Source organism: Streptomyces xylophagus, from assembly GCF_000716435.1.
Lineage (GTDB): Bacteria > Actinomycetota > Actinomycetes > Streptomycetales > Streptomycetaceae > Streptomyces > Streptomyces xylophagus.
Genome location: NZ_JNWO01000018.1, coordinates 112,670 through 165,244 on the forward strand (window position 1 = coordinate 112,670; position 52,575 = coordinate 165,244).

50 protein-coding genes are annotated in these 52,575 nt (G+C 70.4%); 24 read left to right on the forward strand and 26 right to left on the reverse strand.

What is annotated here, in order from left to right:
• Positions 1-147: 147 nt before the first annotated feature.
• Together OO70_RS34030 and OO70_RS34035 are read right to left on the reverse strand one after the other, a co-directional pair.
• Complete coding sequence (locus OO70_RS34030; RefSeq protein WP_043679892.1) at positions 148-1,293, reverse strand: GGDEF domain-containing protein; 1,146 nt, start codon at positions 1,291-1,293, stop codon at positions 148-150.
• Positions 1,294-1,479: 186 nt separating this feature from the next.
• Positions 1,480-2,274 carry an enoyl-CoA hydratase/isomerase family protein gene (locus tag OO70_RS34035; RefSeq protein ID WP_043680028.1) on the reverse strand — a complete coding sequence of 265 codons (795 nt, stop codon included), beginning with the start codon at positions 2,272-2,274 and terminating at the stop codon, positions 1,480-1,482.
• Between the two features lie 178 nt (positions 2,275-2,452).
• On the opposite strand from OO70_RS34035, the gene OO70_RS34040 reads away from it, so the two are divergent.
• Positions 2,453-3,139 (forward strand): hypothetical protein, encoded by a 687-nt coding sequence (locus OO70_RS34040; RefSeq protein WP_234337009.1) that lies wholly within the window; start codon positions 2,453-2,455, stop codon positions 3,137-3,139.
• A 51-nt stretch (positions 3,140-3,190) separates the two neighbouring features.
• Positions 3,191-3,625 carry an ester cyclase gene (locus OO70_RS34045; protein ID WP_043679895.1) on the forward strand — a complete coding sequence of 145 codons (435 nt, stop codon included), beginning with the start codon at positions 3,191-3,193 and terminating at the stop codon, positions 3,623-3,625.
• A 15-nt stretch (positions 3,626-3,640) separates the two neighbouring features.
• Here OO70_RS34045 and OO70_RS34050 read toward each other — a convergent pair whose 3' ends face one another.
• Both OO70_RS34050 and OO70_RS34055 read right to left on the reverse strand, forming a co-directional pair.
• A complete protein-coding gene (locus tag OO70_RS34050; RefSeq protein ID WP_043679898.1) occupies positions 3,641-4,768 on the reverse strand; it encodes an adenylate/guanylate cyclase domain-containing protein in 1,128 nt (375 codons plus the stop codon).
• Between the two features lie 118 nt (positions 4,769-4,886).
• Complete coding sequence (locus OO70_RS34055) at positions 4,887-5,753, reverse strand: biotin--[acetyl-CoA-carboxylase] ligase (RefSeq protein ID WP_043679901.1); 867 nt, start codon at positions 5,751-5,753, stop codon at positions 4,887-4,889.
• Between the two features lie 136 nt (positions 5,754-5,889).
• On the opposite strand from OO70_RS34055, the gene OO70_RS34060 reads away from it, so the two are divergent.
• Together OO70_RS34060 and OO70_RS52900 are read left to right on the forward strand one after the other, a co-directional pair.
• Positions 5,890-7,491: an acyl-CoA carboxylase subunit beta gene (locus OO70_RS34060; protein WP_043679904.1), complete on the forward strand. Its 1,602-nt coding sequence runs from the start codon at positions 5,890-5,892 to the stop codon at positions 7,489-7,491.
• A gap of 13 nt (positions 7,492-7,504) precedes the next feature.
• The gene (locus OO70_RS52900; RefSeq protein ID WP_078651665.1) at positions 7,505-7,714 is read left to right on the forward strand and encodes an acyl-CoA carboxylase subunit epsilon; all 210 of its coding nucleotides are present in this window, start codon (positions 7,505-7,507) and stop codon (positions 7,712-7,714) included.
• 85 nt (positions 7,715-7,799) lie between these two features.
• On the opposite strand, the gene OO70_RS34065 is transcribed toward OO70_RS52900, so the two are convergent.
• Entirely contained in the window at positions 7,800-8,897 is a 1,098-nt protein-coding gene (locus OO70_RS34065; RefSeq protein WP_043679907.1) for an SGNH/GDSL hydrolase family protein, read from the reverse strand.
• Between the two features lie 118 nt (positions 8,898-9,015).
• Here OO70_RS34065 and mmpB point away from each other — a divergent pair, with 118 nt between their 5' ends.
• Entirely contained in the window at positions 9,016-9,147 is a 132-nt protein-coding gene (mmpB, locus tag OO70_RS56690; protein ID WP_267881244.1) for a morphogenic membrane protein MmpB, read from the forward strand.
• A gap of 49 nt (positions 9,148-9,196) precedes the next feature.
• Positions 9,197-9,817, forward strand: coding sequence for a Maf family protein (locus OO70_RS34070; RefSeq protein ID WP_043679911.1), 621 nt, complete (start codon positions 9,197-9,199; stop codon positions 9,815-9,817).
• Here the strand turns inward: OO70_RS34070 and OO70_RS34075 are convergent, their stop codons facing one another.
• Positions 9,818-10,324, reverse strand: coding sequence for a hypothetical protein (locus OO70_RS34075; RefSeq protein ID WP_043679913.1), 507 nt, complete (start codon positions 10,322-10,324; stop codon positions 9,818-9,820).
• A gap of 369 nt (positions 10,325-10,693) precedes the next feature.
• Between OO70_RS34075 and OO70_RS34080 the strand changes: the two genes are divergently transcribed.
• Both OO70_RS34080 and OO70_RS34085 read left to right on the forward strand, forming a co-directional pair.
• On the forward strand, positions 10,694-12,466 hold the full coding sequence (locus tag OO70_RS34080; protein WP_043679916.1) for an acetyl/propionyl/methylcrotonyl-CoA carboxylase subunit alpha: 1,773 nt from the start codon (positions 10,694-10,696) through the stop codon (positions 12,464-12,466).
• 111 nt (positions 12,467-12,577) lie between these two features.
• Positions 12,578-13,153 (forward strand): TetR/AcrR family transcriptional regulator, encoded by a 576-nt coding sequence (locus OO70_RS34085; RefSeq protein ID WP_043679918.1) that lies wholly within the window; start codon positions 12,578-12,580, stop codon positions 13,151-13,153.
• Positions 13,154-13,313: 160 nt separating this feature from the next.
• Here the strand turns inward: OO70_RS34085 and OO70_RS34090 are convergent, their stop codons facing one another.
• Together OO70_RS34090 and OO70_RS34095 are read right to left on the reverse strand one after the other, a co-directional pair.
• On the reverse strand, positions 13,314-14,279 hold the full coding sequence (locus tag OO70_RS34090; RefSeq protein ID WP_078651667.1) for a DeoR/GlpR family DNA-binding transcription regulator: 966 nt from the start codon (positions 14,277-14,279) through the stop codon (positions 13,314-13,316).
• Between the two features lie 164 nt (positions 14,280-14,443).
• Entirely contained in the window at positions 14,444-15,892 is a 1,449-nt protein-coding gene (locus tag OO70_RS34095; RefSeq protein ID WP_043679923.1) for an NAD(P)H-quinone dehydrogenase, read from the reverse strand.
• 284 nt (positions 15,893-16,176) lie between these two features.
• Here OO70_RS34095 and OO70_RS34100 point away from each other — a divergent pair, with 284 nt between their 5' ends.
• From OO70_RS34100 to OO70_RS34110, 3 genes are all read left to right on the forward strand, one after another.
• Entirely contained in the window at positions 16,177-16,614 is a 438-nt protein-coding gene (locus OO70_RS34100; RefSeq protein ID WP_019055782.1) for a gamma-glutamylcyclotransferase, read from the forward strand.
• Positions 16,615-16,731: 117 nt separating this feature from the next.
• Positions 16,732-17,556, forward strand: coding sequence for a purine-nucleoside phosphorylase (locus tag OO70_RS34105; protein WP_043679925.1), 825 nt, complete (start codon positions 16,732-16,734; stop codon positions 17,554-17,556).
• 159 nt (positions 17,557-17,715) lie between these two features.
• Positions 17,716-19,350, forward strand: coding sequence for a phospho-sugar mutase (locus tag OO70_RS34110; RefSeq protein WP_043679927.1), 1,635 nt, complete (start codon positions 17,716-17,718; stop codon positions 19,348-19,350).
• Positions 19,351-19,572: 222 nt separating this feature from the next.
• Here the strand turns inward: OO70_RS34110 and OO70_RS54805 are convergent, their stop codons facing one another.
• From OO70_RS54805 to OO70_RS34170, 12 genes are all read right to left on the reverse strand, one after another.
• Entirely contained in the window at positions 19,573-20,301 is a 729-nt protein-coding gene (locus tag OO70_RS54805) for a sortase family protein (RefSeq protein ID WP_158711550.1), read from the reverse strand.
• Positions 20,298-21,167 carry a phosphate ABC transporter ATP-binding protein gene (locus tag OO70_RS34120; protein WP_043679929.1) on the reverse strand — a complete coding sequence of 290 codons (870 nt, stop codon included), beginning with the start codon at positions 21,165-21,167 and terminating at the stop codon, positions 20,298-20,300. The genes OO70_RS54805 and OO70_RS34120 overlap by 4 nt, the downstream gene beginning before the upstream one ends.
• A gap of 45 nt (positions 21,168-21,212) precedes the next feature.
• Entirely contained in the window at positions 21,213-22,175 is a 963-nt protein-coding gene (locus OO70_RS34125; protein WP_051741888.1) for a sortase, read from the reverse strand.
• 137 nt (positions 22,176-22,312) lie between these two features.
• On the reverse strand, positions 22,313-23,992 hold the full coding sequence (locus OO70_RS34130; protein WP_158711551.1) for a hypothetical protein: 1,680 nt from the start codon (positions 23,990-23,992) through the stop codon (positions 22,313-22,315).
• A 98-nt stretch (positions 23,993-24,090) separates the two neighbouring features.
• Positions 24,091-25,065 carry a substrate-binding domain-containing protein gene (locus OO70_RS34135; RefSeq protein ID WP_051741890.1) on the reverse strand — a complete coding sequence of 325 codons (975 nt, stop codon included), beginning with the start codon at positions 25,063-25,065 and terminating at the stop codon, positions 24,091-24,093.
• Between the two features lie 262 nt (positions 25,066-25,327).
• Positions 25,328-27,799 carry a hypothetical protein gene (locus OO70_RS34140; protein WP_043679931.1) on the reverse strand — a complete coding sequence of 824 codons (2,472 nt, stop codon included), beginning with the start codon at positions 27,797-27,799 and terminating at the stop codon, positions 25,328-25,330.
• Positions 27,799-29,502 (reverse strand): phosphate ABC transporter substrate-binding protein PstS, encoded by a 1,704-nt coding sequence (gene pstS / locus OO70_RS34145; protein ID WP_106971814.1) that lies wholly within the window; start codon positions 29,500-29,502, stop codon positions 27,799-27,801. The genes OO70_RS34140 and pstS overlap by 1 nt, the downstream gene beginning before the upstream one ends.
• Positions 29,499-30,773, reverse strand: coding sequence for a phosphate ABC transporter permease PstA (gene pstA / locus OO70_RS34150; protein WP_051741892.1), 1,275 nt, complete (start codon positions 30,771-30,773; stop codon positions 29,499-29,501). The genes pstS and pstA overlap by 4 nt, the downstream gene beginning before the upstream one ends.
• A gap of 68 nt (positions 30,774-30,841) precedes the next feature.
• The gene (gene pstC / locus OO70_RS34155; protein WP_043679932.1) at positions 30,842-31,846 is read right to left on the reverse strand and encodes a phosphate ABC transporter permease subunit PstC; all 1,005 of its coding nucleotides are present in this window, start codon (positions 31,844-31,846) and stop codon (positions 30,842-30,844) included.
• A 223-nt stretch (positions 31,847-32,069) separates the two neighbouring features.
• The gene (locus OO70_RS54810) at positions 32,070-32,465 is read right to left on the reverse strand and encodes a hypothetical protein (protein ID WP_158711552.1); all 396 of its coding nucleotides are present in this window, start codon (positions 32,463-32,465) and stop codon (positions 32,070-32,072) included.
• 250 nt (positions 32,466-32,715) lie between these two features.
• Entirely contained in the window at positions 32,716-34,380 is a 1,665-nt protein-coding gene (locus OO70_RS34165) for a hypothetical protein (protein WP_043679934.1), read from the reverse strand.
• Between the two features lie 69 nt (positions 34,381-34,449).
• The gene (locus OO70_RS34170; protein ID WP_043679935.1) at positions 34,450-35,142 is read right to left on the reverse strand and encodes a PH domain-containing protein; all 693 of its coding nucleotides are present in this window, start codon (positions 35,140-35,142) and stop codon (positions 34,450-34,452) included.
• A gap of 185 nt (positions 35,143-35,327) precedes the next feature.
• Between OO70_RS34170 and deoC the strand changes: the two genes are divergently transcribed.
• Genes deoC through OO70_RS34185 form a run of 3 tightly spaced genes read left to right on the forward strand, consistent with a single transcriptional unit; the run spans position 35,328 to position 38,607 of the window.
• Complete coding sequence (deoC, locus tag OO70_RS34175; RefSeq protein ID WP_199827466.1) at positions 35,328-36,290, forward strand: deoxyribose-phosphate aldolase; 963 nt, start codon at positions 35,328-35,330, stop codon at positions 36,288-36,290.
• 3 nt (positions 36,291-36,293) lie between these two features.
• Positions 36,294-37,730: an aldehyde dehydrogenase family protein gene (locus tag OO70_RS34180; RefSeq protein ID WP_043679941.1), complete on the forward strand. Its 1,437-nt coding sequence runs from the start codon at positions 36,294-36,296 to the stop codon at positions 37,728-37,730.
• Complete coding sequence (locus tag OO70_RS34185) at positions 37,723-38,607, forward strand: aldehyde dehydrogenase family protein (RefSeq protein ID WP_043679944.1); 885 nt, start codon at positions 37,723-37,725, stop codon at positions 38,605-38,607. Before OO70_RS34180 ends, OO70_RS34185 begins: the two co-directional genes overlap by 8 nt.
• Positions 38,608-38,712: 105 nt before the next feature.
• On the opposite strand, the gene OO70_RS34190 is transcribed toward OO70_RS34185, so the two are convergent.
• Positions 38,713-39,117 carry a hypothetical protein gene (locus OO70_RS34190; RefSeq protein WP_043679945.1) on the reverse strand — a complete coding sequence of 135 codons (405 nt, stop codon included), beginning with the start codon at positions 39,115-39,117 and terminating at the stop codon, positions 38,713-38,715.
• Between the two features lie 127 nt (positions 39,118-39,244).
• Between OO70_RS34190 and OO70_RS34195 the strand changes: the two genes are divergently transcribed.
• Entirely contained in the window at positions 39,245-39,892 is a 648-nt protein-coding gene (locus OO70_RS34195) for a uridine kinase family protein (protein WP_078651670.1), read from the forward strand.
• 166 nt (positions 39,893-40,058) lie between these two features.
• On the opposite strand, the gene OO70_RS34200 is transcribed toward OO70_RS34195, so the two are convergent.
• Positions 40,059-40,796 (reverse strand): SigE family RNA polymerase sigma factor, encoded by a 738-nt coding sequence (locus OO70_RS34200; RefSeq protein ID WP_043679947.1) that lies wholly within the window; start codon positions 40,794-40,796, stop codon positions 40,059-40,061.
• A 255-nt stretch (positions 40,797-41,051) separates the two neighbouring features.
• On the opposite strand from OO70_RS34200, the gene afsQ1 reads away from it, so the two are divergent.
• The 5 genes from afsQ1 (at position 41,052) to OO70_RS34225 (ending at position 44,916) form a co-directional block, all read left to right on the forward strand.
• Positions 41,052-41,729 carry a two-component system response regulator AfsQ1 gene (afsQ1, locus tag OO70_RS34205; RefSeq protein ID WP_019055771.1) on the forward strand — a complete coding sequence of 226 codons (678 nt, stop codon included), beginning with the start codon at positions 41,052-41,054 and terminating at the stop codon, positions 41,727-41,729.
• Positions 41,726-43,315 carry an ATP-binding protein gene (locus OO70_RS34210; protein ID WP_043679948.1) on the forward strand — a complete coding sequence of 530 codons (1,590 nt, stop codon included), beginning with the start codon at positions 41,726-41,728 and terminating at the stop codon, positions 43,313-43,315. Before afsQ1 ends, OO70_RS34210 begins: the two co-directional genes overlap by 4 nt.
• Positions 43,312-43,956, forward strand: a complete 645-nt coding sequence (locus OO70_RS34215; protein WP_199827467.1) for a hypothetical protein — start codon at positions 43,312-43,314, stop codon at positions 43,954-43,956. Before OO70_RS34210 ends, OO70_RS34215 begins: the two co-directional genes overlap by 4 nt.
• Before the next feature lie 110 nt (positions 43,957-44,066).
• A complete protein-coding gene (locus OO70_RS34220; protein WP_043680053.1) occupies positions 44,067-44,618 on the forward strand; it encodes a VanZ family protein in 552 nt (183 codons plus the stop codon).
• A gap of 94 nt (positions 44,619-44,712) precedes the next feature.
• Positions 44,713-44,916 carry a PspC domain-containing protein gene (locus OO70_RS34225; RefSeq protein ID WP_019055767.1) on the forward strand — a complete coding sequence of 68 codons (204 nt, stop codon included), beginning with the start codon at positions 44,713-44,715 and terminating at the stop codon, positions 44,914-44,916.
• Between the two features lie 86 nt (positions 44,917-45,002).
• Here the strand turns inward: OO70_RS34225 and OO70_RS34230 are convergent, their stop codons facing one another.
• Both OO70_RS34230 and OO70_RS34235 read right to left on the reverse strand, forming a co-directional pair.
• A complete protein-coding gene (locus OO70_RS34230) occupies positions 45,003-45,362 on the reverse strand; it encodes a hypothetical protein (protein WP_043679953.1) in 360 nt (119 codons plus the stop codon).
• A gap of 140 nt (positions 45,363-45,502) precedes the next feature.
• A complete protein-coding gene (locus tag OO70_RS34235; RefSeq protein WP_043679957.1) occupies positions 45,503-46,657 on the reverse strand; it encodes an adenosine deaminase in 1,155 nt (384 codons plus the stop codon).
• Between the two features lie 113 nt (positions 46,658-46,770).
• On the opposite strand from OO70_RS34235, the gene OO70_RS34240 reads away from it, so the two are divergent.
• Entirely contained in the window at positions 46,771-47,535 is a 765-nt protein-coding gene (locus OO70_RS34240; protein ID WP_043679959.1) for a dienelactone hydrolase family protein, read from the forward strand.
• 70 nt (positions 47,536-47,605) lie between these two features.
• Here OO70_RS34240 and OO70_RS34245 read toward each other — a convergent pair whose 3' ends face one another.
• Entirely contained in the window at positions 47,606-48,565 is a 960-nt protein-coding gene (locus OO70_RS34245; protein ID WP_043679961.1) for a LysR family transcriptional regulator, read from the reverse strand.
• Positions 48,566-48,628: 63 nt separating this feature from the next.
• Between OO70_RS34245 and OO70_RS34250 the strand changes: the two genes are divergently transcribed.
• Positions 48,629-49,897: an MFS transporter gene (locus OO70_RS34250; RefSeq protein ID WP_043679963.1), complete on the forward strand. Its 1,269-nt coding sequence runs from the start codon at positions 48,629-48,631 to the stop codon at positions 49,895-49,897.
• A 135-nt stretch (positions 49,898-50,032) separates the two neighbouring features.
• Complete coding sequence (locus OO70_RS34255; RefSeq protein ID WP_043680055.1) at positions 50,033-51,049, forward strand: sigma-70 family RNA polymerase sigma factor; 1,017 nt, start codon at positions 50,033-50,035, stop codon at positions 51,047-51,049.
• Here OO70_RS34255 and OO70_RS52905 read toward each other — a convergent pair.
• A complete protein-coding gene (locus OO70_RS52905; RefSeq protein ID WP_158711553.1) occupies positions 50,933-51,319 on the reverse strand; it encodes an STAS domain-containing protein in 387 nt (128 codons plus the stop codon). The two genes, OO70_RS34255 and OO70_RS52905, sit on opposite strands and share 117 nt — an antisense overlap.
• Before the next feature lie 100 nt (positions 51,320-51,419).
• Between OO70_RS52905 and OO70_RS34260 the strand changes: the two genes are divergently transcribed.
• The gene (locus tag OO70_RS34260; RefSeq protein ID WP_043679965.1) at positions 51,420-52,340 is read left to right on the forward strand and encodes an AEC family transporter; all 921 of its coding nucleotides are present in this window, start codon (positions 51,420-51,422) and stop codon (positions 52,338-52,340) included.
• Positions 52,341-52,575: the final 235 nt, after the last annotated feature.

Genomic DNA, 52,575 nt, shown 5'->3' on the forward strand with positions numbered 1-52,575 from the left:
CGGGGGGTGTCCGCCCGCAGCGGTTGGCGCGTCAACACCGCCACATTCTTGAGAGACCGATTCCGCGCCGTTCCGAGGACGGATACCCCCCGACGCGGCCCCGACCCACAACGAATCCGCAGGCGACCCACCACGCACCCGCACCCCTCACGCCCGCCGCCCCCGGAACCGCCGCCGCTCGGCAGGCATCTCCGGCGTAGGCGAGTCGGCAAGCCGCACCACAGGATCATCCGGTCCATCGCGCCCGGCGACCACCGGCCGGTCCGCACGCAGCGCCTTCGCCCGATACTGAGCAGCGTCCGCAAGCCGGAACAACCGACGGCCGGACCGAACCACCCCGATCGGATCCTCGGTCGAAGCGACACCGCAGGCGACCCCCTCCCCCAGTTCCAACTCGGCGGCACGGCGGCACAGTTCACCCGCCGCGTCGACCACCTCATCGGCAGGCGGCCCGACCGCAAGCAGACAGAACTCGTCCCCACCCAGCCGGGCAGCAAGCGCCCCCGGCAGCATCGCCCCGCACAACGACAACACCGAACCGAACCGCTCAAGAAGCCGATCCCCCACGGCATGCCCCCGGGTGTCATTGACGCGCTTGAGCCCATTCAGATCGCAGACGACAAGACTGACGACGACCCCGTCACGCCGATGCCGTTCGACCGCCTCGTCGAGCCGTACATCCACGGCCCGCCGATTGGCGAGCCCGGTGAGCGCGTCCGTGAAGGCCAACCGCCGCGCCTCCTCCAGCCGCTCGGTCTGGGCGATCCCGGCCGCGACGACGGAGGCCAGCACGGTCGCGAAATCGGCGTCCCCCCGGTCGAACACGGCCGCACCGACCGGCCGCGCCACATACAGCTCCCCCCACGCCCGCCCATGCAGCACGATCGGGGCGACCACACAACATCCGCGCCTACGACGCCGTAGAGCGGCCACGCGCTGGTGGCAGTAGCCGGGGCTGCCCGCGGCCGGGCCCTCGGCGGTCTCGACCCAGGCGTTGGGCTCGCCGCCGCCGGCCCACCGCTCGTGCAGGAACTCGGTGATCTCGGGGAACTGGTGCACGGGATAGGTCTCGCCGTCCGGGAACTCCTCCTCGCCCTCGGCCCGCTCCCCCACGTTCACCAGGACCCGCAGCCGCCCCAGCTCCCGCTCCCACACCGACAGCGCGGCGAAACTCCCGTCCAGCGCCCGGCACGCGCCGGACGCCGCGGCCCGCCAGGACTCACGCGGGGTGTGTGCCGCCGCCATCCCCTGCGCCAGCTCCACCACGGCCGCCAGCCGCCTGTCCTCACCCATCACTCCAGGCTAGGGAGGTTTGGTGCATACCGGGACATTGATGCGGCGAACAGGTGTCATGAACCTTGGGTTGTCTGTCGGGTGCGGGTCCGGTGGGGGCTGGTCGCGCCCACGCGGCGGAGCCGCACATGTCACAGCCCCGCGCCCCCAGGGGGTTGGTGCTGGGCGTGTTGGCAGGTGGGCCCCCTACTCCCCCGGCCACTCCGGTGTCCGCTTCTCGTTGAACGCCGCGACGCCCTCCGCCCGGTCCCCCGAGAACGCCACCGACCGCCACGCCGCGTCCTCGACCTCGAGGCCCGCGCGCAGATCCAGCCCGTGCCCCAGCCGCAGCGCCCGCTTGGCCGCGCGCAGCCCGACGGGCGAGTTCGCGGCGATGCGCGCGCCCAACGCCAGCGCCTCCTCACGGTCCTGGCCGGCCTCCACCAGGACGTCCACCAGACCGAGCCCCGCCGCCTCGGCCGCCTCCAACCGCCGCGCGGTGAAGATCAGTTCGGCCGCGCGGGCGGCGCCCACCCGGCGGGGCAGCAACTGCGTACCGCCGCCTCCCGGGATCACGCCCACCGACACCTCGGGCAACCCCACCACGGCCGTACCGTCCGCCACGATCAGGTCGCAGGACAGGGCAAGTTCGAAGCCGCCGCCGAGCGCGAACCCGTGCACGGCGGCGATCGTCGGCATCGGGAGTTCCAGGACACCGGTGTACGCGCCACGCGCGACCGGCCGCTGCCGTACAAGCTCCGCGTCACTCAACGAGTTGCGTTCCTTCAGGTCCGCCCCGACACAGAACGCCCGCTCGTGCGACGAGGTCACGACGGTCACGCGTACGTCCCGGTCCGCCGCCAGTGCCGCACAGGCCGCGGCGATGGACCCGGCCATAGCGGTGGAGACGGCGTTCATGGCCTTGGGCCGGTCCAGGACGAGTTCCGCGACGTACCCGTGCCGCCGCACCAGCACGAACTCCCCGAACCGCGCCTCGGACAGCTCCTCGCTCATGACACCCTCCTGGTTAACGTGGGTTAACAGAACTCGCCCCGATCATCGCACGGGCCTTCCCCGTTCGGGTGACATCCCGCCCAACTCCCGCCGCACCGCCCGTAGAAGCGCATAACGTGCGTCCGCCACGGCACAGGGGGCGACAGTGCATCGGGGAGGGATCGTCATGACCACCACGACGATGGAGCGGGCGGAAGAGACCACGGACGTGGACATGAAGGTGGACGTGGACGTGGACATGGCGCCGCTCCGCCCCAAGGCTCCCCGCGGCCGGCACCGCCGCCCCCGCCCCCGCAAGGTCCTGCTCGCGTTCGGCGGGCTCGCCGTGGCCGCCGGTGTGCTGAGCCTCGTACGACTGACGCCCGAGTCGGGAGTCGGCGGAGTGGGCACGGCGGAGGCGGACCCCCGCCAGGACACGGACACCGGCACCGGCACCGGCACCGGCGACGGCACCGACCGTTCGGCCAACGCGGCCGCCACGATCAGCGCCGACCCGACGGCGATGCCGATCCCCTCCGCGACCTCGGTGATGGGCGGCCCGAGCGCGACTCCGACGGCGACCACGACCTCCGGGGTCGTACCGACTCCGTACGCGACGGCGGCGCAGGCACCCGGGGCCACGACCCCGACGACCATCCCCGAGACGACGACGGCGCCGGACACACCACAGCCCCAGGCACCGGCCGCACGCTCGACGCCGACTCCGACGCCCACGTCCGCACCGACACCCACCGCCACGCCCACGCCCACCCCGAGCCGGACCGCCAACTCCCCCGCCCCCGCGCCGAGTCGGCCGGGTCTGTGCGTGCCGATCATCGGACTCTGCGTGGACTCACTGACCCACCACAACTGAGCAGAGAGCGCCCGGTTTGTGTCGTTTTATGGACGGCGCGAGACTGAAAGCATGAACACCTCAGAGACCACCCTCACCCAGAACAAGGACCTTGTGCACGCGTTCATCGACGCGCTGTTCACCAAGGGCGACCTCGGCGCGGTCGACGAGTACCTCGCCGAGGACTTCGTCGACCACGACCCTCCGTTCAACGGGCCCGGCGACCGCGAAGGCTTCCGCTCCGCCGGCGCGTTGTTCCGGGAGGCATGTCCCGACTGGCACAGCGAGCCGGACCTGATGATCGCCGAGGACGATCTGGTCGTCGAGCACTTCACCGCCGGCGGGACGCAGCGCGGGGAGCTGCTCGGGGTGCCGGCCCCGGCCGAAGGCCGCCCCTTGACCCTGCACGGAACCAACATCTTCAGGGTCCGGGACGGACGCATCGTCGAGCGGTGGAACCGGCCCGACGAACTCGGCATCCTGCGCCAGCTGGGGATCGCCCCGTAGAAGACGCTCCGAGAACTACGCCGGTGTCGAGTGCCGGCGGGTCAGCAGCCAGGGTTCGACCACGCCGAGGCCGCGCACCGGCCGCTGCCACATCGGCTGGAGTGCGAAGCGGTACGTGGGCGGTTCCTCGCCCTCCTTCTCGGCGGTGGCCGCGGCTTCGGCCGCTTCCGCCTCGGAGGCGGGGGCCTCGCCGCTGCGGATGAGTTCCTCGGCGAAGGCGCTGTCGACGAGGACGGCGTCGCGAGGAGCTATCGAGGTGAGCCGGGAGGCGAGGTTGACCGTCGTGCCGAAGACGTCGCCCATGCGGGTCGTCACCGTGCCGAAGGCCATGCCGACGCGGAGTTCGGGCATGGTCTCGTCGTTCGCCATGGTCTCGATCAGGAGCAGGGCGATCTCGGCGGCCACTCCGGCGTCGTCCGCGGAGTAGAGGACCTCGTCGCCCAGGGTCTTGATGAGCCGGCCGCCGCGCGCGGCGACCAGGTCGGCGGCGGTGGTCTCGAAGGCCTCGACGAGCTCGCCGAGTTCCTCCTCCTCCATGCGGCGGGTCAGGCGCGTGAAGCCGACGAGGTCGGCGAAGCCGACGGCGAGGCGCCGGTCGACCATCTCCTCGTCGTCGCCGGCCTGCACGACCCGGCCGGCCGAGGCGGCGAGCTGGCGCCGCCAGACGTAGACGAGGAACTCCTCCAGCTCGGGCAGCAGCAGCTCGATGATCGGGTACGTCACCTCGGTGCGGGACATGCCCGGCTCCGGCGGCTCGGTGAGGCCCTCCAGGAACGAGTCCATCTGCCAGCCGGCCAGCCGGGCGGTGGTCTGCCCGGTGGAGCGGGCCACCTGCACGGCCATCGCCTCGCTCAGCAGCCCCGCCTCGACGAGACCGGCGAGGCGCCGCAGCGCGAGGACGTCCGCCTCGGTGAACGCCTTGGCCTGGCCCACGTCGGCGAAGCCCATGGCCCGCCAGAACCGCGTGGCCAGCTCCATGGAGACGCCGGCGGTGCGGGCGGCCTGAAAGGGGGTGTAGCGGCGCTCGGCGCCCAGGATGAGCCCTTCGAGGCGCAGCGCGAGGGGGTCTTCGCCTGGATCTGCGGCATCGGGTTCCACCCGGCCGTCCGCGTCCGCGCCGGAGCCCGTGTCGTCGACGGTCACGCCTGCTGCCCTTCCGATCTGCCACGGTCAGGTATCGACCGGGCCCAATGCTACGGCAGGTGTGGGCCAGCTCACTCCGTGAGTCACACGGACATCATGGCCGCAAGGGCGGTCGGGGTCACGCAGGGCGCAGGTGCACGATGTCGCCCGCCCCTACGGGCTCCTGCACGCCGTCCTCCGTCGCGAGCACCAGCCGCCCGTCCCCGTCGATCGCGACGGCCTCTCCGGTGATCGACCGGTCTCCGGGCAGTTCGGCCCGTACGACCCGGCCGAGCGTGGCGCAGCCGGCCGCGTAGGTCTCCTGGAGGCCGCTCGCCACCGGGTCCCCGCCCGCCGTACGCCACTTGTCGTACCACTGCTCCAGGGACCGCAGCACGGCCCGCAGCAAGGGGTCGCGGTCCGTGGTGACCGCCCCGGCCAGGGCCAGGGAGCCCGCCTGCGGCACGGGCAGCTCGTCCTCGCGCAGGGTGACGTTGATGCCGACGCCGATGATCACGGCGTCGTCCCCGGCACGTTCGGCGAGGATGCCGCCGGCCTTGCGCTCCTCGCCACCGACAGTGACCAGGAGGTCGTTGGGCCACTTGAGTGCCGTGTCGACACCGGCCGACCGGGACAGCCCCGTCGCGACGGCGACACCGGTGAGCAACGGGAGCCAGCCCCAGCGGGCCACGGGAACGTCACTCGGCTCCAGCAGGACGGAGAAGAAGAGTCCGGAACGCGCGGGTGCCGTCCACTGCCGGTCGAGCCGCCCGCGCCCGGAGGTCTGCTCCTCGGCGACGAGCACGGCACCCTCAGCGGCCTTGCCGGGGGCGGCCAGAGCGACGAGGTCGGAGTTGGTGGAACCGGTGCGCTGCACGACCTCCACGCCGGTCCACAGCCCGCCCTCCCGCACGAGTCCGCGGCGCAACGCGTCGGGGTTGAGGGGAGGCCGTTCAAGATCGGACCACCGGCTGCTGTTCGCGTCTGATGCATCTCGCGGCGTCATGCAAGCCACCCTAGGTGTGTGTCGTGCAAGCCACCCAAGGTGTGTTGTACGCCGCACTGCCGATCGGTAGGCCCGCCACTACTCTACGGATGAGTAACCCGTCCCCCTTTTGAGCAGGCAGGGAGCCGCAATCCCGATGTCCGAGCCGGAAGCGCCTCAAGAGATCGACATTCACACGACCGCCGGGAAGATCGCGGATCTTCAGCGCCGTATCCAGGAAGCGACGCACGCCGGCTCGGCACGTGCGGTCGAAAAGCAGCACGCCAAGGGCAAGTTGACGGCCCGTGAGCGGATCGACCTGCTCCTGGACGAGGGCTCTTTCGTCGAGTTCGACGAGTTGACCCGGCACCGGTCCACGGACTTCGGCCTGGAGAAGAACCGCCCCTACGGCGACGGAGTCGTCTCCGGCTACGGCACGGTCGACGGCCGCCCCGTCGCGGTCTTCTCCCAGGACTTCACCGTCTTCGGCGGCGCCCTCGGCGAGGTCTACGGCCAGAAGATCGTCAAGGTCATGGACTTCGCGCTGAAGACCGGCTGTCCGGTCATCGGCATCAACGACTCCGGCGGCGCCCGCATCCAGGAGGGCGTGGCCTCCCTCGGCGCGTACGGCGAGATCTTCCGCCGCAACACGCACGCGAGCGGTGTGATCCCGCAGATCAGCCTGGTCGTGGGCCCGTGCGCGGGCGGCGCGGTGTACTCCCCCGCGATCACCGACTTCACGGTGATGGTCGACCAGACCTCGCACATGTTCATCACCGGCCCGGACGTCATCAAGACGGTCACGGGCGAGGACGTGGGCTTCGAGGAGCTGGGCGGCGCGCGCACCCACAACTCGGTGTCGGGCGTGGCCCACCACATGGCGGGCGACGAGAAGGACGCGATCGAGTACGTCAAGCAACTGCTGTCCTACCTCCCGTCCAACAACCTCAGCGAACCCCCGGCGTTCCCCGAGGAGGCGGACCTCACCACCACGGACGAGGACCGCGAGCTGGACACGCTGGTCCCGGACAGCGCGAACCAGCCGTACGACATGCACACGGTGATCGAACACGTCCTGGACGACGCGGAGTTCTTCGAGACCCAGCCACTCTTCGCGCCGAACATCCTCACCGGTTTCGGCCGGGTGGAGGGCCGCCCGGTAGGCATCGTCGCGAACCAGCCCATGCAGTTCGCGGGTTGCCTGGACATCGACGCGTCCGAGAAGGCGGCCCGCTTCGTCCGCACCTGCGACGCCTTCAACGTCCCGGTCATCACCTTCGTGGACGTCCCCGGCTTCCTCCCCGGGGTCGACCAGGAGCACTACGGCATCATCCGCCGAGGCGCGAAACTGATCTACGCCTACGCCGAGGCAACGGTCCCCCTCATCACGGTGATCACCCGCAAGGCCTTCGGTGGCGCCTACGACGTCATGGGCTCCAAGCACCTCGGCGCCGACCTCAACCTCGCCTGGCCGACCGCCCAGATCGCCGTCATGGGCGCCCAGGGCGCGGTCAACATCCTGCACCGCCGCACGATCGCCGAGGCCGAGGCAGCCGGCGACCTGGACGCGACCCGGGCCCGCCTGATCCAGGAGTACGAGGACGCCCTCCTCAACCCCTACATCGCGGCCGAACGCGGCTACATCGACGCGGTCATCCTCCCCTCGGACACCCGCCGCCACGTAGTAAGGGGCCTACGCCAACTCCGCACCAAGCGCGAGTCCCTGCCCCCCAAGAAGCACGGCAACATCCCCCTGTAGAGGAGCGGCCGCCATGAACATCAAGGTAGTCAGGGGCAACCCGACCCCCGAGGAGTTGGCCGCCACCTTGGCGGTGGTCAGGGCCCGCGCCGCGGCGGCAGCAACAACACCGCCTGGCGCACCGAGGTCGCGCGACGCGTGGTCCGACCCGTCACGCATTGCGGGCGCGAGGCTCCCCCACCCGGGGCCAACTGCATGGACCCGCACTTTCTGGCCCGGCTAGGGATCAGCGCCCCTTAAGGGGCGCGGGGCTGTATCAATTTGCGGCTCCGCCGCGTGGGCGCGACCAGCCACAACGGACCCGCACCCTACAAACAACGCAAGACAGCCTCAGCCATCACCCCGTACCCCTCGTCATTGGGGTGCAGCTGATCCCCAAAGTCATACGCCGGGTGCAGCCGATCCGAGTCATCCGGATCGGCCATCACCCGATTCAGATCAACAACCCCATCAAACTCCCCGGAACAACGAACCCACTCGTTGACCTCATGGCTCACCTTCGCCGCCCGCTCCCCCCAGTGATCCGACCCCCCGAACGGCAACAAGGTCCCCCCGATCACGGTGAGTCCACGAGCCTGCCGTATCAACTCCCGGTACCCAGCGATGACTTCACCCGCAGAAACCACCGGCGCCGGCTTATACGTAGGCTGCGCATCCGTCTCACTGAACCCGATGTCGTTCAGCCCCAGCAACACGACAAGCGTGGACACCCCAGGCCGGTCGAGCACATCACGCCGTAGCCGACGAACCCCCTTCTCCCCGTACCACGCGGAGTCGTTGAGCAGCAGATTCCCCCCGATCCCGGCATTCAGCACAGGCCGCCCCGTCCGCTCGGCCAACGCGTCCGACCACCGCCGATCGGCCCCCGGCGTAGACCCGAACCCGTCGGTGATGGAGTCACCGAAAAGAGCGATCCCGTCCGCACGCCCGGAGTCGGTCTCGACGGCGGACAGGAAGTACCAGGACTCACTGGACTCCGTGAACCCGTCCCCGTCCTCGTCCAGCAGACACCCCGCACCCCGGTAACTGGTAGCGAACGCCTGCGCATGGAAGGTCGCCGGCCCGGTAGCCGTGTCGAAATACAGCGTGACGACCACCGACTCCCCTGCCGCTACGGCGAGTTGGACCGAGTCACTCACCAACTCCCCGCGTGCAGGCATCTCCCCCTCCGCCGAGCCCTCGAAGGCGAGCCGCACCACAACCCCATCGGCGGCCACAGAGCCCGCAGCGATCCGCACCGGCGAGGTCCCGTACGCGTTCGAGAACCGCACCCGCACCCTCCCGCCCCCCGCCGTCAGCCGCACGACCTGCCGTACGGACTGACGCCAGAAGCCCTCGCGGGACCAGTTCGGGGTGAAGCCTTCGCTGGGGAGCTGGGGTGACGCGGTCCAGGCAGTGGTGAACATGGCACACCTTCCAAAAGGAACCTTGGTTCCATTAGGCTAACGGAACCACAGACCCTTTTGGAAGAGTTGAGTACGCGTACTCAGGCGCCCTCGCCCAAATCACCGCAAGCTCGGAAGCATGCTGTGGTCCGACCCCGACAACGAGCCTCCCGAGGAACTGCGGGAGATGCAGGTCATGTTGCGGCGGCTCGGAATCCTCATGGCACTCGCGATGGTGCTGGCGATGATCGTGATCGGACTCTCGGGCTGAACTGTCGGGCTGACATGAGCGGCCAGGACCACGCCGATACCCTGGGCGCATGACAGATCAGCCGCGCCGCCGACTCGTGCTCGCCTCCCAGTCCCCCGCCCGGCTGGGCCTGCTGCGCCAGGCCGGACTCGACCCCGAGGTGATCGTGAGCGGAGTGGACGAGGACGCCGTCAGCGCCCCCACCCCGGCCGATCTGGCGCTCGCGCTCGCCGAGGCGAAGGCCTCCGTCGTCGCCGCGAAGCCCGAGGTCAAGGGCGCGCTGGTGATCGGCTGCGACTCGGTGCTCGACCTGGACGGCGAGGCCCTCGGCAAGCCCGCCGACGCCGAGGAGGCCACCGCTCGTTGGAAGTCGATGCGCGGCCGGGCGGGCACACTCCAGACCGGCCACTGCGTCTACGACACGACGAGCGGCCGGTATGTCTCGGCCACCGCGTCCACCGTCGTCCGCTTCGGCGAGCCGACCGACGCCGAGGTCGCGGCGTACGTCGCCTCGGGCGAACCCCTTTACGTAGCCGGGGCGTTCACACTCGACGGGCGCTCGGCGCCGTTCATCGAGGGCATCGACGGCGACCACGGCAACGTGATCGGCATCAGCCTGCCGCTCGTTCGGCGACTGCTGGCCGAACTGGGCGTAGGGATCACGGAGTTGTGGACACCCCGAGAGGGATGATCAGGAGGGGCTGGGAGCCGCCGGCGGGGTGATCGGCGCCGGGCTCCTGTCACCCGTGTCGCCCTTGTCCCCCTCACCACCCTCGGGTTCCTTGGGACCGCCGTCCGCCGGTACCGCGCCGGAGGGGCCCTCGTGGCGGTCGTAGGTCATCAGGAGCAGGACGACCAGGGCGAGGACCACCACCATGAACACGAACGCGCCCGGGCCCACCAGGCCCCACGCGAACGCGCCCAGCAGGGCGTGCACCACGGCCACGCTGATCAGCAGGATGCGGCCGAAGCCGGCCGGGGCGCGGTCGCGCAGGGCGACGAGCAGAGCGACCAGGCCGCACAGGGCGAAGTAGAGACCGAAGACGACTCCGCCGGCCTTCGAGGACACGGACATCGCGTCCGGGTCGAGCCCGGCCAGGGACATCTGCTGACGGTCGACGACGATCCCGAGGAACCAGTTCAGCGCGGCTACGCCGAAGGCCTCCACGAAGAGGACGATCGCCAAGATCCATGCCACCGGCCTGCGGACCACCGGCCCCCACCCACTTCCGCCGTTACCCCAAGTACGTTCGAGACACCCCGAACGCTACTAACGGGTAAACCGCGGGACAAGGGTTGTGATGGGGGCAAAGAATCATTGGGCCATTCGTAGGGACTCCACAAAGAAACGGCGTGGCGCGCGGCACGCTCTCACAGAGACCTTGACCACACCGGAGGGCTAGGGTTTTACGGAGGAGTCCTGCGTACCGAGGTGCGACAAGGGATTTCGCGGGTCGAGCGGGCCTCGCATCACGCTCCGTGTGGGCAAGCTCACCACTGGGGACGGGTCGATGCGTCGTGTCGGCAGTCCCTAAACTCGGCTTGTTTCAAGGAGGGAGCCTCAATCGTGCGCAAGGTGCTCATCGCCAATCGTGGCGAAATCGCTGTCCGCGTAGCCCGGGCCTGCCGGGACGCCGGGATCGCGAGCGTGGCCGTATACGCCGACCCGGACCGGGACGCTCTGCATGTCCGCGCCGCGGATGAGGCGTTCGCCCTGGGCGGTGACACACCGGCGAGCAGTTACCTGGACATCGGCAAGGTCCTCAACGCGGCCCGCGAGTCCGGTGCCGACGCCATCCACCCCGGTTACGGATTCCTGTCGGAGAACGCCGAGTTCGCCCAGGCGGTCCTCGACGCGGACCTGATCTGGATCGGCCCGCCGCCGCAGGCGATCCGCGACCTCGGTGACAAGGTCGCCGCCCGGCACATCGCCCAGCGCGCCGGTGCCCCGCTGGTGGCCGGCACGCCGGACCCCGTCTCCGGTTCGGACGAGGTCGTCGCGTTCGCCGAGCAGCACGGGCTGCCCATCGCGATCAAGGCCGCCTTCGGTGGCGGCGGTCGCGGTCTGAAGGTGGCCCGCACGCTCGAAGAGGTTCCCGAGCTGTACGACTCCGCGGTCCGCGAGGCCGTCGCCGCGTTCGGCCGCGGCGAGTGCTTCGTCGAGCGCTACCTGGACAAGCCCCGGCACGTGGAGACCCAGTGCCTGGCCGACTCCCACGGCAACGTGGTCGTCGTCTCGACGCGTGACTGCTCCCTCCAGCGCCGCCACCAGAAGCTCGTCGAGGAGGCGCCTGCGCCGTTCCTCTCCGACGACCAGGTCGCCGAGCTGTACGCCTCCTCGAAGGCGATCCTCAAGGAGGCCGGCTATGTCGGCGCCGGGACCGTCGAGTTCCTCGTCGGCCAGGACGGCACGATCTCCTTCCTGGAGGTCAACACCCGCCTCCAGGTGGAGCACCCGGTCACCGAGGAGGTCGCCGGCATCGACCTCGTCCGCGAGATGTTCCGCATCGCCGACGGCGAGGAACTCGGCTACGGCGACCCCGAACTGCGCGGCCACTCCTTCGAGTTCCGCATCAACGGCGAGGACCCGGGCCGCGGCTTCCTGCCCGCGCCCGGCACCGTCACCACGTTCGCCGCGCCGTCAGGACCGGGTGTCCGCCTGGACGCCGGTGTCGAGTCGGGCTCGGTCATCGGCCCCGCGTGGGACTCGCTGCTCGCCAAGCTGATCGTCACCGGCGCGACCCGCGAGCAGGCACTCCAGCGTGCCGCGCGTGCGCTGGACGAGTTCCAGGTCGAGGGCATGGCCACCGCGATCCCGTTCCACCGCGCGGTGGTGAGGGACCCGGCGTTCGCCCCCGAACTCACCGGCAGCCAGGACCCGTTCACGGTCCACACCCGCTGGATCGAGACCGAGTTCGTCAACGACATCAAGCCCTTCGCGGCCCCCACGGACGCCGAGGCGGACGAGGACACCGACCGCGAGACGATCGTCGTCGAGGTCGGCGGCAAGCGCCTGGAGGTCTCCCTCCCGGTCTCGCTCGGCATGTCGCTGGCCCGCACCGGCCTCGCGGCGGGCGCCAAGCCCAAGCGCCGGGCGGCCAAGAAGTCCGGCCCGGTCGCGTCCGGCGACACCCTCGCCTCGCCGATGCAGGGCACGATCGTCAAGGTCGCGGTCGAGGAGGGCCAGGAGGTCAAGGAGGGCGACCTCATCGTCGTACTCGAGGCCATGAAGATGGAACAGCCCCTGAACGCGCACAAGTCCGGCACGATCAAGGGTCTCGGCGCGGAGGTCGGTGCGTCCATCACGTCCGGCGCGGCGATCTGCGAGATCAAGGACTGACCCCACCGCACGTCGAGAGGTGCCCGGCGGACAGGAACAACCTGTCCGCCGGGCACCTCTGTAATGTGGCGGAACAACGCCGTATCGCGCCGAGGAGGGCAGGTGGGACCCATGGCCGAGACAGCCAGGCCGCCGGCGGGCCTGCGTGCCGACGCCCGCCGCAACTACGAGCGGCTGCTGGCCGAGGCCCGCGTGTGCTTCGCGGCGCACGGTACGGACGCGTCCCTGGAGGACGTGGCCCGTCGTGCGGGCGTCGGCATCGGCACGCTGTATCGCCACTTCCCGAACCGGCAGTCCCTGATGAGCGCGGTCTTCGAGGACGCGGTGGGCGAACTCCTCGCGCGCTCAAGGGAGTTGCTCTCCGCCCCGCAGCCGTGTGCGGCCCTGGTGACCTGGTTGCGCGAGATGGTGACCCACGCGAGCGAGTACCGGGGGCTGTCACGGGCCTTGATGGCGGTTACGTACGACGACACGTCGGCGTTGGCCCGGTGCAGTGGTCCTATTCGGGAGGCCGGGGGTGCGTTGCTCTGCCGAGCGCAGGCCGCCGGTGACGTGCGTGGTGATGTGGAGATCGGCGACCTGCTTCAGTTGACCCATGCGATCGCGTTGGCGGCCGAGGGGAACCCTGGGGATCCTGAACTGGCTGACAGGTTGCTGACGTTGACGTTGCGCGGGTTGAAGCCGTAGCTCTGGTTCGATTTTCGGGTGCAGGCCGGTGGGGGCTGGTCGCGCAGTTCCCCGCGCCCCTTAAAAGCACCTGGGCTGGTCCGGCTTTTAGGGGCGCGGGGAACTGCGCGACCAGCCACGACGGCGCCGCAGCCGAAAACCGCACCCGCCACCGATGCGATCAACGCCTCCGCAAATCCGCCACCCTCGCCGCACGCTCCCGCTCCGGCGACTCCCCGCCCAACACCCCCGCCGCACGCAACCCCGGCCCCCCACCCGGCACTTGACCCCGTCGCGGAGCCGGAAGGGGCACGTCCCGGCGGCGTTGTTCCCGCGTCGGGGCCTGTTCACCCCCCTGGGTTCCCGAACCGCCGGCCACGGCGATCTGCACCCCCTGGTCGGCCAGCGCCTGCAACTCCGTGGCGGCGCGGTCGTCGTGGCCCGGGGGCTCGTCGGTGACGAGGCGGGTGATCACGTCCGTGGGCACGGTCTGGAACATCGTGTCCGTACCGAGCTTGGTGTGGTCGGCGAGGACGACGACCTCGGCGGCCGCCTGGACGAGGGCCCGGTCGACGGAGGCCGAGAGCATGTTGGACGTGGACAGCCCGCGCTCGGCGGTGAGCCCGCTTCCGGAGAGGAAGGCCCGGGAGACGCGCAGACCCTGGAGGGACTGCTCGGCCCCGCTGCCCACCAGCGCGTAGTTGGAGCCGCGCAGGGTGCCGCCGGTCATCACGACCTCCACGCGGTTGGCATGGGCCAACGCCTGGGCCACCAGAAGGGAGTTGGTGACTACGGTCAGGCCGGGTACCCGGGCGAGCCGGCGGGCCAGTTCCTGTGTGGTGGTACCCGCCCCTACCACGATCGCTTCGCCTTCTTCGACGAAGCTCGCGGCGAGATCGGCGATGGCCGTCTTCTCGGCGGTCGCGAGATGCGATTTCTGCGGAAAGCCGGACTCCCGCGTGAACCCGCCCGGCAATACCGCACCGCCGTGTCGGCGGTCGAGGAGTCCTTCTGCCTCCAGTGCGCGCACGTCCCGCCGTACGGTCACTTCTGAGGTCTGGACGACGCGGGCGAGCTCACGGAGCGATACGGCCCCATTCGCTCGCACCATTTCGAGGATCAATTGGCGACGTTCTGCAGCGAACACGAAACTGACAGTAACCCCAACGACCGTCTGCTTTCAGCTGTTTGCGGTGAATAGCAGAAGTTGTTCGCACACGGAGGCGAGAAGTGGTATAGGGCTTAGTCGCGCCGCCTATGCCGTACGAATGGGCGGCAACTCCCCGTGACCAGCGGGGAGTCGGCGGGGCCTCAGGCTTCGCCCGTCGCCTTCCGTGTGTGCAGCTGCCGGGCCACCTCGGCGATCGAGCCCGAAAGGGACGGGTAGACGGTGAAGGCGTTCGCGATCTGTTCGACCGTCAGATTGTTGTCGACGGCGATCGAGATGGGGTGGATCAGTTCCGAGGCACGGGGCGCGACGACCACACCGCCGACGATGATTCCGGTGCCCGGGCGGCAGAAGATCTTGACGAAGCCGTCGCGGATGCCCTGCATCTTGGCGCGCGGGTTGCGGAGGAGGGGGAGCTTGACGACGCGGGCGTCGATCTTGCCGCCGTCGACGTCGGCCTGGGAGTAGCCGACCGTGGCGATCTCGGGGTCGGTGAAGACGTTCGACGAGACCGTCTTCAGGTTGAGCGGGGCCACCGCGTCGCCGAGGAAGTGGTACATGGCGATACGGCCCTGCATCGCGGCCACCGAGGCGAGCGCGAAGACGCCGGTCACGTCACCGGCCGCGTAGACGCCGGGGGCGGTCGTCCTGGACACCTTGTCGGTCCAGATGTGGCCCGACTCGTGCAGCTTGACGCCCGCCTCCTCCAGGCCCATGCCCTCGGAGTTCGGGATGGCGCCGACGGCCATGAGGCAGTGCGAGCCGGTGATGACGCGGCCGTCGGCGAGGACGACCTCGACCTTGTCGCCGACACGCTTGGCGGACTGGGCGCGGGAGCGGGCCATGACGTTCATGCCGCGGCGCCGGAAGACGTCCTCGAGGACGGCGGCGGCGTCCGGGTCCTCGCCGGGCAGGACGCGGTCGCGGGAGGAGACGAGGGTAACCTTGGAGCCGAGGGCCTGGTAGGCGCCGGCGAACTCGGCACCGGTGACACCCGAGCCGACCACGATCAGCTCGTCGGGGAGTTCGGTGAGGTCGTAGACCTGGGTCCAGTTCAGGATGCGCTCGCCGTCCGGGCGGGCGTCGTCCAGCTCGCGGGGGTGACCGCCGGTCGCGATGAGGACGGCGTCGGCGACGAGCGTCTCCTCGGTGCCGTCGGCCGCCTTCACGATCACCTTGCGGGAACCGTCGATCGCCTGCATGCCGTCGAGCCGGCCCCGACCGCGCATGACACGGGCGCCGGCCCGGGTCACGGACGCGGTGATGTCGTGCGACTGGGCGAGCGCGAGGCGCTTCACACGCCGGTTCACCTTGCCGAGGTCGACCCCGACAACCCTGGCGGCCTGCTCCAGGGGTGGAGTGTCGTCGGCGACGATGATGCCGAGTTCCTCGTACGACGAGTCGAAGGTGGTCATCACCTCGGCCGTCGCGATAAGGGTCTTCGACGGGACGCAGTCGGTCAGCACCGACGCCCCGCCCAGACCGTCGCAGTCGACGACGGTCACCTCCGCGCCGAGCTGCGCTGCCACCAGCGCCGCTTCATAGCCGCCGGGTCCGCCACCGATGATCACGATCCGAGTCACGTACCCCATTGTCCCGCACGCTTCAAGGTGCTTCCGCCCGGGGGCGCGGCCGTGCGTGGTTCGCCTTGCGTCTGGTGTGGGTCGGGGCCGCGCCGGGGGGTGTCCGTCCTCGGAACGGCGCGGAATCGGTCATCTACCAACGTGCTCGTGTTGACGCGCCAACCGCTGCGGGCGGACACCCCCCGACACGGCCCCTTCTCGCCGTACGCGGCCGACTGGCCGCTGGGGTGCGCCGCCGTTCCGACCCCCGGTTACGGGAGTGGCGGGTGGGTTCGCTGCCGTACTCTCGGAGCATGTCGCTCTACGCCGCGTACGCCGGCAATCTCGACGCGCGGCTGATGACCCGCCGCGCCCCGCACTCACCGTTGCGCGCCACGGGCTGGCTGAACGGGTGGCGGCTGACCTTCGGCGGTGAGCACATGGGCTGGGAGGGTGCGCTCGCGACGATCGTGGAGGCCCCGCGCTCCCAGGTCTTCGTCGCGCTGTACGAGATCGCCCCGCCCGACGAGGACTCCATGGACCGCTGGGAGGGCGTCGGCCTCGACGTCTACCGCCGGATGCGGGTCCGCGTGCACACCCTGGAGGGCGAGGAACCCGCCTGGGTGTATGTGCTGAACGGCTACGAGGGGGGACTTCCGTCGGCGCGGTACCTCGGTGAACTGGCCGACGCCGCCGAGTCCGCGGGCGCGCCCCACGACTATGTGATGGAGCTGCGGAAGCGGCCCTGCTGAGCGCTTCCCACACATAACGCCCGTCACCGCTCTCGTTGGAAACGACAAGACAACGATCGCCATCCCGTGAGCTCTGTCATCTACGCGCGTAGGCCCAGACCAGCTACGCTCATCCGCGTGAACGCATCTCTTCTTCCGGACGACATCCAGGGCGACCCCCATGCCGCCGCTGACGCCGCCGCCACGCGCCTGCGCGAACTGACGGGCGCCGAGACCCACGACGTCGCCCTCGTGATGGGCTCCGGCTGGGGACCGGCCGTCGACGCGCTCGGCGTGTCCGAGGCCGACTTCCCCGTCACCGAGCTGCCCGGTTTCCCGCCGCCGGCCGTCGAGGGACACGGGGGCAGGGTCCGCTCGTACAAGATCGGTGACAAGCGCGCGCTGGTCTTCCTCGGCCGTACCCACTACTACGAGGGCCGCGGTGTCGCCGCCGTCGCGCACGGCGTGCGTACGGCCGTCGCCGCCGGCTGCAAGACCATCGTGCTGACCAACGGCTGCGGGGGGCTCCGCGAGGGTATGCGGCCGGGGCAGCCTGTGCTGATCAGCGACCACATCAACCTCACGGCGACCTCCCCGATCGTCGGCGCGAACTTCGTCGACCTGACCGATCTGTACTCGCCTCGGCTGCGCGCCCTGTGCAAGGAGATCGACCCGGCGCTGGAGGAGGGTGTCTACGCGCAGTTCCCCGGGCCGCACTACGAGACTCCGGCCGAGATTCGGATGGCTCGGGTGATCGGGGCGGACCTGGTGGGGATGTCGACGGTGTTGGAGGCCATCGCCGCGCGCGAGGCGGGTGCGGAGGTGCTGGGTATCTCCCTGGTGACGAACCTTGCCGCGGGGATGACGGGTGAGCCGTTGAACCACGAGGAGGTTCTTCAGGCGGGCAGGGACTCCGCTACGCAGATGGGGTCGCTGTTGGCCCAGGTGCTCGGGCGGTTGTAGGCGCCGAACTTCCTTCCCGCCCACCCGCCCGACTCGGTGGGTCGAGAGGTTGAGGTAGAAGCAGGCCGGCTCCGGAGCCGGGAAGCGGACACGACAGGCCGTCTCCGGAGCCGGAACCAAAAAAATCCGACCCATCACCCCACGAAAGGCTGACCGGACGTGCACGACGACGAACTCATCGCACGGGCCAGGACCTGGCTCGGCGAGGATCCCGACGCGGACACGCGTGAGGAGCTCGGCAAGCTCATCGACGCCGGGGACGTCACGGAGCTCGCGGAGCGCTTCCGCGGCACCCTGCAGTTCGGCACCGCCGGTCTCCGGGGCGAACTCGGCGCCGGGCCCATGCGCATGAACCGCTCGGTCGTCATCCGGGCCGCCGCCGGTCTCGCCGCGTACCTCAAGCAGCACGGCGCGACCGACGGAGTCGTCGTCATCGGCTACGACGCCCGGCACAAGTCCGCGGACTTCGCCCGCGACACCGCCGCCGTGATGGTCGGCGCGGGGCTCAAGGCGGCCGTGCTCCCCCACCCCCTCCCCACCCCCGTACTCGCCTTCGCCATAAGGCACTTGGGCGCGGTCGCCGGCGTGGAGGTCACCGCGAGCCACAACCCGCCCCGGGACAACGGTTACAAGGTCTACCTCGGCGACGGCTCCCAGATCGTGCCGCCGGCCGACGCGGAGATCGCCGCCGAGATCGAGGCCGTCGACTCCCTGCACGACGTGGCCCGTCCGGACACCGGCTGGGAAACCCTCGACGACAGCGTCCTGGACGCCTACCTCGCCCGCACGGACGCCGTCCTCGCCCCGGACTCCCCCCGCACCGCCCGCACCGTCTACACGGCGATGCACGGCGTCGGCAAGGACGTGCTGCTGGCCGCGTTCGCCCGGGCCGGCTTCCCCGAGCCGGTGCTCGTCGCCGAACAGGCCGAGCCCGACCCGGACTTCCCGACCGTCGCGTTCCCCAACCCGGAGGAGCCCGGCGCGATGGACCTCGCCTTCGCGCGGGCCCGCGCCACGGACCCCGACCTGATCATCGCCAACGACCCCGACGCCGACCGCTGCGCCGTGGCCGTGAAGGCTGACGGCGACTGGCGGATGCTGCGCGGCGACGAGGTCGGTTCGCTCCTCGCCGCGCACCTCGTGCGGCGCGGCGCCCGGGGCACCTTCGCCGAGTCGATCGTCTCCTCGTCCCTCCTCGGCCGTATCGCCGAGAAGGCGGGTCTGCCCTACGAGGAGACCCTCACCGGCTTCAAGTGGATCGCCCGGGTGGAGGGGCTTCGCTACGGCTATGAGGAAGCCCTCGGCTACTGCGTCGACCCCGACGGCGTGCGCGACAAGGACGGCATCACCGCCGCCCTGCTCATCACCGAGCTGGCGTCCGAGCTGAAGGAGGGGGGGCGCGATCTGCTCGACCTCCTCGACGATCTCGCCGTGGAGCACGGTCTGCACGCCACCGATCAACTGTCGGTGCGGGTCGAGGACTTGGCCGTCATCGCCGATGCCATGCGGCGGTTGCGCGAGCGCCCTCCGACCGCGCTCGCGGGGCTCGCCGTCACCAAGGCCGAGGACCTGACCGAGGGCACGGACAAGCTGCCGCCCACCGACGGCCTGCGCTACACGCTCGACGGTGCCCGCGTCATCGTCCGGCCCAGCGGCACCGAGCCCAAACTGAAGTGCTACCTGGAGGTCGTGGTCCCGGTCGCCGCGCACGCCGATCTTCCGGCGGCCCGTGCGCGGGCGGCCGAGACGCTCGCGACGATCAAGCGGGACCTGTCGGCGGCGGCCGGTATCTGAACGGGCGGGCCAAGGGGCCCTGAGTGATCGGGAGTTGGGCGATTCACCGGGAGTTGGGCTGTCGCATGCTCCCCGGCCGCCCTCTTCCACCACCCTCACCCCATCCTTGAACGGCAGTTCGGATGTACTCCATACCCCCCTTGGGGACATCCGCAGGAAGGCGCCCCGCCAGCCCCCTTTGCACCGGCGGGCCGCCGTCCGCGCTCGGCCCGTGCACGGGGTTCAGTCACGCACCAGGTAACTGAACCCCGTGTCCGGTCCCACGCAGGACTGGAGGGTGAGGTCGCCCCAGTAGAGGCCGGCGGCCGGGACGCCACGGCCCGGGGTGACGTAGTGGGCGTAGACCGTGTATCTCCAGGTGCCGCGCGGGGTGCTGATCGTGACCTTGGTGCCGACGCCGAGGGTGGCGAACCGGTCGAAGCCGCAGTAGTCGTGGCCGACGATCACCACCGTGCGCAGTTCGTAGCCGTCCTCGGTGCCGATGTTGGGGCCCGTCCACTGCACGGCGTTGCGGCAGGCGTCGACCTCCGCCTGGTCGCCCCGGACGACCGTCGAGGACCAGTCGCCGATACGGATCGTGGTGGACGTGGGGCGCCCGGTCGTCGCCGTGTCGGTGGTCGGCGCGGCGGACCGGGTGCGGCGGGGCGGGGCGACGGGTACCGGCCGGGACAGGTCCGGGCCGGGCACCCGGCCGTCCGAGGCGCTCGGAGAGGGACGGGCCGGGGCTGATGCCGGTGCCCGGCGCGGCGGAGCGGCCGGGGAGGCCGTCGGGGCGGTCACGACCGATCGCGGCACCGAAGGCGTGGGAGCAGCAGCCGGAGCGGATCTCGCCGTGGTCGGCGATCCGGCCGCGGTGTGCGTGACCCGCACCCCGGCCCCGCAGCCGGCGAGGAGCAGGACCGCCAGCACGCACACAGCCGCACCCGCATTCGCGCCCGGCCACCGCGTCATCCGAACCGTCCGTTCACGTAGTCCGAAGTCCGTTCGTCCTGGGGCGAGTTGAACATCGCCTGGGTGTCGCCGTGTTCGACGATGACACCCGGGGTGTTCTGCGAGGCGAGGAAGAAGGCGCAGCTGTCCGAGACGCGGGCGGCCTGCTGCATGTTGTGGGTGACGATGACGATGGTCACCTCGGACTTGAGCTCGGCGATGGTCTCCTCGATGCGCCGGGTGGAGGTCGGGTCGAGCGCCGAGCAGGGTTCGTCCATGAGCAGCACCCGGGGTCGTACCGCCAACGACCGTGCGATGCACAGGCGTTGCTGCTGTCCGCCGGAGAGGGCGCCGCCGGGCTGGCGGAGGCGGTCCTTGACCTCCTTCCACAGGCCCGCCTTGATCAGGCACTCCTCGACCAGGTCGTCCTTGCCGTCGCGGCTCGCCCTGATGGCGTTGAGTTTGAGGCCGGCGAGGACGTTGTCGTAGATCGACATGCTGGGGAAGGGGTTCGGTTTCTGGAAGACCATGCCGATCTGGCGGCGGGCGTGGGTGATGCGGCGGCCGCGGTCGTAGATGTCCTCGTCGTCGAGGAGGACCCGGCCGGCCAGTGAGGCGGAGCCGATCAGTTCGTGCATGCGGTTGAGGATGCGCAGGAAGGTCGACTTGCCGCAGCCGGAGGGGCCGATGAGCGCGGTGACCTCGCGGGCGGGCATGGTGAGCGAGACCCGGTCGAGGACCTTGTGGTCGGCGAACCAGGCGGAGACGGAGTCGGCGCGCAGGCTCGCGGGGCCCTGCCCGGTGCTGGCGACGGGCGGCTGGAGGAGCGTGTCGGTGAGGTCGGGGTTCGCGTCCGAAGGGGCGTTCCCGGTGAGGTCGGTGGACATGGTGGTGTGGTCAACTCCCGTACGCGGTCGGGTGGTTCGGGTGGTTCAGAGCAGGTTCGGCAGCAGGGCGACGATCGCTCCGGAGTCGGCGAGGCCCAGGGCCAGCAGCAGGGGGCCCGCGCAGATCCAGGTCTGCCAGCGGCCCCAGACCCGGTGGGCGACCACCGCGAGCAGGGCGGCGAGCAACAGGCCCTGGGACCACAGGAAGACGCGGAGCCAGGCGCCGTCGTCGCCGCCGAGTGCCTCCTCGGAGGCCGCGATCCAGCCGGGGCGCAGTCCGCGCGGCGGGTTGGCCTGCACGGGGGTGATCAGCTTGGCGTCGACCCGCAGCACACCGCTCGGTGTGTAGGGGGCGCCGGTGGCGGTGATCAGGGTGAGCCGGCCCTGTCCCTGGCCGATGGGGGCGGGCAGCGGGTCGCCCGCGCGGCGGATGCCGGTGACCTCGTAGACGGCCTTGGTCTGGCCGGTGGTCAGCTCGACGCGGGCGCCGACGGGCAGGTTGTGCAGGTTGAGGAAGGGGCTGCCGTATCCCCACTGGCGGCCCATGACCACCGAGGTGCCGGCCTGGCCGGGCAGCGGGGTGTCCCGGCGGTGGCCCGGCCCCGACATCAGCACCTCGGAGGTGGTGCCCTCGGCGACGACCTCCTCGATGCCGAGGACGGGAACGCGCAGCAGCGCGACGGGCGCGCCCGGCTTCAACATCCTTCCCTCGTAGTCGCGTTGGCCCACGGGTGCGGTGCCCAGGGCGAGTTCCTTGCGCAGTTCGTCGTAGGCCGTCCGCTGGTCCCGGGCGTGCTGGAGGTGGCCGACGACGGTGAGGTTCGCGGCGAAGCCGAGGAGCACGGCGGCCAGGACGCACAGGACCGCCCCGGCGAGCGCGAGCCCGGGGCGGGCGGGGGGCCGCGGGGTCTCCTGCCGCGGCTGGGTGGTCGGCGGGGGTGGTGGCGGGTCCGGGGGGCCGTCGGTCGGCGCCGACGCGTCGGCCGGGGGCGGGGCGAGCGTGGTCACGGGGTGCGCTCCTCGAAGCGGGACGGTTTCCTTCGTACGACGTCTCTCGTACGACGCCGCTGTGCACGGCGTCTCTCGTACGGCGGTCGGGCGGGTCCGGGGGCGCGTCGGCGTGCGCCCCCGGACCACCCGGGCGGTCAGCGGTGCTGCGGGGTGTCGCCGTTGCCGAAGGTCAGCAGACCCTTGCGGCGCATGTGGAGCACGAGCGCCGAACCGGCGGCGAGGAACGCGAGGGAGGCCAGGCCGATGGCGCCGATCTGGGTGCCGGTGGCCGCCATGGAGCCGGTGCCCGTACCGGTGCCGCTGTCGCCGCCGGTGGTGCCGCCCGTGTCCGAACCGCCGCTGGTGGAACCGTCGGTGGGCGTGGCGCCGGACTCCGTGTCGGACGCGCTGGGCGAGGGCGAGTCGCTGGAGTCGTCGCTGCCGGTCGTGAAGGCGAAGGCGACGCTGTGCCCGTCCGTCTTGTCCTCGGCCAGCGTCAGCGTGTGGTCGCCGTCCGCGATGTCGCTCGGCACGGTGAACGCGTAACTGTCCACGGTTCCGGCGGAGTTGGCCGTGGCGTCCGCGAAGGTCGCGTCGCTGTCGGCGAGGGTGACCTTGACCGTGGCGCTCGCGGTGTAGCCGCGGGCGGTGATCTTCACCTTCTGGCCGGCGTCGAGGGCGGGATTCGTGCCGAGGTCGTTGCCGTCCTCGTCGGTCACCGTGAGGTCGGGGTTCTCGGTGACGGTGGGGCTGGGGCTGGAGGTGGCCGCGTCGGTGCTGACGAACGGCAGGGAGGCGTAGACGCCCGTCTTCTCGGAGAACTGAAGGGCGTGGTCACCGTTGGGCAGTTGGTCGGGCACGGTGAACGCGTAGTCCGCGACGGCCCCGTCGGCGTTCACGGTCACGTCGGGGTAGGTCGCGGTGGAGCCGCTGAGGGTCACGTGGGCGGCGGCCGCCGGAGTGAAGCCCTTGACGGTGACCTTCACCTTCTGGCCGATGGCCAGCGTTGGATTGGCCGCGAGGGCGTTGCCGTCGGCGTCCTTGGCGGAGACGACGTAGCCGATGTCCGCGCTTCCCGTGGCCTCGGCGCCGGAGTAGGCGTCGGCATCGGTGGGAGTGAACACGGCGCTGAACGGCAGGGGGCCGCCGATCGCGGGCGCCTTGAGGGTGAGTTCGGCCGTGCCGTTCGTGGCCTGCGCGGTACCGAGCGAGGTGTCACCGTTCTTGAACTCGACCGATCCGGCTGCCGAGGCGGGCGTCACCGTCGCGGTGAGCTTGAGGTCGCCGCCCACGGAGACACCGAAGGGCGCGCTCACGGCGAGGGTCGTCGCCTGCTGTTCGAGCAGGGTCCAGATGGTGCCCGTGACCCGGATCTTGGCGAGGAAGCGGTCGGCGGTGGCGCTGGTGCCGCAGGTCAGGATCACCGTGTACGTGCCGTCGTAGGGGGCGGAGACCCCCGACGAGGTCAGCACCGACTGCAGGCTCGGCTTGGCCGCGGTCGCCTGGAGGGCCACGGTGAACGGGTCCGCGCCGACACCGGTCTTCGTCGACGACTGGGCGAGCGGCAGGGACGAGGTCGGGGTCGTCGGGTTCACCAGCCGGAGCACGACGGTCTGCGCGGTGGTCGCGTTGCAGCCGGAGCTCGTGGTGACGGACGTGGTCATGGGGATGTCGGCGATGTTCCCCGTGGCCGGGGCGACCGTGAGCTTGCCGAGGTCGGTGGCCGCGCTGGCCCGACCCGAGAAGGCGAGGACCCCGGCCAGCGCGGCGAACAGCAGCGCGCAGCAGGTCAACAGCGCTACCGGTGATCTGAGTTGAGCGAGACGGTGAGTCATGTGGTGGTCCCCCCACGGGGTTCGGGTCGTGGATGAATACGCCGACAGGGCCGGGCACCCCGTGGGTGCCCGGCCGGTGCGCGGCTACTGGACGGTGATCAGCTCTCGCCCTTGAGGGCCGTGCTGCCGCAGTCGCTGCCGAGGGCGCCGAAGCCGTAGGTGGTGATGACGGAGGTGTTCTGGCACACCGCCGAGCCGGTGCCCACGAAGGTGGCCGCGATCAGGGAGTCCGACAGCTTGGCGGTCGGGACGACGTTGTAGACGTTGCGCAGGTAGGGGAAGCTCAGGTTCAGCGTCAGGTCGTCGTTGCGCGCGCCCACTCCGTTGACGGAGCCGAGCACGGCGTCGCCGCGGCGGTCGTCCACGACGAAGCTCTCCTGGGCCGTGTACTGGGCCACCGAGTACGGGAAGATGTCGCCGGCGCTGTCGATCGCCGAGCCGTCGTTCTCCTGGATCGTGGAGTTCGACGTGACGCAGGAGCCGGGGGTCGTCACCCCGATGGAGCTGAGGAAGAAGGCGCGGGTGCCCGACGCCGACTGCGGCAGGATCGGGGTGAGCGTGACCCCGTTGAGCGAGGTCAGGGTGCACTCGTAGATCGCCTTGAGCTGGGCGGTCGTCAGGTTGTCGGGCAGCGCGCTGCCGTCCTGCTTGACCCAGGACACCGCGTCCTTCGCGTACGGGATGAAGGTCAGGTCCGTGGTGGTGGTGTTGTTCGGGCCGCGCGAGGAGCGGGCGAAGTCCACACAGCCGGTGGAGCCGTCGAGGGCGGTGTTGAGGGCCGTGATGCCGGCGCCGGAGCCGTCGGGACGGGCGATCTCACAGCCGGTCGCCTTGGTCTTGACCGTGGTCGTGCCGGTGGCGTTCCAGGAGGCGATGACCTTGCCGCTGGAGTTCGTGATCGCGTCGCCCAGGGCGTTCACGACGTCCTGGGTCGTGTCGGAGCCGACACCGGCGAGCTGACGGTAGTCGGTGGCCGAGCTGGGGTCCGCGTAGGCGGGGGCGGCCAGGGCACCGAGGCCCAGGGCGACCGCACCGACACCGGCACCGATACGCAGGCGGGACTTGACGTTCACTTGGGTTCTCCTCCGTGGAAACGGATCGAGCAAAGGACGTACAAGCGGAAGACGTACAAGCAGAATCCGGATTTCTTTCGCCGCCGGCCCGTCGGCCGGCCACGCAGAACAATTCCGTAGAGTCGCGTCCCGGGGCCACCAATTCCAGCCGGTCATCAGGTTACGACTCCCTTTCCTAAGTGACTCCAAGGGAATTCACTCGGCGGTGTGCGGATTTCCCGGGGCGCTCATTCACCCCGGGAATCCGGATATCTCGAATTGCTCAGCCGCCGGCCGCCTCTCGGCGCGCGGAGAGGCGCAGCATGACCGGGCCCGCGAGGGCGGCCAGGCCGCCGGCGACGAGGACACCGAGGAGCACCCAGCGGACGATCCCGAGCACCTCCGACGGGGTGTAGCCGCCGGACTGGGCCACGTTCTGCTTCGCCGGGTCGGTCCCGGTCGGGGCGGTGGAGGGCCGGGCGGTGTCCGAGGCGTCGGCGGTGGCGCCCGACGTACCGGTGGAACCGGTGCCGGTGACACCGCCGGTGGAGCCGTCCGCGCCGCCGGCCGCCGAGCCGCCGCTGCCGGTGCCGCTCAGGTCGTCGCCGCCTCCGGACGTGCCGCTGGACGACTCGTCGGCGGCCGGTACGCCCTTCTCCAACCGGTCCGCCGCCTCCTTCGCCTGTGTACGCAGCGCCGTGGGCAACGGGGCGTATCCGTACGGGAGTTGGCCCTTCGCGGTGCCCTGGATCTGGCCGTCGCCGGCCGCGTAGCGCATCACCTTGGCGTAGTCGAGCCGGGCGTCCTTCGCCTGGTCGAGGGAGGCGGCCGCGTAGACCACGGCGGTCAGCGGATAGGCGCCGTCCTTCATCGTGCCGGGGTCGGGCGCCTTGACGCCGGCCACGTCCGAGTCGGGCATCTCTGCGACCGCCTTGAGCAGCGACGCGTCGGTCGGCTCGACGTACTGCCCGGCGGCGTTCGGGAGGGCGGCGGCGCCCAGCAGGTAGCGCACCGCGGACGCGTTGTCGACCAGGCCGAACTGGCGCTGGTTCGTCGGGATCGGCCGGCCCAGCGGGGTCAGTTTCGGCACGTTGTCGCTGAGCGCGCACTGATAGGCGGTGCCGATGTCACCACGGCGTACCTTCAGTGCCCCGTCGTGCATGTCGTTGACATAGGGGACCACGTCCATCCCGGTGTAGGTGATGGTGGTGGTGTTGCCGCCCCCGCAGTCGGTCGTCGTGGGCGTGATATCCGTCTTGGGGAAGAAGTCCAGGGAATTCGAGATCACCCCGTCCGCGTACGCGGGGTTGACCTTCATTCCCCAGGGATCCGCTTTCCCTGCGATGAACTCCCGCGCGTCGGTGTTCGCCAGAATGTATTTCCACACCAGGCGGGCGGAGTCGGTGTTGGCCTGGGTCACGGCCAGGCCCAGGGGGGCGTTGCCGGCCGCCTGGCCCGCGAGACCGGGATTGAGCGCGAGGAACTCGGGGTCCTTGACGAGGGAGTCCGGGTTGCCTGCGACGCCGTCGGGCACCTTGTCGCCCGGCTTGACCAGGCTGAGGGGGTAGGACTGGGTGAGCACCTTGGCCAGCAGTCTCTGGTTGAGTCTGAGCTGCGTCAGCGGCCGGCTGCCGCCCGTCGCGTCGTACATCCAGACGAAGCCGATCGTCAGCCCGGTGACCGCGACCGGCGCGTGCACCACCTGGGGCGCCCCGTCGACCGGCTCGACGGGATCCACCGTCATGGCGAGCCCCGCCTCCGAGTCGCCCGAGGTCACGGCGTCCCGCGCCTGCTGCTCGCCGGACTGGGTGTAGTTGAACCGGTAGGTCCCGGTCCTGCACAGCGCGCTCTGCCACGAGGTGACGACGTCGGTGGCCAGTTCGGAACCCATGATTCCGCGCTCGGGTTTGTCCGCGTCGCAGTTGTCCGTGACCGGCGCGAAGCCGAGCCGGAACACGATGCGCTGGTCCCAGTTCGACCGGCTGAGCGAGGAGGCGACCTGGCTGCCCCCGCTGTGTGTCTGCCCGTTGGGGTCGTGGACGCCGTGGGGCACCACCACCAGCCAGCACGGCTGGACCTGGCCGGCCGAGGTGGTGCGGGCGCCGCAGCCCAACGCGGGTTGTTCCACGGCGGACTTCAGCTCGAACGACATGTCGCCGCCGCCGTCCCCGTCGTTCGGCATGAACGGGACGGCGTTGGTGTCCCCGTCGGTGAAGTACGTGGTGTCCGTGCTGCTGCCGGTCGCGTCCCCCTGCCCCTCGACCGGCCGGAACGGGACGTAGTGGCTGCCGTTGCCGTCGACGGGTGTCGAGGAGTCGGTCTCCAGCGGGTCGCCGGCCGAGATGCCGCCCTGGAACACGGCCCGGCCGTCCCCCTTCTGCCCGCCCGCCGCCAGCCCGAACTCGCACTGCGTACGGTCGGGACCGGATGCCGCGTCCCCCCAGCACTGCATGACCGAAAGGAAGTTCGTCTCGCCGTTGGTGGACGGCTCCCCGCCCGTCCAGGTCACCCGCACGCCCTGTCCGGTCAGGTCCTTCGTCTGGTGCACGGTGACCTCGAGCTTCGAGAAGTCGTCGCCGTACACCCCCTTCGCCCCGCTCTCGGTCACCGCGGAACTCTCGGTGGTCGCGGCCTGTGCCCGGTCCGCTCCCCGGGGCAGCGGCAGCACCGCGAGCGCCAGGGCGGACACCAGGCAGCCCACGCCCGCGGCCGTCCGCCGCCGGCCGACCGACACCCGTACCGTCAGGCGTCTCATCAGAACTCCCTCCTGCGGCGCGAACGGGCCGCCAGCGTCCGCGCGGTGAGCGGTGGTCCGACGACCACCGCGAGCAGCAGTACGGCCGACAGCGCCATCAGGGCGCCGCGCATCCCGAGGCCGTTGTCGGAGGCGAGGGCCACGGGGTTGGCGACGACCGACGTGTCGCCGGTGCCGGTACCGGTCCCGTCGCCGCTGACGACCTCACCGGTGTCGGGGTCGATCGACGCCCCGGAGGTGCCGCCGGCCGCGGCGCTCGCGGTGGCGTCGGGCGTGCCGTCGCCGTTCGTGTCCGTGCCGCCGGTGCCGCCCGTGGCGGAGGAACCGCCCGAAGTCGAGCCGCCGGACGACGAGTTGGAGCCGCCCGAGGTACTACCGCCGTTGGCGGCGGGCTTCACCGGGGTGTCGGTGCCCGCCGCGCCGGCCGTGCCGGTGGTGCACTGCGTCGACCCCTTCTTGTCGCAGGCCTTGGGGTAAGGGGCGTTCTTGATCAGGGTGTTGACGCCGCCGGAGAAGGTGGGGTTGCGGCAGTCGTTGATGTTGATGGTGCTCGTGGGCGCGCCCGGCACCCGGCGGATCTGCTCGAAGCCCGCCTCTACGAGGTTCTTCGGCAGCGGCGAGTAGCCCAGGTCGTCCGCCTGCTGCTGCCCGTCGCACAGGAAGTAACGGGCGAACGTGCCAAGCGAGTTGCCCTTGGCCGTGGTGAAGCCCGCCTCCACCTTCGTCGGCAGGATCATGTAGCTGTAGCTGGAGAGCGGGTAGGTGCGGGCGTCCGCGTTGGTGTAGACCCCGTCGAGGATCTGCGTCAGGTAGTTCGAGGACTGCTTGTTCTGGTTGATCTCGGCCTTGGTCAGGGCCACCGCCACGCTCGCCGCGGTCGGCTCGACGTAGTAGTTGTCCTTGTTGAGCACCTTGGCCACCGGGAAGCCGGTGTTCTTGGCGTAGGAGTACTCGACGTAGGTGATCGCGCCCTCGCCGGAGGGCTGGCGGACATGGCCGGAGACGCCGAGCGAGCCCGACTTGGAGACCATCGTGGAACCGCTGAGCAGCGGGTAGAACGAGGTCATGCCGCAGTTGCCGCTGCCGCGCCCGGTGCGGGAGCAGTAGTCGCTCCACAGGGCGGGGTACTGCTTGGACATCCAGGTGGTGAACTGCGCGCTGGTGCCCGAGCCGTCGGAGCGGACGACCGGGACGATCGCGCGGGCCGGCATGGTCAGACCCGGGTTGTCGGCGGCGATCGCGGGGTCGTTCCAGCGTGTGATCTTGCCGGTGAAGATCTTGGTGAGTACGTCCCCGGACAGGCGCAGGTTGGTGACCATCTTGCCGTTGATCTTGAGGTTGTACATGAACGCCGTACCGCCGGCCACGATCGGCATGTAGGCGTAGCCGCGGCTCGGCGGGACCTCGGTGACGCCCTGCTCCTCGAGGCCGTAGGGGATCTCGGAGACCGCGAAGTCGACGGTGTTGTTCTTGAACTGCTGGCGGCCCTGCGAGGAGCCGTTGGCCGAGAAGTTCACCGTCATGCCGTAGTTGGCCTTGACGTTGCGGACCCACTGCTGGACCGCGTTGGAGGACCAGGTCGAACCGGAGCCGGTGATCTTCGCGTAGGAGGCGGCCGCTGCGGACGGCGGTTGGGCTGCGAGGACAGCGCACAGCAGTGACAGCACGGTGGCCGCCAGACGGAGACGAGTGGCGGGTTTCACGACGAACTCCCGTTGTCGGTAAGGGCGTTGGGGCTCGGGCTCGACGGAGGGGTGGCGGCGGAGGCGGCCGGGCGCCCGGCGAAGCGACGCGCGTCACGCTGGGACGCGAGGACGCGCCGGTGTTCCTGACGGCGCGTCAATTGGCCCGGTCCACGGCCGCCGATAATGCGCGCGGCCACGAACAGCAGCAGCACGAGCGTCATCAGCAGGGCCGCCGTCCCGAAACCGCGCGAAATCATGTTCGGCTCGGGCGACTTGACGAACTCGAAGGTGACCAGGGGCAGCGAGACCATCGGGTCGTGCAGCGGATTGAGGTTGAGGTCGTTGGTGTAGCCCGAGGTCAGCAGCACCGGGGAGGTCTCGCCGATGCCGCGCGCGGTGCCGAGGATCACGGCGGTGGTCAGGCCCGAGCGGCAGGTCGGCAGGACGACGTGCCACACCGTGCGCCAACGGCTGGTCCCCATCGCGTAGCTGGCCTCGCGCAGGGTGCCGGGCACCAGCCGGATGACGACGTCGGCGGCCCGGATGATGATCGGCAGCATCATCACCGAGAGCGCGAGTCCGGCGGCGAGCCCGGACTGGCCCAGACCGAGGCCCAGGATCACGGTGGCGTAGATGAACAGGCCTGCGACGATCGACGGCAGCGCGGTCATCGCCTCGACGATGGTGCGCACGAACCGGGCGTATCCGCCGGGCACTTCGGTGAGGAACACCGCGCAGATCAGTCCGGCCGGCACGGTGATCAGCAGCGCGATGGTGATCATGATGAGGGTGCCGATCGCCGCGTGCATCGCCCCGCCCACACTGAGCGGCTCCAGCGGTCCCGCCAGGTGCATGTCCTGGGTGAAGAAGTTCAGGTGCGTCAGCGCCTTGCGGCCCTCGACGAGCGCGTACACGACGACGAACGCGAGGATCACGACCAGCAGCACGCCCATCGACCGGACGACCGCCGCCGCGATGCGGTCGACGACGGCGGGCCCGTCCTCGTCGAAGGAGACCAGCAGGGCGTAGATCAGCAGGAAGAGGCCGTAGGCCAGAACGACGAAGCCGACCGCGCCGTTGAAGGGGAGCAGCCAGGCGAACAGCAGCCAGGTCAGCGACAGCGCGGAGGCGGCGGCGCCGACGACGGCGTACAGGTCGGTGGCGCGCAGCCGGGTCAGGGCGCGGCGGCGCTCTCCGCCCGGCACGGCGGCGCGCGAGAGGCCCGGCAGCGTGGTGCGCGGGCGGCCGGTCGCCTGACGCGCGCCGGGCGCTTCAGGGGCAACGGTCATGGTCGCTCATTCCTGTATGGCGCAAGGGGCTGCGGGCGCCGGGGAGTTGGCATGGGAGGTGGCCGCCGTCAGGCGTCGCTCGTCGCGCCCGAGCGCGAGCGGGCGACGATGGAGGAGGCGGCGAAGTTGACGATCAGCGTCATGAGGAACAGCGCGAAACCGGCCGCCATCAGCGCGGACATGCCGAACTCGCTGGCCTCGCCGTAGTGCAGCGCGATCAGCGAGGCGATCGAACTGGTCCCGGACTGCAGGACGTGCCACTGGATGTCGAAGGTCACCGAGATGATCATGAAGATGGCGATGGTCTCGCCGAGCGCCCGGCCGAGCCCGAGCATGGTGCCGCCGATCATCCCGCCGCGCCCGAAGGGCAGGACGACGCTGCGGATCATGCCCCAGCGGGTCGCGCCGAGCGCGTAGGCACCCTCGCGCTCACCGGCGGGGGCCTGGGAGAAGACCTCGCGCATGATCGAGCAGACGATCGGCGCGATCATCATGCCGACGACCAGTCCCGCGATGAACGTCGAGGACGTGTAGAGACTCTCGGGCGCCAGCGGGTCGGCCGGGTCGGCGCCCCGCACGTCGAAGACCGGGATCCAGCCGAAGTACGTGGAGATCCAGCGGGCGACCGGCAGCACCTTGTCCTGGAGGAAGAACACCCCCCACAGGCCGTAGACCACGGACGGTACGGCGGCCATCAGGTCGACGGTGCTGATCAGGGTCCGGCGCAGCCGGGCAGGCGCGTACTCCGAGATGTACAGGGCCGCGCCGGTGGCCAGCGGTACGGCGACCAGGACGGCCACGATCGCGATCAGCACGGTCCCGACGAGCACGGCCGCGATGCCGAAGTTGCCCTGGTCCGGGGCCCATTGGGCGGTGGTCAGGAACGACCAGCCGGCCTTGTCCAGCGCCAGCCACGCCCGGTAGAGCAGGAAGCCGCCCACGAGCAGCATGACGGCCAGCACGAAGGTGCCGCCGGAACGCAGCACTACGCGGAAGATCCGGTCGGGCAGACCCGGGTCGGCGTACAGGCGTCTCGGTGTGTCGTCGTCGGGCCCGGCCGCGAGAGCGGTCACGGGCTGCGGCTGTGGGTTTCGTAGCGGCGGAGGCACGATCCCGACACTCCGGGCCCACGATTGACATGCTCGCCCCGAGGTGTGAACGAGAGGTTCCCTGGGGGCAACATCCGTTGCGCCCGGCACGCGCGCACCATGGGCAACTCGGCGCGGTGCGGTATTAGTTGAAGAACAGTCAGGCGACGGAATCAAAGAATCGAAGAACAGTGAGGCGACGGACAGGTCAGCTGTCCCCGAATAACTCCGGTCCCGCACCCACCAGTTCGGGCAGCATCGCGCGGAAGCGGTCGTAGGCGGCACGACAGGTGGCATGCCGTTCGTACGTCCGCGCCGCCCCGGCGAGATGCCGCCCGGACGTCTCCCACACCACCCACACCCAGCCGCCGCCCGCGGTGCTGTGCTGGATGCCACCGCCCATCTCGGCATGCCGCGAACACAGCCTCACGAAGGCCGTACGACATCGTTCATGGCTGTCGTGCGAGGTCAACGACACCGCCACCGACCGCCCGTTGGGGGCGACCAGCCGCCAGCCGAACCCGCCCCGGCCGTCGATGTCGATCTGACATCTCATGCCCATCACCGCGACGACAGGTCTTGCCGCCTCGCCGGACCGCTCCATGTCCCCACCCCTAGCCGCCCATTGATGAGTAAAACCCGCAGGTACGGCGCTATGGACGGCATCAGCAATCTACTGAGACGGAGATGAACGGCACGAGACAAAAGTGACTGCCGGGCACACGCTTCATGTCGAAGTATCCCCTAGGTAACCCCTAGGACAGGCACAGGGAAAGCGCTCACCTCGCACTCTGGACAACGTTGCCAATAGGGGGATGGAAGCGTCGGCATGGGGGCACCGCCCCGCACAGCGGTCAGGACAGCCACCGGGTGACGAGCAGCGCGATCCAGGCGATACCGAGGACCGCGGCGAACGGCCACAGCGGGCGCCCGCGGTCCTTCTCGTCGCTCTCGCCCGTGGGGCGCAGGGCGGGGTCGGCGATCATGGCGGAGAGTTCGGCGGCCAACGCGTCGTAGGGGTGGGTGAGTTGGCGTTTGCGTTGCAGCCAGGGCCAGCGAGGGGCGGAGACGTCCCAGTGGTCGCCGTCGCGCATCCGCAGCTGCAGCTCGATCGCTTCACGGCGGGCCGAGCGGAGGTCGGCCCAGGGGACGTGACGCGGTCGGCGCAGACCGTTCAGCCAGATGCCGGTGCGGTCGGCGGTGATGCGCCAGCGCAGTTTCCGGGGGACGAGGGTGGCGCCGGCGAGACCACCGAGGAACAGCACGGTCCCGTCCCAGGGGCCCGGGTCGGCCACGACCCAGAGGACCCAGGCGGCCCACTGCACCACCAGGAAGGTGGCCAGCCAGTCCACCGGCCCCGCCCGCCAGCGCCGCACCGGCACCACGGTGATCCCGGCCCGCACGGTCGCGGCGAGCTCCTCGTCCAGGGCCTTCCGGACCGCCGCCCGCTCCTCCCGGGCGAGCCGCCGCCGCACGGTGCCCTCCGGCATCGGTCGTACGGGCCCGGTCGACCACTGCGCCACCGGCGGCTCATCGGGCTTCTCCGGCGCGGTGAGCAGCAGGATCTCGGCGCCGTCGTAGGGAGTGCCGTAGAGGACGGCCTCGCGCAAGGGGGCTGGACCGGCGGCCGCGGCCGCGTCAAGGAGTTCCTCCAGCTCCCCCCGCACCGCCTCGTCGTCCTTGTCGTCCCCTTCCCCCTCGTCTTCCCCCTCGTCGTCGCGTGCCGCCCTCGTCGCGACCGTGAACAGCGGCCGTAGCGCCTCCGTGTCGTCCGTCGCGTAGATCACGGCGTCCTCGTGGTCGTCCTTGCCGACGAGGACGCGCAGTACGGGTGCGGGTGCGGTGCGCAGGGCGATTGCCCGGCGCCTGCCGAGGGTGCCGGAGAGGAGCAGGGTGAGGGCCAGGCCGAGCGTGAACAGGCCCTCCGCGAGCGCCAGTCGGCGGTCGTCCGCCGAGTGCCACAGGCCGGAGCCGGCGAGCAGGACGACACCGGGTACGGCCAGCACGGCCCCGGACTTGAGGAACAGCCCGCCCCGCCGCATCGGACCGTCCGGGTCCGGCGGTACCGCCGTGACCCCGTCGGTCGCGGCCAGGGCGCTCCGCCGCTGGCGACCACGCGCGCGTGCCCGTAGTTCGGTGGCCGTCACGGAGGCCAGGACCAGCAGGGCGGCGCACACCAGGACCGGCCACGACAGCCCGCTCCCCCGCACCGCCACCACGACGACCAGGACGGCGGCGGAGAGTCGTACGGCCTCGGGGCGCCACAGCCACCAGACGACCTGGAGCGGCAGCAGCGCGATCAGCTCCGGAGGCAGATCCGTCGCCGCCAGCAGGCCGAAGGCGGCCAACACGGCGCACCAGACGGCCAGTTCGACAGCCCAGCGGCGCGGCCGTACCGGCACCCACCACGGCACCACCGCACCGGCCCACGCGCGCGCGTGCTCGCCGTTCCAGTCGACGCACCCGTCGGGTATCGCGGAGGCGGGCAGCAGCGCGGGCTCTTGGACGTTCGTGGTCATGACATCCCAGAGGGGTGGGGTGGGGAGATGCGAGAACGGGGGGTGCGAGTGCGGGGAATGCCCGTCCGGTCAGCCCGTCGCCAGCAGGATCGCCAGGAGTACGGCCCCCGCGACCGCCGGCGCGATCACCTCGTACGCCCAGCGCACCGTGACCTCACCCTGCGCCGACTCCGCCTGCTCCCGGTTCTCCAGCAGCTCGCGCAGATCGGCCATGATCTGGTCGGACTCCGCCCGCGTGGACCCGCCCGGCACGGCGCCGCCCCGCATGGCACTGCCGGCTCCCATCCCGCCGCCGAACCCGCCGAGCCCGCCGCCGAAGCCCAGGCCGCCCGACCTGCCGCGCTGCGCGCCCGCCGCCTCCGCCGCGGCCCGTGCCTCGCGCCGCGACGCCTTCTTGCGGGCGCGCAGCGAGACGGGGACCGCCCACAGCTGGAACTTGGCGCCGGACTTCGTGACCACCTCGTTCGAGAACCCCGACCGCAGCGAGGCGATCTCTCCCCACGGCAGCACGACGACCCTGAACGGGTTGCGCACGCGCAGCCGGTCCTGGCCCGCGAACACCGCGGGGCGCAGCGTGAAGGCCGCGACCACCGGTACGACGAGGATCAGGCCCGCGAGTGCCAGCCACGGCGTGCGGCCGTGGCCGGACGCGAGGGCGTCGATGCCGAGCCAGAGGGCGATGCCGAGCAGCAGGACGCCGCCGATGAGGCCCATGGGTGAGCGGTAGATCAGGTCTTTGGCGTCGGGGGGCGGGGTCGTCATGGTGCCGATTGTGCCTCAGGGCTGCGCCGTCTCGTCGTTGGGGACCTGTGCGTTCGCGACTGCGGGTGCGTTGTGGTTGCTCGCGCCCACGCGGCGGAGCCGCATATCGAAACAGCCCCGCGCCCCTTAGGTAGGTCCACTTGCCCGGGGTGTACAGCTGCTACGCGCGTAGATATGCTCGTCTGGTGACCATGCCCACCAACGCACCCACAGCACACGCTCTCGGCGACGTCACCGCCTCCGACAGCACGCTGCGCCGTTTCCTCCACGGGCTGCCCGGCGTCGACGCGGTCGGCCTGGAGGCGCGTGCCGCCTCGCTCGGGACCCGTTCCATCAAGACCACCGCGAAGGCGTACGCCATCGACCTCGCCATCTCGATGGTCGATCTGACGACGCTGGAAGGCGCGGACACCCCCGGCAAGGTCCGGGCGCTCGGCGCCAAGGCGGTCCGCCCCGACCCGACCGACCGGACGAGCCCCTCGACCGCGGCCGTCTGTGTCTATCCCGACATGGTGGCCACCGCCAAGGAGGCCGTCGCCGGTTCCTCCGTGAAGGTCGCCTCCGTCGCCACCGCCTTCCCGGCCGGCCGCGCCGCGCTCGACGTGAAGCTGGCCGACGTGCGCGACGCGGTTGCCGCGGGCGCCGACGAGATCGACATGGTCATCGACCGCGGGGCGTTCCTCGCGGGCAAATACATGAAGGTCTACGACGAGATCGTCGCCGTGAAGGAGGCCTCGGGCGCCGCGCGCCTGAAGGTCATCTTCGAGACCGGCGAGTTGTCCACGTACGACAACATCCGCCGCGCCTCCTGGCTCGGCATGCTCGCCGGCGCGGACTTCATCAAGACGTCGACGGGCAAGGTCGCCGTCAACGCCACACCCGCGAACACCCTGTTGATGCTGGAAGCCGTACGGGACTTCCGCGAGCAGACCGGCATCCAGGTCGGTGTGAAGCCCGCGGGCGGTATCCGTACCTCCAAGGACGCCGTCAAGTTCCTGGTCATCGTCAACGAGACGGCGGGCGAGGACTGGCTGGACAACCACTGGTTCCGCTTCGGCGCGTCCTCGCTCCTGAACGACCTGCTGATGCAGCGTCAGAAGCTGGCCACCGGCCGCTACTCCGGCCCCGACTACGTGACGGTGGACTGATCCATCATGGCTACTTTTGAGTACGCACCGGCGCCCGAGTCCCGCGCCGTCGTCGACATCGCGCCCTCCTACGGCCTGTTCATCGACGGCGAGTTCACCGAGGCCGCCGACGGCAAGGTCTTCAAGACCGTCTCCCCCTCCACCGAGGAGGTCCTCTCCGAGATCGCCCAGGCGGGCGAGGCGGACGTCGACCGCGCGGTGAAGGCCGCCCGCAAGGCCTTCGAGAAGTGGTCGGCACTGCCCGGCTCCGAGCGCGCCAAGTACCTGTTCCGCATCGCCCGGATCATCCAGGAGCGGAGCCGCGAACTGGCCGTCCTGGAAACCCTGGACAACGGCAAGCCCATCAAGGAGACGAGGGACGCGGACCTCCCCCTGGTCGCCGCGCACTTCTTCTACTACGCGGGCTGGGCCGACAAGTTGGACCACGCCGGCTTCGGCGCGAACCCGCAGCCCCTCGGCGTCGCGGGCCAGGTCATCCCCTGGAACTTCCCGCTCCTGATGCTGGCGTGGAAGATCGCCCCGGCGCTGGCGACAGGCAACACGGTGGTGTTGAAGCCGGCCGAGACGACCCCTCTCTCCGCACTCTTCTTCGCGGACATCTGCCGCCAGGCCGGCCTCCCCAAGGGTGTCGTCAACATCCTTCCGGGATACGGCGATTCGGGCGCCGCGCTCGTCGCGCACCCGGACGTCAACAAGGTCGCGTTCACCGGCTCCACGGCGGTCGGCAAGGCGATCGCGCGCCAGGTGGCCGGTACGACCAAGAAGGTCACCCTCGAACTCGGCGGCAAGGGCGCGAACATCGTCTTCGACGACGCTCCCATCGACCAGGCGGTGGAGGGGATCGTCACCGGCATCTTCTTCAACCAGGGCCAGGTCTGCTGCGCGGGCAGCCGACTGCTGGTCCAAGAGTCCATCCAGGACGAGCTGTTGGACTCCCTGAAGCGCAGGCTCTCCACGCTCCGCCTCGGCGACCCGCTCGACAAGAACACGGACATCGGCGCGATCAACTCCGCCGAGCAGCTCTCCCGCATCACCACGCTCGTCGAACAGGGCGAGGCGGAGGGCGCCGAGCGCTGGTCCCCGTCCTGCGAACTCCCGTCCTCCGGCTACTGGTTCGCCCCGACGCTCTTCACGAACGTCACCCAGGCGCACACCATCGCCCGCGACGAGATCTTCGGCCCGGTGCTGTCGGTGCTGACCTTCCGCACGCCCGAGGAGGCGGTCGCGAAGGCCAACAACAGCCAGTACGGCCTCTCCGCCGGCATCTGGACCGAGAAAGGCTCCCGCATCCTCGCGGTCGCGAGCAAGCTGCGCGCGGGTGTCATCTGGTCCAACACGTTCAACAAGTTCGACCCGACCTCGCCGTTCGGCGGCTACAAGGAGTCGGGCTTCGGCCGCGAGGGCGGTCGCCACGGCCTGGAGGCGTACCTCGATGTCTGATCGACTCTCTGTCTTCAAGACCTACAAGCTGTACGTCGGGGGCAAGTTCCCCCGTAGCGAGAGCGGCCGGGTGTACGAGGTGACCGACTCCAAGGGCAAGTGGCTCGCGAACGCACCGCAGGCCTCCCGCAAGGACGCCCGTGACGCGGTCGTAGCAGCGCGCAAGGCGTTCGGCGGCTGGTCCGGCGCGACGGCGTACAACCGGGGTCAGATCCTCTACCGCATCGCCGAGATGCTGGAGGGCCGCAAGGACCAGTTCGTACGCGAAGTCGCGGACGCGGAGGGCCTGTCGAAGTCCAAGGCCGCTGCCGTGGTCGACGCGGCGATCGACCGCTGGGTCTGGTACGCGGGCTGGACCGACAAGATCGCGCAGGTGGTCGGCGGCGCGAACCCGGTGGCGGGCCCGTACTTCAACCTGTCGTCTCCCGAGCCGACGGGAGTGGTCACCGTCCTGGCACCCCAGGAGTCCTCGTTCCTGGGCCTGATCTCGGTCGTCGCCCCGGTGATCGCGACCGGCAACACGGTCATCGTCATCGCGAGCGAGAACTCCCCGCTCCCCGCACTGTCGCTGGGCGAGGTACTGGCCACCTCCGACCTGCCCGGCGGCGTCGTCAACGTCCTGTCCGGCAAGACGGCGGAGATCGCCGCCCCCCTCGCCGCGCACCAGGACGTCAACGCGATCGACCTCGCGGGCGCGGACGAAGTACTGGCGAAGGACCTGGAAATCGCAGCGGCCGACAACCTCAAGCGAGTCCTCCGTCCACAGCCTGTGGATTACACGGAGACTCCGGGCACAGAGCGCCTGACGGCCTTCTTGGAAACGAAGACGGTCTGGCATCCGACGGGTTCGCTGGGAGTCGGGGGCTCGTCCTACTGAGCAGGCCGCAGGCCGCTCAGTAGGGGCGCGGGGAACTGCGCGACCAGCCACAACCGGACGCGCACCCGGCAACGAGACCGCAGCTCCCCGCCCCTCCCCCGCACCTCACCCCCCGAGCACCCCCAGCGCCTGCCCCACCACAGGAATCCTGCTGATCGACTCCGCCTCCGCAACAGGCCCGGTCAGCATCTGCGAAGCAACCGGCTGGAAGTCGGCGAGCTGGGTCGCAACCCCGTTATCGAGGGGATCAACACCCGTCCCCGCGAGCGGATTCGGCTTGAGCCCCGCAACCGGCCCGGTGACATAACCGACCGTGCCGGTGACCGCGCCAAGCCCCGCCGCGGGGTCGATCTTGCCCAAAGACGTGGGCCGCGTCCGCATCACGTCGACGACCGGCGCGGTGTCCGCGGCGGCGCTCGCCGCGCCCGCGCCCAGGGCGACTCCGGCGGTCGCGAGGGCGACCAGGGCGCGCTGGGCGGTCGGGTGCTGGGGGGACGTGTGTCGTGCCATTGCTGGTGCCACCTTCTGGTGCGCAGGGTAATCAGGTCAGCACGAAGGGTAGTTGAGGTGTGATGCGCACTCCAAAGCCGACCCGCGGGGTCGGCAGGACGTACGGAATACGTCAAACTGGTGTCCCGTGAGCATCCTTTCCCCGTCACCGGCCCGTGTCGTGCTGCTGTGCGGCCCCTCGGGTTCCGGCAAGTCCCTCGTCTCCGCCCGGTCCGGCCTGCCCGTGCTGCGGCTCGACGACTTCTACAAAGAGGGCGACGACCCGACGTTGCCGCTGGTGGCGGGGAGTGCGGACATCGACTGGGACCACCCCGACTCGTGGGACGCGGACGTGGCGGTCGCCGCGATCGTCGAACTGTGCCGCACGGGTCGTACGGACGTGCCGGTCTACGACATCTCGCTCAGCGCCCGTACGGGCACGGAGGCGGTCGATGTGGGCCGGACCCCGCTGTTCATAGCGGAGGGCATCTTCGCCGCCGAGGTCATCACCCGCTGCCAGGAGCTGGGTGTCCTCGCGGACGCGCTGTGCCTGAGCCGGGGCCCGGTGCGCACGTTCCGGCGCCGGTTCCTGCGGGATCTCAGGGAAGGCCGTAAGTCCGTGGCGTTCCTGCTGCGGCGCGGCTGGCGGCTGATGCGGCTGGAGCGCTCGATCGTGGCCCGCCAGACCGGCCTCGGCGCGTACGCCTGCGACAAGGACGAGGCGCTGGGGCGGCTCGCAGCGGCGGCGGTGGGCCGGCGCCCGGCACGGACGACTCCAGCGACCTCCCCCTCGTAGAACAAAAAGAGCGGGACTGGACGGACCCCCCGGCCCTCCAGTCCCGCTCCCTCATTCCCCCGTGGTACTTCCCCCGTGATCCCCCCAGGACCCCGTCGGCGCCCCCCAGCGCCGATCCCCCGTGGTCCCCTTGGTGCTTCCCCGTTACCTACTTCCCCCCCAACCCTCAGGCGACAAGCTCCCCGAAGGCGTCCTCCTCGTCACGGCCGAAGCTGAGGACCTCGTCCTCGCGCATGCGGCGGAGCGACCGCCAGATGCTGGACTTCACCGTGCCGACACTGATGTCGAGGATCTCCGCGATCTCCGGGTCCGTGCGGCCCTCGTAGTAACGGAGGACCAGCATGGTGCGCTGGAGTTCGGGCAGCCGGGTCAGCGCCTGCCACAGGACCGCGCGCAGTTCGGTGCCGCGCATCGCGTCCGTGTCGCCGGGCGTCTCCGGCAGCTCCTCGGTCGGGTACTCGTTCAGCTTGCGGCGGCGCCACGCGCTGATGTGCAGGTTCGTCATGGTGCGGCGGAGGTAGCCCCCGACCGCGGCCTTGTCGCTGATCCGGTCCCATGCCTTGTACGTCGAGAACAGCGCGCTCTGCAGCAGGTCCTCGGCCTCGAAGCGGTCGCCGGTCAGGTGGTACGCGGTGGCGTACAGGGAGGCGCGGCGCTCCTGGACGTAGGCGGTGAACTCCGCCTCCGACAGCGAGCGACGCTCCCCCGTGTCCTCCCTGTACGCACTTCCCCCGTGCGCTTCCCCCGTGTGCGCGTCAACCACCGTCATGTAACCGGTGTGCTGACGCCCGGCACCGCGAACGCACCCCCGCCCGCTCACGGCACCGGACTTCTCGGAACCCCGGGTGACGTCGTGCAGACGCGTGACGACTGCGTTGTTGCTGGTGCTGTGCAGCGTGCTCATCTCGCGCCCCCCGTAGTGGACTTGCCCGGTGTTCGGATCTTCCGGCTCGGTTCCTTCGTGGTTCCTTGCCTGTGCCGAAAATCCTGCCCGGGGCACTTCATGGACGTGTCCCCCGACTGTCACAGACCTGTCACAGGGGTGGGTCTCTGCGGCTGCCCTCAGAAAACGGACAGTCCGGTCACAGAAAGGGGCGCTACGGGTGCGTACACGTACAGGTGTCGAAACCGCACCCCGCCATGGGCCAGAATGAGCCCCGTGCCTTCCCTGTTGCTGATCGAGGACGACGACGCCATCCGGACGGCCCTGGAGCTCTCGCTGACGCGCCAGGGACACCGGGTAGCCACCGCTGCCAGCGGCGAGGACGGTCTGAAGCTGTTGCGTGAGCAGCGGCCGGACCTGATCGTGCTGGATGTGATGCTGCCCGGCATCGACGGTTTCGAGGTGTGCCGTCGTATCCGGCGCACGGACCAGCTGCCGATCATTCTGCTCACCGCGCGCAGCGACGACATCGACATCGTCGTCGGACTGGAGTCCGGTGCCGACGACTACGTGGTGAAACCCGTGCAGGGGCGGGTGCTGGACGCCCGTATCCGGGCCGTGCTGCGGCGCGGGGAACGAGAGGCCAACGACGCGGCGTCGTTCGGTTCGCTCGTCATCGACCGGGCCGCGATGACCGTCACGAAGAACGGCGAGGACCTCCAACTCACGCCCACCGAGCTGCGGTTGCTCCTGGAGCTGAGCCGGCGGCCCGGACAGGCCCTGTCCCGGCAGCAGTTGCTGCGCCTGGTGTGGGAGCACGACTACCTCGGCGACTCACGGCTGGTGGACGCCTGTGTCCAGCGGCTGCGCGCCAAGGTCGAGGACATCCCGTCGTCCCCGACCCTCATCCGTACCGTGCGCGGCGTCGGTTACCGCCTGGACTCGCCTCAGTGACCGACGCACCAGGGGGGATCCGCGGCTGGCGCCCGGGTCGTAAGGGAGTCCTGTGGCGGCTGCGGTTCACCAGCCTGCGCCTGCGACTCGTGGTCGTGTTCGGGCTGGTCGCGCTGACCGCCGCCGTCTCCGCGTCCGGCATCGCCTACTGGCTCAACCGCGAGGCCGTCCTCACCCGCGCCCAGGACGCCGTACTGCGCGACTTCCGCCAGGAGATGCAGAACCGCGCGGGCGCCCTGCCGGTCCGCCCCACGCAGGACGAACTCATGCGCACCGCGGGCCAGATGGCCAACAGCAGCCAGCGCTTCAGCGTCCTGCTGGTCGGCGAGGACGCGAACGACAAGACGGTCTACGGCAACTCGGGCGGCCTGAACGGCTTTTCGCTGGACGACGTGCCCAAGTCGCTGCGCACGGCGGTCAACAAGCAGCAGTCGGTGACCGACGGCAACAAGGAGCCGTACCACCTGTACTGGCAACGGGTCACCGAGCACGGCAGCCCGTATCTGGTCGCCGGTACGCGGATGATCGGCGGCGGTCCGACCGGCTACATGCTCAAGTCCCTCGAGCCGGAGGCCAAAGACCTCAACTCCCTTGCCTGGTCGCTGGGTATCGCCACCGGGCTCGCGCTGATCGGTTCCGCGCTGCTCGCGCAGGCCGCAGCGACGACCGTCCTCAAGCCCGTGCACCGGCTCGGCATCGCCGCGCGCCGGCTCGGCGAGGGCAAGCTCGACACCCGGCTGCGGGTCTCCGGGACCGATGAACTGGCAGAGCTGTCACGGACGTTCAACCAGACCGCCGAGGCGCTGGAGAAACGGGTCGCCGACATGGCCGCCCGGGACGACGCCTCGCGCCGGTTCGTCGCCGACATGTCGCACGAGCTGCGCACGCCGCTGACCGCCATCACCGCCGTGGTGGAGGTGCTGGAGGAGGAACTCGACGCCGAGACCGGCAGCGTGGACCCGATGATCGAGCCCGCCGTACGGCTCGTCGTCAGCGAGACCAAGCGGCTCGGGGACCTCGTGGAGAACCTGATGGAGGTCACCCGCTTCGACGCGGGCACCGCCCGGCTCGTCCTCGACGACGTCGACCTCGCCGACCAGATCACCGCGTGCATCGACGCCCGCGCCTGGCTGGACGCCGTGGACCTGGACGCCGAGCGCGGCATCCACTCCCGGCTCGACCCGCGCCGCCTGGACGTCATCCTCGCCAACCTCATCGGCAACGCCCTCAAGCACGGCGGCTCGCCGGTCCGGGTCTCGGTCCGCCTCGATGACGACGACCTCGTCATCGCGGTCCGCGACCACGGTCCCGGCATCCCCGAGGACGTCCTGCCGCACGTCTTCGACCGCTTCTACAAGGCGAGCGCCTCCCGGCCGCGCTCCGAGGGGAGCGGCCTCGGCCTCTCCATCGCCCTGGAGAACGCCCACATCCACGGCGGCGAGATCACCGCCGCCAACTCCCCCGACGGCGGCGCGGTGTTCACCCTGCGGCTGCCCAGGGACGCCTCCACACTCACGGAGGAGACCGACAAGGGCGAGGGCGACGGCCCCGACGGCTCGGTCGGCTCCGAGGGGAACGCGCCATGACCGTACGACAGTTGACGGCCCGGCCCGGGGAACGGGGCGTGGCCGTACGCCGGTTGCTGGCTCTCCCCCTGCTCGGGCTGCTGCTGACGGGGTGCGGGATCCGGGCCACGGAGGTGCCGACCGACTTCGGGGCCGCGCCCTCCCGGGTGCCGTGCACGCTCACCGAGCCGGACGTGTCGCCGCAGGCCGCGCGCGGGGTGCCCGTGCAGGTGTTCCTGCTGTGCGGGTCGTCGCTGGTGACCGTCGACCGGGCCGTACAGGTGCCGGACGGCACGGCGGACCTGCAGCGGCGGGTGATCGTGGCCCAGGGACTCCTCGACCAGCTCGCGGAGTCGCCGTCGGCGGGTGAGCAGGGCGCCGGGTACACGACCGACGTACGCGGCGGCATGACGGTCAGCGGGCCGCGCCCCAAGGACCCCAAGGACGCGCTGCGGCTGAGCAATTCACCGGCCGACCTCACGTCGTACGCGCTCGCCCAGATCGTCTGTACGTTCTCCGACTCGGCCGCGGCCGAGGGCGACGGCTCCGTGATCCTCGGCGGCCCGGACGACACGTCCCTGCGCCGCTACGAGTGCACGGACGACGTCCGCTCCGACCCCGGCACCAAGGCACCGCCTTCCAGCGAGGTCACGGGCGGCTGAAAGCGCCCCCGAGGTGAACGAGCCGTAAAAGGGCGGTGTGGCGTAAGCCTCAGCATGGTGCTTGGCCGCTACCCGGAACCGATCGTGCCGGAGGGGGCGTCTTGTGGGGCGTGCAGCGTCAAGGCTCCATCGGCGGCAGTGCCGCGATTCGCGTCCGTGTGACAGGAGGTGTCCTCCTCGTCGCACATCTCGTGCTCGTCGCCTGGGTCACGCTGCGACCGAGGGACGTCCCCTGGGTGATGCCCCCGAATCTGCACCCGCTGGCCAGCATTCGGGCCGATGTGGCCATGGGCTGGCCGGAGGGGGCCAAGCGGATCGGTGAGGGCCTCGCACTGCTGGCCCCGCTGGGCGTCCTGCTCCCGATGGTGAGCGGCAGACTCCATGTCTCCCCGCTCGCGTCCCTCATCCGTACGGTCGCCGCGGGCGCCCTGATCTCCCTGGGCATCGAGCTGCTCCAGACCGGGGTGCCCGGCCAGGTCGTGGACATCGACTCGCTGCTCATGAACACGGTCGGCGTGGCCCTCGCCCACGCCGCGATCGTCCCGGCGGCCCGCGCCTGGCTCCGCCGCAGGGGCGAGAGCGGGCGCCCCGCAGCCGTCCTCCAGGAGGAAGCGACTCAGGGACGGACCCCGACGATTCCCAGGGTCGGCATCGCACCGTAGAGCGACGCCGGTCGGCCTGTGGCTCCGTACCGTTGAGAACAGATGAGGCAGCCGCAGGGGAGGCCTCGGAGAGACGCTCACGAAGGAGCCACCCATGGCCGCCATTGCCCGCCCCACCCAAGGCCGCATGATCGGCGGAGTGTGCGCAGCGCTGGCGCGGCGCTTCGGTACCTCCGCGACCACGATGCGGGTGATCTTCCTGCTCTCGTGTCTGCTGCCCGGGCCGCAGTTCCTGCTCTACATCGCGCTGTGGATCCTGTTCCCGTCCGAGGACAAGGTGCGCACCGAGGCCTGGTGAGACTCCGGCCCGCAATACGCACACGTACGCCGATGGGGCGCACCCTCGTCCAGGGTGCGCCCCATCGGCGCGTTCAGGGGCGGGGCTCAGCCCAGCGGGATGCCGTTCACCGGCAGGCCGTGCGTGGGCAGGCCCGTCTGCGACAGCGGGAGGCCGCCCAGCAGTCCGGCGACGGGCGCGGTCGGGCCGTCGGAGAGGACCTTCTCGGCGGCCGGCTGCACGGCGGACAGCCCACCCGCGAGCGCGGGCTGCGCCTGGCTCAGCGCCTCGCCGGCACCCGGCAGCGCCTTGGTGACGTTCTCCGCGGGCAGCGTGTGGGTAACGGCACCCAGCGCCTGGGTGGCGTCCGGGACCGCCGGAGCCGCGCTCGCGGCACCCGCGCCTACGGCGGCGAAGGCGGCACCGAGGGCGGCGACACCGAGGGTCTTGGCAGCAGACTGCTTCATGGTGAATGCGTCCTTGAATGGGATGACGGGGATGTGAGCGGTCCAAGACCGTAAACACGGGACGGCACCCGCCGCAAACATCGAAATGCGGACGGATTGTGAACACCCGCCCGCATTTCCTGCCTTCCGCTCCGCTCCGTTCAGCCCTCGTCGGGCACAGAACCGCTGGTGGAAGCGGTCTGCCGGAACAGCCATTCGGATTTCAGCTCGGCATATCCGGGCTTGATCACGTCATTGATCATGGCGAGTCGTTCATCGAAAGGAATGAATGCTGACTTCATAGCATTGACGGAGAACCACTGCATGTCGTCGAGCGAATAACCGAACGCCTCGACAAGGTGCTCGAATTCCTGGCTCATGCTGGTGTGCGACATGAGGCGGTTGTCCGTATTGACCGTCGCGCGGAAGTGCAGCCGGCGCAGCAGCCCGATCGGGTGCTCGGCGTACGAGTCGGCGGCACCCGTCTGGAGGTTGGAGCTGGGGCACAGCTCCAACGGGATGCGCTTGTCCCGGACGTAGGAGGCGAGCCGCCCGAGCTTGACCGAGCCGTCCTCCTGGACCTGGATGTCGTCGATGATGCGCACCCCGTGCCCCAGCCGGTCGGCGCCGCACCACTGCAACGCCTGCCAGATCGACGGCAGCCCGAAGGCCTCACCGGCGTGGATCGTGAAGTGGTTGTTCTCGCGCTTCAGATACTCGAAGGCGTCCAGGTGCCGGGTGGGCGGGAACCCGGCCTCCGCGCCCGCGATGTCGAAGCCGACGACGCCCAAGTCGCGGTACCGGTTGGCGAGTTCGGCGATCTCCAGGGCACGGGCCGCGTGCCGCATCGCGGTGAGCAGAGCCCCGACGCGGATACGGTGACCGTTCTCCTTCGCGAGCGACTCCCCTTGCCGGAAGCCCTCGTTGACGGCCTCGACGACGTCCTCGAGGCTCAGCCCGCCTTCGAGGTGCTGCTCGGGCGCGTACCGCACCTCCGCGTAGACGACACCGTCCTCGGCTAGGTCCTCGGCGCACTCACGGGCGACCCGGATCAGCGCGTCCCGGGTCTGCATCACGCCGACCGTGTGCGCGAAGGTCTCCAAGTACCGCTCCAGGGAACCGGAGTCGGCGGCCTCGGCGAACCACACGCCGAGCTTGTCCGGGTCGGTCTCGGGGAGTTCGGTGTACCCGGCGTCCCGGGCGAGTTCGACGATCGTCCCCGGGCGGAGACCGCCGTCGAGGTGATCGTGCAGCAGAACCTTCGGCGCCCGGCGGATCTGGTCCGAGCTCGGGATGTTCGTGGTCTGGCTCGTCATTTCCGCACTCTAACTCCTACGCGCGTAGATCACCCGTTGTACGAATCCGTCGATACGTAACGGTGACCGCGCGGAAGGGTGGCGTACACGCCCACTTCTGACACTGTTCTGTCATGGCACAGCAAGCGACGCCGGTCAGGACGGCCCGGCTGGGGAGGGCGCTCGGCCCCGAACCGACCTCGGTGAGCGGCGTGGTGCTGCTGCTCCCCGGCGGCGAGGAGGTCTCCGCCCGCAGGCCGTCACCCATGCTGGCGACGGCGTCCGTACGGACGTTGGGGCGTCGGCTGGCCCGCGCGGGCGCGGACGACGGGCTCGCCGCGCACGTCGTCCACTACCGGGTGCGCGGCTGGAACGGCAGCGAGGCGTATCTCGCGCACGACGCGACCTGGGCGGTCGACGAGGTCGTACGGCGCTACGGGGACGTGCCCGTGTGTCTCACCGGGATCGACATGGGCGGGCGGGCCGCGTTGCGCGCCGCCGGGCACGAGGCGGTCAACTCCGTGGTGGCGCTGGCTCCTTGGCTGCCCGAACAGGACGTGGCGGCGCCACCCGAACCGGTGAAGCAGCTCGCGGGGCGGCGGGTGCTGATCGTGCACGGCACGAACGACGAACGGACCGACCCCGAACTGTCGTTCCGGTTGGCGGCGCGGGCGAAGAAGGCGAACCGGGACATCTGTCGGTTCGAAGTGCATTCCGATGGGCACGGGTTGCATCAGCATCGGCAGGAAGTGCACGCGTTGGCTGAGGACTTTGTGATGGGGGCGTTGTTCGGGCGGGCGTTTTCTCGGCCTGTCGAAGATGCGCTGCAGGCTCCGCCGCCGTTGGGGTTGAGGATGCCGTTGGCTGCGGGGTTTGGGCGGTCGCTTCGTAGGGGTTGAGGATTCGTTGCGGGGTGCGGGTGCGTTGTGGCTGAGCGCGCAGTTCCCCGCGCCCCTGGGTGGGTGAACCCTACGTAGGTAGCAAGTTGCCCCTTCTTGACAGTAGGAACTGCTTGAAAGCCGCTACCGGTGGGGTGTCCGGGTGGTGGCCGTCGAGCCATGCCACGCCGATTTCTCTTACGGCCCTCGGTGCTGTGACCGTCAGTTCTGCAACTCCCGGGCGGGGTACGGCTGGTGGAGGGAGGAGCGCTACTCCCAGGCCCGCTGCCACCAGGCCCCGTAGGGTCTCCGCTTCTTCTCCCTCGAAGGCGATCTTCGGGCGGAAGCCGGCCTCCTTGCAGACGTCGTCGGTGATGCTGCGGAGGCCGTAGCCGGGCTCCAGGGTCACGAAGGTCTCGTCGGCCGCTTCTGCGAGGCGGATTCGCTTCCTCGTCGCCAGGCGGTGGTCGGCCGGGACGACGAGGCGGAGTTTCTGGACGTCGAGGCGGTGGGCCACGACGTCGGGGGCGTCGAGGGTCGGGGCGGTCAGGAGGCACAGGTCCAGCTCGCCCGCGCGGAGTCGCTCCAGCATCGCCTCGCCGTAGTTCTGGACGAGGCTGAAACGGACGCGGGGGTGGTCGGCGCGGAAGGCGCGGATGAGGCCGGGGACGGTTTCCGAGCCGAGGGTGTGGAGGAAGCCGAAGGCGACCTTGCCGGTGGTGGGGTCGGCGTCGGCGCGGACCTCGTCGGCGGCCTTCTCGATCTCGGCGAGGGCGCGTTCGACCGAGGTGAGGAAGGTGCGGCCTGCGGGAGTCAGGGATACGGTCCGGCCTCTGCGGGCGAACAGGTCGACGCCCAGGTCCTGTTCGAGGCGGACCATGGCGCGCGACAGGGTGGACTGCGGGACCTGCATCTCCCGCGCGGCCCGGGTGACGTGCTCGGTGCGGGCGACGCCGGCGAAGTACGCGAGGCGTGGCGCGAGCAGCGCGACGATGTCTTCTGTGTCACCGGACGGTGACAGATGAGCCTGTGAGCTGTACTGATGCACCATGGGAACGATTATGGCGTTTCCGTGCATTGGACGGATCAGCGGGGGCGTCCGTACCTTCGAAACATGTCTCCCGCCGATACCGGGGCGTCCACCGTCGTGGCCGCCACGACCCCCGTCCCCGCCTCCGACTCACGGCTGACACCGGGTGGTCCCGGTTTTCGCCGGATGAGCTTCGCGCTGTTCCTCGCGGGCGTGGCGACCTTCGCGCTCCTCTACTCCACACAGGCCCTGCTGCCGCTGATCTCCTCCGGTTTCGGCGTGAGCGCGAGCGCGGCGAGCTGGACGGTGGCGGCGGCGACCGGCGGACTCGCGGTGTTCGTGCTGCCGATGAGCGCGCTGTCGGAACGTTTCGGACGTCGTACGGTCATGACCGGGTCGCTTGTCGTCGCGGTAAGCATCGGGGTCCTGGTGCCGTTCGCGCCCTCGCTGGGCGCGCTGGTGGCGTTGCGGTTTCTGCAGGGTGCCGCGCTGGCCGGGTTGCCCGCCTCCGCCACCGCGTATCTCGCGGAGGAGGTCCGGCCGAAGGCGCTGGTCACGGCGATCGGTCTGTTCGTGGCCGGCAACAGCGTCGGCGGGATGAGCGGCCGGGTCATCACCGGCTGGGTCGCGCAGGAGTGGGGCTGGCGGGTGGCCGTGGCGGTGATCGGCCTCATCGCGGTCGGCTGCGCGGTCGCCTTCCGCCTGCTGCTGCCCGCCCCGAAGCACTTCACCCCGGGCTCGCTGCGCCCGCGCGTCCTGGCCCGCACGGTCCGCGACCACCTCGCGAACCCGCTGCTGTGCCGCCTGTACGCGATCGGCGCCCTGTTCATGACGGTCTTCGGCGGCGTCTACACGGTGATCGGCTACCGCCTCACCGAGGCCCCCTTCTCCCTCCCCCAGGGCATCATCGGCTCGATCTTCCTGGTGTACCTCGTGGGGACCGTGTCGGCGTCCACGGCGGGGCGGCTGGTGGGTCGGCTGGGGCGCCGGGGTGCCCTGTATCTGGCGGGCGGTACGACGGCCACGGGCCTCCTGGTCTCCCTCGCCGACTCGCTGCCGTTGGTGCTGCTCGGCCTGGTGCTGATCACCGCCGGCTTCTTCGCAGGGCACGCGGTCGCGTCCTCGGCGGTCAGCAAGACGGCGACGACGGGGCGTGCGCAGGCCTCGGCTCTCTACCAGTCCGCGTACTACATCGGGTCGAGCACCGGCAGCACGGTCGGCGCGCTGGCGTTCCACGCGGGGGGCTGGGCGGGGACGGTCGGTGTGGGGGTCCTGGCGGTGGTGGGGGTCGTGACGATCACGGTGTTGGGGTCGCGGGCGGCGCGGGTGGAGCGGGAGCTCGCTCCGGCCTGAGCCGCCACATCCACTCACCCTGTCAAGAAACCCTTCCTGAGCTGCACGTTCATCCACTCCTCGCGCCATTGTCAGTGGGCTGCGCTACGTTTCGGGCTAAGGGAACAACGGCCACAGGGGTGGGTGGGCGAGACCATGAGTGACGGTACTGCGACGACGACGGACCTCGACATCAGGCTGGAGAAGCACCGTGTCGAGCTGACCGGGTACTGCTACCGGATGCTCGGCTCCTCCTTCGAGGCCGAGGACGCGGTGCAGGACACGATGGTCCGCGCCTGGCGGAACTACGAGAAGTTCGAGGGGCGGTCCAGTCTGCGTTCGTGGCTGTACCGGATCGCGACGAACGTGTGCCTGGACATGCTGTCCGCCGGCAACAAGCGGGCGCGGCCCGTCGACCTGAGCGACTCCACCCCGCTGGCGCAGGCCGCCCTGTCGCCCCGGCCGGACAACACGTGGCTGGAGCCGATGCCGGACGCGCGCGTGCTGCCGACGGTCGAGGACCCGGCGGAGGCAGCGGTCGCCAAGGAGTCGGTGCGGCTCGCGTTCATGGCCGCCCTGCAGCAACTGCCGCCCAAGCAGCGGGCGGTGCTGATCCTGCGCGAGGTGCTGGCCTGGCGGGCGAACGAGGTCGCCGAGCTGCTCGACACCTCGGTCGCGTCGGTCAACAGCGCCTTGCAGCGGGCCCGCGCGACCCTCGCCGAGCGGCACGAGAAGGCGGCCGGCGCGGCCGTGTCCGACCCGCTCGACGAGGAGCAGCAGAAACTCCTGGAGCGGTACGTCGCGGCTTTCGAGGGCTACGACATGACGGCACTGACGGCGCTGCTGCATGAGGACGCCATCATGACGATGCCGCCGTTCGAGCTGTGGCTGACCGGCCACGACGACATCACGGGCTTCATGACGACGCTCGGCGCCGCCTGCGAGGGCTCGCGCCTGATCCCGGTGCGGGTGAACGGCCTGCCGGGCTTCGCCCAGTACAAGCCGGACCCGGAGGCGGGCGGCTTCAGTCCCTGGTCGGTTCAGGTGCTCGAGATCTCAGACGGCCGGCTCACCGGGTTCCACTTCTTCCTGGACACCAAGCGCTGGTTCCCGCTGTTCGACCTGCCCCTCCATCTCGAAGCGGAGCCCGACCAGGTCGAGGAGGGCGCCTAGCCCGGGGGCGGGCGCGCGGAGGCGGATCCGGCCGCCGGTCCGCCTGGCGGTGAGTTCGAGGCGGGCCAGGACATCTACGGTGCCGAGCCCCGGTGGCCCCGGCCCCACGACCTCGACCAGGACCACTCCGGCACCGGTCGCCACCAGCAGCGCCCGCGCCTCGGCACACAGTCCCGCCGCCTCGTCAGGGGTGACGGGGCGGGCCGGCACGAGTACAGCGGGTGTCTTGGCGTCCACGATCGGTAGACCGGGTGGGTGGGCGTAACTCATCGGGGGCGACCGCCTAGGTTTGCTGTATGCCCCACGGATCAGCTCCGCCCTGGATACCCGACGGCCTCCCGCGCGCTACGGCAGCCGCCGAGGGGGTGCCGTGCAAGGGGTGTTGACCGGGTTCGCGGTGATCGGTGTGGTCATCGCGGTCGGGTATGTGATCGGGCTGCGCGGTTCCCTCGGCGAACACGGGCGGGACGTCCTGACCAAGCTGGCCTTCAATGTCGCGTCCCCGGCCCTGCTGTTCACGACCCTCGCGCGGGCCGATCTGTCGGTGATCTTCTCCAGCGGGCTGCTCGTGACGATGCTGAGCACGGCGGCGGTGGCGGGCGTGTTCGTGGCGGTGGGGGTCGTACGCGGCTGGGGTGTCGGCCGTACGACGATCGGGGCGCTGTGTTCGAGTTACGTCAACTCCGGCAACCTCGGGATCCCGATCTCGGTGTACGTCCTGGGCAACGCGTCGCTGGTGGCGCCGGTGATGTTGTTCCAGCTCGTCGTGGTGAGCCCGCTCGCGTTGACGGTCCTCGATCTGTCGGGGCGGGTCGAGAAGGGGCCGCTGTGGCTACGGCTGCTCACGCCGCTGCGGAATCCGGTCGCGGTCGGATCACTCGCCGGGGTTGCGGTGGCGGCGGCCGGAGTGCACGTTCCGAACCCGGTCATGAACCCCCTCACCCTGATCGGCAACATGGCGGTACCGGCGGTTCTGATCGGCTTCGGTATCTCGCTGCGCGGAAGTTCGATGCCGGCGCGGGGGGTTGAGCGGGGGGCGGTGTTGTTGTCGGTTGCTCTGAAGGCGGTGGGGCAGCCGGTGATCGCCTGGGTGTTGGCGGCGGGGGTGTTCGGGATTCATGGGGCGGCGTTGCTGGACGTGGTGGTGACGTCGGCGTTGCCGGGGGCGCAGAACCTGTACACGTACGCGAGCCGGTATCGCGTGGGGGAGGTTCTGGCTCGGGACTCGATCCTGCTGTCCACGGTGCTGTCGGTGCCTGTGCTTGTGGTGATCGCTGCGCTGCTTGGGTAGGTGCGGTTGTTGTTTGGCTGCGGGTGCGTTGTGGCTGGTCGCGCAGTTCCCCGCGCCCCTCAAAAACCGTCGCTGGGCCGGGGTCTGCGAGTCCCCGCCCTCGACCCGCGCCTCTCGACGCCTCGGCCCTCTTACCCCCGCGCCTCCGAGCCTCCGAGCCCCCGAGCCCCCGAGCCCCCGAGCCCCCGAAAAGGCTTAAGGGGACCGGGATTTGAAACCCCAGCCCCCCTCCCCC

What these genes read in the sequence shown, in the direction of transcription:
- OO70_RS34030 (WP_043679892.1), bottom strand. Translation starts at nt 1,293, where the DNA reads ATGGGTGAGGACAGGCGGCTGGCGGCCGTGGTGGAGCTGGCGCAGGGG.
- OO70_RS34040 (WP_234337009.1), top strand. Translation starts at nt 2,453, where the DNA reads ATGACCACCACGACGATGGAGCGGGCGGAAGAGACCACGGACGTGGAC.
- OO70_RS34045 (WP_043679895.1), top strand. Translation starts at nt 3,191, where the DNA reads ATGAACACCTCAGAGACCACCCTCACCCAGAACAAGGACCTTGTGCAC.
- OO70_RS34055 (WP_043679901.1), bottom strand. Translation starts at nt 5,753, where the DNA reads ATGACGCCGCGAGATGCATCAGACGCGAACAGCAGCCGGTGGTCCGAT.
- OO70_RS34060 (WP_043679904.1), top strand. Translation starts at nt 5,890, where the DNA reads ATGTCCGAGCCGGAAGCGCCTCAAGAGATCGACATTCACACGACCGCC.
- OO70_RS52900 (WP_078651665.1), top strand. Translation starts at nt 7,505, where the DNA reads ATGAACATCAAGGTAGTCAGGGGCAACCCGACCCCCGAGGAGTTGGCC.
- OO70_RS34065 (WP_043679907.1), bottom strand. Translation starts at nt 8,897, where the DNA reads ATGTTCACCACTGCCTGGACCGCGTCACCCCAGCTCCCCAGCGAAGGC.
- mmpB (WP_267881244.1), top strand. Translation starts at nt 9,016, where the DNA reads ATGCTGTGGTCCGACCCCGACAACGAGCCTCCCGAGGAACTGCGGGAG.
- OO70_RS34070 (WP_043679911.1), top strand. Translation starts at nt 9,197, where the DNA reads ATGACAGATCAGCCGCGCCGCCGACTCGTGCTCGCCTCCCAGTCCCCC.
- OO70_RS34085 (WP_043679918.1), top strand. Translation starts at nt 12,578, where the DNA reads ATGGCCGAGACAGCCAGGCCGCCGGCGGGCCTGCGTGCCGACGCCCGC.
- OO70_RS34095 (WP_043679923.1), bottom strand. Translation starts at nt 15,892, where the DNA reads ATGGGGTACGTGACTCGGATCGTGATCATCGGTGGCGGACCCGGCGGC.
- OO70_RS34100 (WP_019055782.1), top strand. Translation starts at nt 16,177, where the DNA reads ATGTCGCTCTACGCCGCGTACGCCGGCAATCTCGACGCGCGGCTGATG.
- OO70_RS54805 (WP_158711550.1), bottom strand. Translation starts at nt 20,301, where the DNA reads ATGACGCGGTGGCCGGGCGCGAATGCGGGTGCGGCTGTGTGCGTGCTG.
- OO70_RS34120 (WP_043679929.1), bottom strand. Translation starts at nt 21,167, where the DNA reads ATGTCCACCGACCTCACCGGGAACGCCCCTTCGGACGCGAACCCCGAC.
- OO70_RS34130 (WP_158711551.1), bottom strand. Translation starts at nt 23,992, where the DNA reads ATGACTCACCGTCTCGCTCAACTCAGATCACCGGTAGCGCTGTTGACC.
- OO70_RS34140 (WP_043679931.1), bottom strand. Translation starts at nt 27,799, where the DNA reads ATGAGACGCCTGACGGTACGGGTGTCGGTCGGCCGGCGGCGGACGGCC.
- pstA (WP_051741892.1), bottom strand. Translation starts at nt 30,773, where the DNA reads ATGACCGTTGCCCCTGAAGCGCCCGGCGCGCGTCAGGCGACCGGCCGC.
- OO70_RS54810 (WP_158711552.1), bottom strand. Translation starts at nt 32,465, where the DNA reads ATGGAGCGGTCCGGCGAGGCGGCAAGACCTGTCGTCGCGGTGATGGGC.
- OO70_RS34165 (WP_043679934.1), bottom strand. Translation starts at nt 34,380, where the DNA reads ATGACCACGAACGTCCAAGAGCCCGCGCTGCTGCCCGCCTCCGCGATA.
- OO70_RS34170 (WP_043679935.1), bottom strand. Translation starts at nt 35,142, where the DNA reads ATGACGACCCCGCCCCCCGACGCCAAAGACCTGATCTACCGCTCACCC.
- OO70_RS34185 (WP_043679944.1), top strand. Translation starts at nt 37,723, where the DNA reads ATGTCTGATCGACTCTCTGTCTTCAAGACCTACAAGCTGTACGTCGGG.
- OO70_RS34190 (WP_043679945.1), bottom strand. Translation starts at nt 39,117, where the DNA reads ATGGCACGACACACGTCCCCCCAGCACCCGACCGCCCAGCGCGCCCTG.
- OO70_RS34200 (WP_043679947.1), bottom strand. Translation starts at nt 40,796, where the DNA reads ATGAGCACGCTGCACAGCACCAGCAACAACGCAGTCGTCACGCGTCTG.
- OO70_RS34215 (WP_199827467.1), top strand. Translation starts at nt 43,312, where the DNA reads ATGACCGTACGACAGTTGACGGCCCGGCCCGGGGAACGGGGCGTGGCC.
- OO70_RS34225 (WP_019055767.1), top strand. Translation starts at nt 44,713, where the DNA reads ATGGCCGCCATTGCCCGCCCCACCCAAGGCCGCATGATCGGCGGAGTG.
- OO70_RS34230 (WP_043679953.1), bottom strand. Translation starts at nt 45,362, where the DNA reads ATGAAGCAGTCTGCTGCCAAGACCCTCGGTGTCGCCGCCCTCGGTGCC.
- OO70_RS34235 (WP_043679957.1), bottom strand. Translation starts at nt 46,657, where the DNA reads ATGACGAGCCAGACCACGAACATCCCGAGCTCGGACCAGATCCGCCGG.
- OO70_RS34240 (WP_043679959.1), top strand. Translation starts at nt 46,771, where the DNA reads ATGGCACAGCAAGCGACGCCGGTCAGGACGGCCCGGCTGGGGAGGGCG.
- OO70_RS34245 (WP_043679961.1), bottom strand. Translation starts at nt 48,565, where the DNA reads ATGGTGCATCAGTACAGCTCACAGGCTCATCTGTCACCGTCCGGTGAC.
- OO70_RS34250 (WP_043679963.1), top strand. Translation starts at nt 48,629, where the DNA reads ATGTCTCCCGCCGATACCGGGGCGTCCACCGTCGTGGCCGCCACGACC.
- OO70_RS34255 (WP_043680055.1), top strand. Translation starts at nt 50,033, where the DNA reads ATGAGTGACGGTACTGCGACGACGACGGACCTCGACATCAGGCTGGAG.
- OO70_RS52905 (WP_158711553.1), bottom strand. Translation starts at nt 51,319, where the DNA reads ATGAGTTACGCCCACCCACCCGGTCTACCGATCGTGGACGCCAAGACA.